47 protein-coding genes (2 of these 47 running past the window's edge) are annotated in these 57671 nt (G+C 73.4%); 27 read left to right on the top strand and 20 right to left on the bottom strand.

Going from position 1 to position 57671, the window contains the following annotated elements; all coding sequences use genetic code 11:
* The 4 genes from R4Z62_RS22950 to R4Z62_RS22935 all read right to left on the bottom strand — a co-directional run.
* Positions 1–343, bottom strand: the beginning of a protein-coding gene (locus tag R4Z62_RS22950; protein ID WP_491520761.1) for an ATP-binding protein. It extends 2120 nt beyond the left edge of the window; the window shows 343 of its 2463 coding nt (coding positions 1–343); it begins with the start codon at positions 341–343; its stop codon lies off the left edge, out of view.
* A 187-nt stretch (positions 344–530) separates the two neighbouring features.
* Entirely contained in the window at positions 531–3716 is a 3186-nt protein-coding gene (locus R4Z62_RS22945) for an AAA family ATPase (protein WP_491520760.1), read from the bottom strand.
* Positions 3717–4035: 319 nt separating this feature from the next.
* Complete coding sequence (locus tag R4Z62_RS22940) at positions 4036–6186, bottom strand: M4 family metallopeptidase (protein ID WP_491520759.1); 2151 nt, start codon at positions 6184–6186, stop codon at positions 4036–4038.
* Between the two features lie 293 nt (positions 6187–6479).
* Entirely contained in the window at positions 6480–8756 is a 2277-nt protein-coding gene (locus tag R4Z62_RS22935; protein WP_491520758.1) for a TerD family protein, read from the bottom strand.
* Positions 8757–9298: 542 nt separating this feature from the next.
* Between R4Z62_RS22935 and R4Z62_RS22930 the strand changes: the two genes are divergently transcribed.
* Both R4Z62_RS22930 and R4Z62_RS22925 read left to right on the top strand, forming a co-directional pair.
* Positions 9299–10852 carry a phenylacetate--CoA ligase family protein gene (locus tag R4Z62_RS22930; protein WP_385495170.1) on the top strand — a complete coding sequence of 518 codons (1554 nt, stop codon included), beginning with the start codon at positions 9299–9301 and terminating at the stop codon, positions 10850–10852.
* The gene (locus R4Z62_RS22925) at positions 10849–11913 is read left to right on the top strand and encodes a hypothetical protein (protein ID WP_491520757.1); all 1065 of its coding nucleotides are present in this window, start codon (positions 10849–10851) and stop codon (positions 11911–11913) included. Before R4Z62_RS22930 ends, R4Z62_RS22925 begins: the two co-directional genes overlap by 4 nt.
* A 552-nt stretch (positions 11914–12465) precedes the next feature.
* Here R4Z62_RS22925 and R4Z62_RS22920 read toward each other — a convergent pair.
* Complete coding sequence (locus tag R4Z62_RS22920) at positions 12466–13197, bottom strand: DUF7873 family protein (RefSeq protein ID WP_491520756.1); 732 nt, start codon at positions 13195–13197, stop codon at positions 12466–12468.
* Positions 13198–13526: 329 nt separating this feature from the next.
* Between R4Z62_RS22920 and R4Z62_RS22915 the strand changes: the two genes are divergently transcribed.
* Positions 13527–15317 carry a beta-ketoacyl-[acyl-carrier-protein] synthase family protein gene (locus R4Z62_RS22915; RefSeq protein ID WP_491520755.1) on the top strand — a complete coding sequence of 597 codons (1791 nt, stop codon included), beginning with the start codon at positions 13527–13529 and terminating at the stop codon, positions 15315–15317.
* Positions 15318–15372: 55 nt separating this feature from the next.
* Here R4Z62_RS22915 and ku read toward each other — a convergent pair whose 3' ends face one another.
* A complete protein-coding gene (ku, locus tag R4Z62_RS22910; RefSeq protein ID WP_491520754.1) occupies positions 15373–16488 on the bottom strand; it encodes a non-homologous end joining protein Ku in 1116 nt (371 codons plus the stop codon).
* A gap of 62 nt (positions 16489–16550) precedes the next feature.
* On the opposite strand from ku, the gene ligD reads away from it, so the two are divergent.
* On the top strand, positions 16551–17432 hold the full coding sequence (ligD, locus tag R4Z62_RS22905) for a non-homologous end-joining DNA ligase (protein WP_382846233.1): 882 nt from the start codon (positions 16551–16553) through the stop codon (positions 17430–17432).
* A 60-nt stretch (positions 17433–17492) separates the two neighbouring features.
* Here the strand turns inward: ligD and R4Z62_RS22900 are convergent, their stop codons facing one another.
* Entirely contained in the window at positions 17493–18287 is a 795-nt protein-coding gene (locus tag R4Z62_RS22900; RefSeq protein WP_491521914.1) for a nuclease-related domain-containing protein, read from the bottom strand.
* Positions 18288–18506: 219 nt separating this feature from the next.
* Between R4Z62_RS22900 and R4Z62_RS22895 the strand changes: the two genes are divergently transcribed.
* From R4Z62_RS22895 to R4Z62_RS22850, 10 genes are all read left to right on the top strand, one after another.
* The gene (locus R4Z62_RS22895) at positions 18507–18995 is read left to right on the top strand and encodes a protein-tyrosine phosphatase family protein (RefSeq protein WP_064535265.1); all 489 of its coding nucleotides are present in this window, start codon (positions 18507–18509) and stop codon (positions 18993–18995) included.
* A 178-nt stretch (positions 18996–19173) separates the two neighbouring features.
* On the top strand, positions 19174–19974 hold the full coding sequence (locus R4Z62_RS22890; RefSeq protein WP_064535264.1) for a hypothetical protein: 801 nt from the start codon (positions 19174–19176) through the stop codon (positions 19972–19974).
* Complete coding sequence (locus tag R4Z62_RS22885; RefSeq protein ID WP_491520753.1) at positions 19971–21299, top strand: ATP-binding protein; 1329 nt, start codon at positions 19971–19973, stop codon at positions 21297–21299. The genes R4Z62_RS22890 and R4Z62_RS22885 overlap by 4 nt, the downstream gene beginning before the upstream one ends.
* Positions 21300–21429: 130 nt before the next feature.
* Complete coding sequence (locus tag R4Z62_RS22880; protein WP_491520752.1) at positions 21430–21954, top strand: SH3 domain-containing protein; 525 nt, start codon at positions 21430–21432, stop codon at positions 21952–21954.
* Between the two features lie 43 nt (positions 21955–21997).
* Positions 21998–23404: an FtsW/RodA/SpoVE family cell cycle protein gene (locus R4Z62_RS22875; RefSeq protein WP_491520751.1), complete on the top strand. Its 1407-nt coding sequence runs from the start codon at positions 21998–22000 to the stop codon at positions 23402–23404.
* 181 nt (positions 23405–23585) lie between these two features.
* Entirely contained in the window at positions 23586–25061 is a 1476-nt protein-coding gene (locus R4Z62_RS22870; protein ID WP_491520750.1) for a penicillin-binding transpeptidase domain-containing protein, read from the top strand.
* Between the two features lie 131 nt (positions 25062–25192).
* Positions 25193–26131: an AurF N-oxygenase family protein gene (locus R4Z62_RS22865; protein ID WP_491520749.1), complete on the top strand. Its 939-nt coding sequence runs from the start codon at positions 25193–25195 to the stop codon at positions 26129–26131.
* An 86-nt stretch (positions 26132–26217) separates the two neighbouring features.
* Positions 26218–26874 (top strand): TetR/AcrR family transcriptional regulator, encoded by a 657-nt coding sequence (locus tag R4Z62_RS22860; RefSeq protein ID WP_064535258.1) that lies wholly within the window; start codon positions 26218–26220, stop codon positions 26872–26874.
* 10 nt (positions 26875–26884) lie between these two features.
* Positions 26885–27193 (top strand): DUF8847 domain-containing protein, encoded by a 309-nt coding sequence (locus R4Z62_RS22855; RefSeq protein ID WP_064535257.1) that lies wholly within the window; start codon positions 26885–26887, stop codon positions 27191–27193.
* A gap of 102 nt (positions 27194–27295) precedes the next feature.
* Entirely contained in the window at positions 27296–28420 is a 1125-nt protein-coding gene (locus R4Z62_RS22850) for a C40 family peptidase (RefSeq protein ID WP_491520748.1), read from the top strand.
* A 20-nt stretch (positions 28421–28440) separates the two neighbouring features.
* On the opposite strand, the gene R4Z62_RS22845 is transcribed toward R4Z62_RS22850, so the two are convergent.
* From R4Z62_RS22845 to R4Z62_RS22825, 5 genes are read right to left on the bottom strand one after another with little or no spacing between them, the layout of a single operon-like run.
* Positions 28441–29706 (bottom strand): styrene monooxygenase/indole monooxygenase family protein, encoded by a 1266-nt coding sequence (locus R4Z62_RS22845; RefSeq protein ID WP_064535255.1) that lies wholly within the window; start codon positions 29704–29706, stop codon positions 28441–28443.
* A 40-nt stretch (positions 29707–29746) separates the two neighbouring features.
* Positions 29747–30400 (bottom strand): GTP-binding protein, encoded by a 654-nt coding sequence (locus R4Z62_RS22840; RefSeq protein WP_491520747.1) that lies wholly within the window; start codon positions 30398–30400, stop codon positions 29747–29749.
* On the bottom strand, positions 30381–30827 hold the full coding sequence (locus R4Z62_RS22835; RefSeq protein ID WP_491520746.1) for a DUF742 domain-containing protein: 447 nt from the start codon (positions 30825–30827) through the stop codon (positions 30381–30383). The genes R4Z62_RS22840 and R4Z62_RS22835 overlap by 20 nt, the downstream gene beginning before the upstream one ends.
* Entirely contained in the window at positions 30824–31327 is a 504-nt protein-coding gene (locus R4Z62_RS22830) for a roadblock/LC7 domain-containing protein (protein WP_064535252.1), read from the bottom strand. The genes R4Z62_RS22835 and R4Z62_RS22830 overlap by 4 nt, the downstream gene beginning before the upstream one ends.
* Positions 31324–34410: a sensor histidine kinase gene (locus R4Z62_RS22825; protein WP_491520745.1), complete on the bottom strand. Its 3087-nt coding sequence runs from the start codon at positions 34408–34410 to the stop codon at positions 31324–31326. Before R4Z62_RS22825 ends, R4Z62_RS22830 begins: the two co-directional genes overlap by 4 nt.
* A gap of 424 nt (positions 34411–34834) precedes the next feature.
* On the opposite strand from R4Z62_RS22825, the gene R4Z62_RS22820 reads away from it, so the two are divergent.
* On the top strand, positions 34835–35623 hold the full coding sequence (locus tag R4Z62_RS22820) for a hypothetical protein (RefSeq protein WP_491520744.1): 789 nt from the start codon (positions 34835–34837) through the stop codon (positions 35621–35623).
* Between the two features lie 58 nt (positions 35624–35681).
* Here R4Z62_RS22820 and R4Z62_RS22815 read toward each other — a convergent pair whose 3' ends face one another.
* Positions 35682–36185, bottom strand: coding sequence for a MarR family winged helix-turn-helix transcriptional regulator (locus tag R4Z62_RS22815; RefSeq protein ID WP_064535250.1), 504 nt, complete (start codon positions 36183–36185; stop codon positions 35682–35684).
* A gap of 281 nt (positions 36186–36466) precedes the next feature.
* Between R4Z62_RS22815 and R4Z62_RS22810 the strand changes: the two genes are divergently transcribed.
* On the top strand, positions 36467–37318 hold the full coding sequence (locus R4Z62_RS22810; RefSeq protein WP_355476825.1) for a lysozyme: 852 nt from the start codon (positions 36467–36469) through the stop codon (positions 37316–37318).
* An 87-nt stretch (positions 37319–37405) separates the two neighbouring features.
* Here the strand turns inward: R4Z62_RS22810 and lon are convergent, their stop codons facing one another.
* Complete coding sequence (gene lon, locus R4Z62_RS22805) at positions 37406–39835, bottom strand: endopeptidase La (RefSeq protein WP_382846207.1); 2430 nt, start codon at positions 39833–39835, stop codon at positions 37406–37408.
* 248 nt (positions 39836–40083) lie between these two features.
* Between lon and R4Z62_RS22800 the strand changes: the two genes are divergently transcribed.
* A complete protein-coding gene (locus tag R4Z62_RS22800) occupies positions 40084–40509 on the top strand; it encodes a DUF4259 domain-containing protein (protein WP_491520743.1) in 426 nt (141 codons plus the stop codon).
* 34 nt (positions 40510–40543) lie between these two features.
* On the opposite strand, the gene R4Z62_RS22795 is transcribed toward R4Z62_RS22800, so the two are convergent.
* On the bottom strand, positions 40544–41185 hold the full coding sequence (locus R4Z62_RS22795) for a hypothetical protein (RefSeq protein ID WP_491520742.1): 642 nt from the start codon (positions 41183–41185) through the stop codon (positions 40544–40546).
* Between the two features lie 28 nt (positions 41186–41213).
* Positions 41214–42020, bottom strand: coding sequence for a rhomboid-like protein (locus R4Z62_RS22790; protein WP_491520741.1), 807 nt, complete (start codon positions 42018–42020; stop codon positions 41214–41216).
* Positions 42021–42240: 220 nt separating this feature from the next.
* Here R4Z62_RS22790 and R4Z62_RS22785 point away from each other — a divergent pair, with 220 nt between their 5' ends.
* The 7 genes from R4Z62_RS22785 to R4Z62_RS22755 all read left to right on the top strand — a co-directional run bounded on the left by R4Z62_RS22785 (position 42241) and on the right by R4Z62_RS22755 (position 51643).
* The gene (locus tag R4Z62_RS22785; protein WP_491520740.1) at positions 42241–42918 is read left to right on the top strand and encodes a spermidine synthase family protein; all 678 of its coding nucleotides are present in this window, start codon (positions 42241–42243) and stop codon (positions 42916–42918) included.
* Positions 42919–43042: 124 nt separating this feature from the next.
* The gene (locus tag R4Z62_RS22780; protein WP_018571403.1) at positions 43043–43780 is read left to right on the top strand and encodes a response regulator transcription factor; all 738 of its coding nucleotides are present in this window, start codon (positions 43043–43045) and stop codon (positions 43778–43780) included.
* The gene (locus tag R4Z62_RS22775; protein WP_064535246.1) at positions 43777–44895 is read left to right on the top strand and encodes a sensor histidine kinase; all 1119 of its coding nucleotides are present in this window, start codon (positions 43777–43779) and stop codon (positions 44893–44895) included. The genes R4Z62_RS22780 and R4Z62_RS22775 overlap by 4 nt, the downstream gene beginning before the upstream one ends.
* Positions 44896–45176: 281 nt before the next feature.
* Positions 45177–49025 (top strand): multifunctional oxoglutarate decarboxylase/oxoglutarate dehydrogenase thiamine pyrophosphate-binding subunit/dihydrolipoyllysine-residue succinyltransferase subunit, encoded by a 3849-nt coding sequence (locus R4Z62_RS22770; protein WP_491520739.1) that lies wholly within the window; start codon positions 45177–45179, stop codon positions 49023–49025.
* Positions 49026–49164: 139 nt separating this feature from the next.
* On the top strand, positions 49165–49347 hold the full coding sequence (locus R4Z62_RS22765; RefSeq protein WP_019058231.1) for a DUF6104 family protein: 183 nt from the start codon (positions 49165–49167) through the stop codon (positions 49345–49347).
* Between the two features lie 333 nt (positions 49348–49680).
* Entirely contained in the window at positions 49681–50598 is a 918-nt protein-coding gene (locus R4Z62_RS22760; RefSeq protein WP_355476838.1) for a DUF4097 family beta strand repeat-containing protein, read from the top strand.
* Between the two features lies 1 nt (position 50599).
* Positions 50600–51643 carry a PadR family transcriptional regulator gene (locus R4Z62_RS22755; RefSeq protein WP_064535243.1) on the top strand — a complete coding sequence of 348 codons (1044 nt, stop codon included), beginning with the start codon at positions 50600–50602 and terminating at the stop codon, positions 51641–51643.
* Positions 51644–51701: 58 nt separating this feature from the next.
* On the opposite strand, the gene R4Z62_RS22750 is transcribed toward R4Z62_RS22755, so the two are convergent.
* From R4Z62_RS22750 to R4Z62_RS22735, 4 genes are all read right to left on the bottom strand, one after another.
* Positions 51702–52286 (bottom strand): Clp protease N-terminal domain-containing protein, encoded by a 585-nt coding sequence (locus tag R4Z62_RS22750; protein WP_491520738.1) that lies wholly within the window; start codon positions 52284–52286, stop codon positions 51702–51704.
* Entirely contained in the window at positions 52286–52495 is a 210-nt protein-coding gene (locus R4Z62_RS22745; RefSeq protein WP_064535241.1) for a helix-turn-helix domain-containing protein, read from the bottom strand. The genes R4Z62_RS22750 and R4Z62_RS22745 overlap by 1 nt, the downstream gene beginning before the upstream one ends.
* A gap of 135 nt (positions 52496–52630) precedes the next feature.
* Positions 52631–53596, bottom strand: a complete 966-nt coding sequence (locus tag R4Z62_RS22740; protein ID WP_064535240.1) for a zinc-binding dehydrogenase — start codon at positions 53594–53596, stop codon at positions 52631–52633.
* A gap of 192 nt (positions 53597–53788) precedes the next feature.
* Entirely contained in the window at positions 53789–55012 is a 1224-nt protein-coding gene (locus tag R4Z62_RS22735; protein WP_491520737.1) for an NAD(P)-dependent malic enzyme, read from the bottom strand.
* Between the two features lie 546 nt (positions 55013–55558).
* On the opposite strand from R4Z62_RS22735, the gene R4Z62_RS22730 reads away from it, so the two are divergent.
* The 3 genes in view from R4Z62_RS22730 to R4Z62_RS22720 are tightly spaced (at most 50 nt apart) and all read left to right on the top strand, a layout consistent with a single transcriptional unit that may run on beyond the window.
* Positions 55559–56527 (top strand): ABC transporter substrate-binding protein, encoded by a 969-nt coding sequence (locus R4Z62_RS22730; RefSeq protein WP_064535238.1) that lies wholly within the window; start codon positions 55559–55561, stop codon positions 56525–56527.
* A gap of 32 nt (positions 56528–56559) precedes the next feature.
* Complete coding sequence (locus tag R4Z62_RS22725) at positions 56560–57495, top strand: amino acid ABC transporter permease (RefSeq protein WP_064535237.1); 936 nt, start codon at positions 56560–56562, stop codon at positions 57493–57495.
* 50 nt (positions 57496–57545) lie between these two features.
* Positions 57546–57671, top strand: partial view of an amino acid ABC transporter ATP-binding protein gene (locus R4Z62_RS22720; RefSeq protein WP_064537633.1) — the start only. Its footprint extends 627 nt past the window's final position; only the first 126 of its 753 coding nucleotides appear in the window; it begins with the start codon at positions 57546–57548; the stop codon falls past the right edge of the window.

Genomic DNA, 57671 nt, shown 5'->3' with positions numbered 1-57671 from the left:
GGAAGGTGATGCCGCCGTGGATGTGGGATCCCTGGAAGACCGGGCCGTGGTACACCCCGCCGGAGACCAGGTGGAGGTAGGTGCGCGCGGCTTCCGGTGCCAGGTCGGACAACAGGCGTCCCAGTTCCTCCGCGGCCTGGGGATCCGCCCGGAAGACCTCTTCCAGACGCTGCCGCACCTGGGCCTGGACAGCCGCCTGAGCCCCCGCGTCACCCGTCGCCCGCGCGCGCTCCAGCTCCGCCCGGGCGGCCCGCAGCTCGTCCTCGGCGTTCCGGCCCGCGCCGCGCCGTCCGAAGAACCTGGCCACGCCGCTCTTCGCGCGCTCCCATGACTCCGAAACCATCAGGCCGACCAGCGTCGTCGCCCCTGACGCGGCAAGAGCCGCCAACTCGGCTTCCACACAGTCCCCTTAGCCGTACCCGCCTCATGACACAGTCGGACCCCAACCGTAGAGAGATCACCGTCGCTTGCACAGCCCGGCTCGCCGACGCCGGGCGCGGGCCGGACTCTTGCCGGTGGTGGTTCGTCTTCTATCCCCCGGCCCCGCCCAAGATGATCCGAGTGATCTCCACCCGCGACCGCGCGCCCAGTTTCCGGTAGGCGCGGGTCAGGGCTGCTTCCACTGTCTTGACGCTGAGGGCCAGGCCCGTGGCTATCTGGCGGTTGGTGGCGCCCTGGGCGGCTCGGGTGACGACGTTGCGTTCGGTGGAGGTGAGGTGTTCGGACCAGGAGGGGGTCTCGGGGAGGGGGGTGGGGGCCGGGCGGTCGCGTTCGGTGCGGGTGAGGGTGACCCAGGAGCGGGCGCCGGCGCGGGTGAAGACGCGCAGGGCGTCGGCGAAGGCGGTGCGGGCGGCGGGTTCGTCGGCGCGGCGGCGGTGGAGGCGGGCGAGGGCGAGGCGGGTGCGGGCCTCTTCGAGGGGGTAGCCGGCGGCGTGGAGGCGGGCGGCGGCCCCCTCGTGGCCGGTGACCGCGCGGTCGAGGTCGCCGCGGGCGGCGTCGACGGTGGCGGCGGCGCGGTCGAGGGTGGCGAGGACGCCGGGGCGGCCGAGGCGTTCGGCCTGGCGGCGGGCGCGGGCAATGACCGCGCGGGCCTCGTCGGTGGCGCCGGTGAGGGCCAGGGCCTCGGCGAGGTCGGCGTGCCAGCGCCGGGTGGCGGGGTCGCGCTGGCCCTGGGCGGTCTCCAGCGAGCCGGTGCGGGCGAGGAGTTCGGCCGCCTGGTGGGGCTGGCCGCCGAAGAGCCTGATCCGGCCCTCGGCGTGCAGGGCGCGGGGCAGGAAGAGCCGGTCGTCGTCGTCCTCGCTGTGCCGGCGGGCGGTCTCGGCCGCGGCGAGGGCCTGGCCGAGGGTGCCGCCCGCGGTCTCGGCGAGCGCGAGCGTGTACCAGGCGGGGCCCTGGCTGAGCCCGGCCTCCTCGGTGATGCGCAGGCTCTGCCGGGCGAGGGCGAGGGCCGGTCGGCAGCGGCCGCGCAGCAGTTCGACCTGGGCGAGGCCGTTGAGGCACTGGCTGAGGCTGTCGGCCGAGCCGCGCTGGCGCAGCGTGTAGACGAGGGTGCGCAGTTCGGTGCGGGCCTCGTCCAGTTCGTCGCGTACCAGGTGGAAGCGGTGTTTGAGATAGACGGGGCCGTTGTGGTGGGTCATGGCGTGCACGTCGTGCGGTGCGGCCAGGGCGGCGACGAGGGTGGCCTCGGCCTGGGGCAGGCCGAGGAAGAGTTCCAGGGCGGCCTGCTGGGTGAGGGCCATGAGTTCGGTGCGGCGGTCGCCGGTGCGGGCGGCGAGTTCGGCGGCGCGTACGGCGTGCTCCCGGGCGCGGGCCGCGCAGCCGCCGACCATCCAGGCGCGCCAGCTCATCCGGTAGTGGAGCTGGGCGAGCAGACCGGGGTCGCGTCCCGCGTCGCATACGGCCTCCGGGAAGACGTCGGCGATCTCGGCCATCGCCTGGCCGCAGGAGTCGATGACCACGTTCCAGGCGCGTACCCGGTCGGCGGGGCGGTCCGCCTCGCCCAGGACCTCGTAGGCGAGCTGGCGGGCGAAGTCGAAGTCGCCGGCCTCGATGCCGTCCTCGGCGGCGGTCAGGCGGCGGTCGATGTCGACGCCTGTCTGGCCGGCGGGCGTGTACTCGGCGGCCATCCGGCCGAGTCGCGCCGCGGTCCTGGGTGCGCCGCGGCGGCGGGCGGTGCGGGCGGCGGCGTCCAGGCCCGCGGCCACGGCCGGGTCGGGCCCCGCCGCGAGCCAGGCGATGTGGTGGGCGCGTTCGACGGGGTCGTCGGAGGCGTCGGCAAGCGCCCGGTGCGTCTTCTTCAGCTGGTCGTAGGGGGTCACCGTGCGGAGCACCACGGGGGTCAGCGGGTCCAGGAACCTGAGGGCGCCGTGGTCGGAGGTCCGCGGGAGGTCCAGCAGGCCGTGGCGTACGCAGGTGTCCACGTCGGACTCGGCGTGCGGGCGCCCGGCGCGGCGCAGCAGTTCCACGGTGGGGCGGACGGCGGCGCCTGCGGTGACCAGGGTGCGCCGGGCGCCGGCGGGCAGGGCGTCGATCCGGTCCAGGAGCGGGCGGCGCAGGGAGTCCGGGACGGGCAGCGGGTCGGTGGGCCCTGGCAGGTCGGCGCCGTGGATGCGCACGTGTTCGTCGAGGGCGGCGCTCAGCTCCAGGGCGGTACGGGGGTTGCCGCCGCTGGCCCGGTGCAGGCGGGCGAGGAGCGGTCGCGGCCAGGAGGGCTGGTCGTGCGCGTCGAGCAGTTCGGCGGTCTCGTGGGCGGTGAGCGGCGGTACGGGGATCCTGCGGGCCGGCGGCGGGCACAGCTCCTGTGCCTCGCGCGCGCTCCCGGTGCCGTCCGCGCGGTCGCCGGGGTGTCCGGGGCCGTCCCCTGACATGCCCGTGCGCAGGGCGACGAGGACACGGGGGCGCGGGTCGGGGCCGGGGCCGCAGCGCCGGGCGAGGAACCGGAGGATGTCGGCGGTCGGCGCGTCCAGCCACTGCGCGTCGTCGACGACCAGCAGGAGCGGCCCGTCGGCGCTCAGCCGGGTGAGGGCCTTGCGGACGGCGATGCGCAGGACGAGCGCGTCGCGGTCGGTGGCCGGAGCGGTCGCGGTGGCCGGGCCGGCCTCGGTGGCCCGACGGGTCATCGGGGACGGGAGGGCCACGCCGGACGGAAGGACCATGGCGGACGGACGGACCATGGCGGGCGGGAGGACCATGGCGGGTGGAAGGATCCCCGCCGCCGCAGCGGACCTCCCGACCAGCCCCGCCCCTGCTCCTGCTCCTGCCCCCGCGACCAGCCCCGTCCCCGCCGCGAGGCCCGTCCCCGCCACGAGGCCGCTCCCGCCGCCGGGGTAGCCCCCCGGGCCCCCAGGGTCCCCCGGGTCCGGCGCGCCCGGCGCACTGCGCAGCAGCGCCGCTTCGAGCACGGTCCGCTCGTGGGGGGCGAGTCCGCCGAGGGCGTCGTCGTCCAGCGGGGACAGCAGGTCGATGAGGCCGAGGTAGGGGCTGTGCCGCTCGGCCGGGGACGGTGAGCAGCGCAGGACCCGGTGGCCTCGGGCGCACGCCTCGGTGACCAGTTCGGTGACGACGGTGGTGCGGCCGATGCCCGCGGGTCCGGTGAGGAGCACGCCGCCGCGGTCGGTCAGCTGGGCCCGGACGGTGTCGCAGAGGGCGCCGCGGGCGACGGCGGGCGGCCGCCGTCGTGCCGGGCCGTCCGTCGGCAGGGTGGTCGGCTCGGTCATCCGCAAGCCCTTCCGGACACAGCCTCGTCCATGACTCAGGTACGTCAGGAGCGGGTACGGGCGCGGGTCTGGTGACGCGTGCGCGTACGGGCGCCTGCACCGGAGCGCGTACGGGTGCGGGTACACGCGCCGTTGCTGATCATGGACCTGCCATTCACACCGCGCCGAATGTAGGACCGCTCCCGGTGAAAGGTCAAGACCAATGAGGGAGGCGGAGTGGGCCGGGCAGGGGTGCGGCCGGACATGCGGCCGGGCCGCTGGTGGGGAGACCAACGGCCCGGCCGGGCAAGGGTGTTGCTCGTTCACTGTCCGGTACGGGTCAGCAGGCGCCCTGGTCCGTCCAGACGGCCCAGGAGCCGGGCGCGCCCGGTTCGGCGCCGGTCGAGTACCACTGCGAGGACCACTTGTGGCCGTTGTACGAGACCTGGTCGCCCGGTGCGTAGGCGGTGGTCGCGCTCCAGGCCGGCAGGTTGCCGCAGCCCTGCGGCGGGGTGCCGCCGCCGGTGATGGTCCAGGTGAAGGAGGCCGAGCCGGTGGCGTTGTCGGTGTTCTTCGCCGTGACGGTCACCGAGAAGGTGCCGGCGGTGGTCGGCGTGCCGGTGATGCTGCCGGTGGAGGAGTCGATCGACAGCCCCGCGGGCAGGCCCGTGGCGCTGTAGCTGAGCGTCTTGCCGCCGGGGTCGCTCGCCTGGATCTGGAGGGAGACCGCGGTGCCCACCGTGCCGTTCTGGTTGCCGGGGCTGGTCACCGTCGGCGAGCCGGGCTGGCCGCCGCAGTTGCCGGGACCGGGGACCGGGTCGGCGCCGGTGACGCTGACCGCCGCCCAGGCGGCCTCGACGGTGTTGTACTCGGTGCAGTGCGCGCCGTACAGGTCGGCGGCGGCCTTCAGCGAGTCGATCCGGGCCTGGTGGTAGTTCTCGCTGCTGTTGGCGTAGGAGGCCAGCGCCTTGTACCAGATCTTGGCGGCCTTGTCGTTGCCGATGCCGGCCACCGTGGAGCTGTTGCAGGTCGGGCTGTTGCCGTAGCCGTGGTCGCCGCTGCCGACGGCCAGCAGGAAGAACCAGTGGTTGAGCGGGCCCATCGAGTAGTGCGGGTCCAGGCTGCCGTTGCTGCTGTTCCAGCAGTTGGGCGACTGGCCGTCCAGGGACGGGTTGTACATGTAGCGCAGCGGGCGGTTGTCGCCGCTGATGTTGATGAGCTCGCCCATGGTGTAGTCGGGCGTGTCCACCGGGTTGTCGGCGTAGAACTCGACCATGGTGCCGAAGATGTCGCTGGTGCCCTCGTTCATGCCGCCGGTCTCACCGGTCTCGTCCCAGCCGGTGAGCGCGCCGCTGACGCCGTGGCTCATCTCGTGGCCGGCGACGTCGAGTTCGACCAGCGGGCGGGAGTTGCCCTGGCCGTCGCCGTACGTCATCTGGGAGCCGTCCCAGAAGGCGTTCACGTAGGCGTTGCCGTAGTGCGTGCGCGACGGTACGCCCCGGCCGTCGCCGAAGATGCCGTTGCGGCCCTGGACGTTCTTGTAGTAGTCGAACGTCTTCGCGGCGCCGTAGTGCGCGTCCACGCCGGCCGAGGCGGGGTCGCTGTTGGTGCCGTTGCCGAAGGTGCCGCTGGAGCTGGTGAAGACCGAACCCGTGCCGCTGGTCGCGTGGTTGAGGTTGGTCGTGTAGCCGTTGCCGTGCACCGGGTCCTGCATGGAGTAACCGCTGCCGGACTGGCTGACGTCCAGGGAGACCTGGCCGCTGTAGATCGACCGGCCGGTGGCGGTGGCCGCGGCGGCGCCGGCCTGCGCGGGGGCGGACCCCGTCGCGCGGGCCGTACCCGCCGGTCCGGCGGTCTGCCGGGCGGCGAAGGTGTCGACCTCGTCGCTGGTCCGTACGACCTTGCCGGTGCGGGCGTCCACCAGGACGTGCAGCCGGCTCGGCGTCTGGTCCTGGCGTACGCCGCTGACGACGGTCTCCCAGACGAGGGCGGCGTCGCCGCCCTGCATGCGCACCGCGAGGTGCGAGGCGGAAACCGAGTCGACGCGGCCCTCGAACGCCGCCCTCGACACCTTCGCGGCGCGGGAGGCGGGCAGTTCGGGCTCGGTGGACACCGTCGGGGACGTCTGCGCGCCGGTGGCCAGCGACGCGTAGGTGCCGTCCTTCTTCAGGTGCACGACGACGTCGCCGCCGTAGGTCGGCAGCCCCTTGTACGTACGGTCGAAGCGGACGGTGGCGGAACCGTCCCGGTCCACCACCAGGTTGCGGACCGAGAAGGCGTCCCCGGCGGCGCGGTGGGCGGCGCCCGCGTGGTCCGCGAGGACCTTGCGGGCGTTGTCCTCGACGCGGCTGCGGACGGCGGGTGCCGGGTCGGCCGTGAACGGGGCCGCGGCGAAGGCGCCCGGCCCGGCGGCCGGGGCGGAGGGATGCGGATGCGGCTGCGACCCCGGGGCCGCCAGGGCGGCGGGCAGGGCGATGGCGGACGCGGACACGCAGGCCAGAGTGACCGTGAGAAGTCGCGCGGCTCTTCGTATGTCCATAGGACGGGGGGTTCCTTTCGCCTCGTGCAGGGGGTGCCCGCCGCCGGGGCGTGCGGCGGTGAGTACGGCGGCGGCGGGCACCTGCGGGTGCTGTCGGTCCCGCCCCTCGGCGGAGCGGAGCCGACGCACGAGTGTCGGGATCCGGCGAGGGGGGCGGCCAGGCACTGCGACGAGGGAGAGGGGTTTCCCTATCCGGGCGCCCCCCGGCGAAGGGGCCGGGAGGAGCCGGGAGGAGCCGGGCGCGGTCAGCCGGCCGCCGTCGTGGCCGCTGTCGTAGCCGTCGTCGCGGCCGTCGCCTTCCGGGCGGCAACGGCGCCCTGGCGCGGAACCGCCCGCTCCACGTGCACGACCACGGTGGTGTAGAAGCGGTGCACCGCGTCGTCGACGCTGCGGATGAAGCCGGACTCGGCGTTGCCGCGCGTGCTGCCCATGCTCTTGAGCAGGGAGAGCCGGAAGCCGGTGATGCGGCTGCCGCTGTCCTTCGGCAGCAGGTCGGCGGGTTCGGGCCGCAGCCGCTCCAGCGTGCCCCGGGGACCGCCGCCCGACTGCCCCTCGACGAGGGTCTCGACATGGAGGTCGGCCGGTGCGTCGGCCAGGCACCGCACGAGCCGCTTCGCCCAGGACAGCGGGTAGCCCTGCTCGGGGGCCGGCAGCTCGATGGACGTACGCAGCTTTCCGGTGCGCAGGTCGGCGGTGACGGCGAGGACACCGGGCGTCCCCTCGATGCGCAGCTCCGCCCGGAGCCGCCCGTCCCGGCAGAGCCGGTCGGCGAGGGCGCCGCGCCGCTCCCCCGGGTCCGTGCCGCGCCCGGTCCGCTGGACGGGCAGCACCTTGTGCCCGAGTTCGCCGCCCAGTCCGAGGCACACCTGCCGGATCAGCCGCTCCCAGCTCTCCACCACCTCCAGGGCGCGCGGGTCGCCGTGGCACAGGGTCTCGTCGTCGATGCCGTTGCGTACGGGGACCCAGGCGGGGCCCATGTTCTGGAAGCCGTGGCAGCCGGAGTTCTCGTGCTGGAGGTAGTGCAGCAGTTCCTGGAGGAGCCAGGCGTGGGCGGCGTTGCCGACGCCCTCGTGCCGGATGAGCAGTTGGGCGTGGTGGGTGACCTCCGCCCAGGACAGGTGCCTGAGCGCCACCTTGTGCTTGCGGCGCCGGTCGATCTTCACGTCGACGAGCGGACTGCCCTCCAGGGCCACGTCGTTGGAGAGGGTGATCACGGCCTCGTAGCCGCGCCGGGCGGCGATGTCCATGTACGCCTGGACCTGCTCGGCCCTGAGGGCGTTGCCGTTGGTCTTGGTCTCCACCAGCGCCGTCCACAGCTTGCCGGCCCGCTCGACCCGGACGACGCCGTCGGGGCGGCGCGGTGAGTCGCCGTGCGGCAGCGTGACCTCGGTGAAGGTCTCCATCCGGCCCGCCGGGGCGCCGAACCCCGCGGTGAGCCGTCTGCCGAACTCCGGCACCTGGGCCATCACCGACAGCAGCACCGAGGTGGCGCGCGTCTCGCGGTCGCGGTCGCTCTTGAGCGCGGACACCGGGAAGAGCCGGGCGCCCCGCCAGGAGTCGTTCTCGGCGAGGGACTTCCTGACCACCTTGGGCAGGGTGACCTTCTTCTTCGCCGTGCGCGGCCGGGCGGAGGCCGGGGCGCGGGTGCCGGACGCGTCCGGCACGGCGTCATCCGGCCGGCGCGGGGCCGGGACGGCTGCCAGCGGCTCCGCGGAGGCCGAGGCCGGAGCCGGAGACGGAGCCGGAGCGGGGACCGGGCCCGTGGCCGGGGCCGGGGCCTCGGTGCTCGCGGCCGCGCTCTCCCCGCCCCGGCCGTTCTCCCCGCCCCGGCCGCTCCCGGCGTCCTCGATCCCTACGGCGTCCTCGGCCCCTACGGCGGCCTCGGCAGCCCCGCCCCCCGGCATGTTCTCGACGGCCTCCTGCGCCTCCTGAGACTCCTGGGCCGCCTGGGCCGCCTGGGCCTCCTGCGCCTCCACCGCGTCGGCGTCGTCGTCGATGTCGACCCCGAAGTCCGTGGCCAGACCGGCGAGTCCGCTGTCGTACCCCTGGCCGACCGCGCGGAACTTCCAGTCCTCTCCCCGGCGGTACAGCTCGCCGAAGATGAGCGCGCTCACCGAGTCGACGCCGTCGACCGCGAAGCGGAGCAGCTCCTCGCCGGAGCCGTCCGCCAGGGTCAGACGTACGCCTTCGAGTTCGCCGAAGCGGGCCCGGCCGTACCGGCTCGCCGCCACGACCACGCGGTCGACCTCAGCCGGGACGGCGGACAGGTCGAAGCTGATCCGGTCCTCGCTGCCGTCGGCGGTCGGGGTCTTGCCCAGCAGCTGCACGCTTCCGTCGGCGGCCACCGGGTTGTTGTAGAAGTAGAAGTCGGCGTCGCTGCGGACCTTGCCGTTCGCGTCGAGCAGCAGGACCGAGACGTCCGCGTCGCCCTCGCCGGTCGGGCTCCCCCAGCCCAGACCGACGATCACGGAGCTGATGTCCTCGCTCAGGGCCGCCAGCGACACGTTCGCGCCCTTGATCATCTCTTGCACGGAATTACCCCCCACTGGAACGAGTCTGGCGTGCCGGCCCCCTGCCTTCACGCCCACCGTGCGACGCGACGAGAACACGTCGCACGATCGTCACCGTGACCGGGGTCGACGGCGATGGCGGCCATTCTCACCCATGGCCGCATACGGACTCAGAGGTTCCATAAATAATCGAGTGTTCAGGCGATTTATCCGCGCATCACGTCTGGTGCGGGACTCATGAACGTTTCTAGACTGCGGCTGCTTCCGGCCGGATCCGGTCGGCAGTGCGTTCGGCTGCTCGTTCGTCAACAGGCACGCGCCGCCCGACCGGTGGCGCCCCGCGAGGAGGTTCCGACCATGGTGAAGCACTACGTGAAGTACGCCCTGAGCACCCTGTCCGCCGCGATGTTCGCGCACATGGCCTGATTCCGGCCCGGTACGGACGGGGACGAGGTGGCGGCGGGCGCGGTGCGCGCCCGGTGTCCGGTTCTCCGTCCGTCCACCGCGACCGGCAGGTCGGCCCGTCGCCCGTCGGCCCGTCAGGAGGGCTCTCCTTGTTCGGCACCGCCCTCAGTCAGCTCCGGTACGGCATGGCCGTACTGCGCAACAGCCGGATCCGGCCCGGGGACCTGGAGCGGATCGCCCGTGATCTGGTCGCCACCCTGGAGGAGTTCGGCGCGCCGGGCGCCGACTCGGCGCTGCTGCCGGGGCAGGCGGGGCAGATCGACCCCGAGGTGCGGCGCACGGTCACCCGGCGGAGCCTGCGGGCCACCGCGCGGGCGGCGGCGGAGCACACCGCCTACTACCGGCACCTGTTCGGGGAACTCGGCATCGATCCCGGCACACTCGACCCGTACGGTGACGACGGCTCCGGGTCCGGCAGTTGGTCGCGGGTGCCCGTCACTCCCAAGAAGGCGCTGCGCGGCATGCCGGGCGCCTTCGTCTCGGCCGCGGCGCGGCCCGCGCTGATGGCGCTGACCACCGGGACCAGCGGCACACCCACCGCGGTCTGGTACTCACGGGCCGAACTCGACATCACCATCGCGCTCAGCACCATCTCGGCCGCCCTCGGCATGGGCCTGGGCCCGCGGGACACGCTCGCCTACGCCGGCTGTTCGCGCGCCACGCTGCCGCTGCTCAACGCCGAGGAGTCCACGACCCGGGTCGGCGCCTCCTTCGTCCAGTTCGGCACGCTGGAGGCGGCGCAGGCGCTGGACCGGCTCGCCGCGCCGCTCGGGCTGCCGGGCAAGCACGGGCAGATCAGCCATCTCAGCACCTCGGCCTCGTATCTCTCCGCGCTGGTGCACCGGGCCGAGCGGGACGGCTGGCGGCCCGCCGACTTCGGGCTGCGCAGCATCGGGGTGGGCGGCGAGGTGCTGTCCCGGCCGCTGCGCGAGCGCGCCGAGGCCGTGTTCGGGGCGTCCGTCGCGACCTCGTACCTGATGACCGAGACGCTGCCCTCCGGGGGCACGCCGTGCGACCAGGGGCATCTGCACCACACCGCCGAGTTCGGGCATCTGGAGGTGCTCAACCCGCTGACCTGGGAGCCGACCCCGCCCGGCGGCACCGGCGTGATCGTGCACACCCCCTACGTCCCCTACCGGGAGTGCACCCTGCTGCTGCGCTACGCCACCGGCGACCTGGTCCGCCTGCCCGCCGCCGCGCCCGGCTGCGCGCTCGCCCATCTGCCCGCCACCTCGGAGATCCTGGGCCGCTGGACCGGCCCGCTCAGCGCCGCCGTCACCACCCGCGACCTGCTCGACCTCATCGAGGCGGAGCCCGAGGTGCCGCTGCCCGCCCGCTATGCGCTGACCGAACAGGCGGACGGCGGCGCGCTGTTGCACCTGCTCGTGCCGTCCCTGCCCGCGGCCGCGCTGCGCGCCCGGCTGGAGGAGCGCGCGGCGGCGGCGGGACTGCCGCTGGCGGGCCTGGTGCTGTACGACGACCGGTCGGCGATGCCGCCCACCGCTCCGCTGCGCGCTGATCTGCGCGAGCACAGCTTCGAGACGGCGGCCCGGCCGTCCGGCGGCGCGGACCGGGCGGCGCGCACCCCGGCCGTGGCCGCGCGCGGCGGCGCACCGGCCGCCGAGGAGGGGAGCGGCGCGTGAGCGGAACCGCCCTGGTGGCGCTGAGCTGCTGTGTGGCCCTGCTGATGGCGGTGGCCGGCGGCTATCTGGCCAAGGTCGCGATGCCCAGGCCGCCGGTCGGGGTGTACGCCCCGGCGGACGTCGCCGTGCTGTGCGTCGGGGTGGTCGTGGCCCCGCTGCTGTACGGCGCGCTGCCGGGCGCGTGGGTGTCGGCGCTGTTCGGGCTGGTGTTCTGCGTGGCCGTGCAGTTCACGCTGGCGCCGCTGTGCTCGGGGCGCTGGGCGTGGTGCCTGGCCCTGGCGGCGACCGCGCTGACCGCGGGGGCCGCCGTCGCGGACCTGTCGGCCGGGGTGCGCGCCGGGACCGATGTGGTGCTGGCCGTGGCGGTGGTGGGGGTGGCGAACCTGTGGGCGCAGAGCGGGATGCGCTCAGCCCATGTCGCGGCGCTGGCAGCCGCGTTGACCTGCTACGACCTGGTCGCCACCACGCTGACGGATGTCACCGGCGACTTCTTCGCGCAGGTGCGCGGGCGGCCGTTCGCCCCGCTGCTCGCGCTCACCGGCGGCGCGCATCCGGTCGCGGTCGGTCTCGGGGACCTGCTGCTGCTCGTGCTGTTCCCACTGGTCGCGGCGAAGGCGTACGGGCGCCCGGCGGCGCTGCTGGCGGGGGCCGTCGGGGTCGTCGTCACCAGTGCGATCAGCGTGCTGTTCGCGGTGGGCGCGCTGACGGAGGGCTTTCCGCTGCTGACCGCGCTGGGGCCGCTGATCGTGGTGCAGCACCTGGTGTGGTCGCGGCGGGCGGGCGGTGAGCGGACCACCGCCGAGTGGCGGGCCGGTGCCGCGGGCCCGGCCCGGCGGGCGAACGCCGCCGGTGCGGAACCGGACGCCGCGCTGGCCGCGGCGGTCGCCGCGACGCTGCCGACGGGACCGGCGGGCGGGCTGAACGAGGATCTTCCGGCGGGCAGTTGGGTCGTACTGTGCGAAGGGCGGGTGGTCGGGGCCGGGGCGTCCCCCGGGCTGGCCCGGCGTGACGCCCGCGAGCGCGGCGAGGACACGGGCCCGCTGGTGGCCCGCCTCGTGTGAGCGCGCGGCGGGCAGACGGACGGTCGGCAGAACGGACGGCGGGCCGGAACGGACGGCGGGCCGGAACGCCACAGCCCACGGAAACGCGACAGCCCACGGAAACGCGACAGGCCCCGGAAGCACGGCGGGACCCGGAAGCACGGCGGGACCCGGAAGCGCGGCGGGGCCCGGGAGACGTATCCAGCTCCCGGGCCCCTGGGGATGCCACCCCATGCGCACGCCGATGGCGTTTGAAGAGTACGGATCGGGTTCAAGCCTCCGTGTTCTTCCTTTGAACTACCGCACCGCGGAGAAGTGCAGGCGAGATTCGAACTCGCATCCGGCGACGGTCGTCCGTACTCGGTCCCACCGGCGATCGGTGGCGAATGCTGAAGCTGGAGCGAGAGTCTGAGGCTGAGCACGGTCACGGTCTTCGCCGCGGCCGTGCGAGTCAGGCTGAACGTCAGTTTCAGCTTGCGCTCATGGCGCGCACCGGTCCTCGATCCGGTCCGCGCCCTTCACGCACCCCCGCGCTCGCACGCGGGGGCGATCATGGGGCTGCCCGTCGCCCGGTCAGGCGAACAGGTAGCCGAACACCGCCTCCCCGGTCCGCTGGTCGGTGATCTCCGTGCCGTTGGCCTCCTCGCGGGCGAACTTCACCGCCTGCTGGAGCTTCTCCACCCGCTCCAGCAGCTCGTTCACCCGGCGGGCGGGCAGGGCGCCGGAGAACTTCACCGTGGTCCAGTAACCGATCGGCACGTCCTCGTAGTACACCTCGACCTGGGCCGGGTGCTTCTCGGTGGCCTCCGCCTTGACGTGGTTGCGCGGCACCTTCTTCGTGCGGATCGTGCGGACCGGGTCGGTCTTCCACCAGTCCGTCGACGGGTCCAGCGACCAGGACTCGGCCGCGTCCAGCACCGGTAGCTTCTTGACGAAGGCGTGCAGCTCGGTGAGCTGCTTCTCCAGGAAGAGGAGGTAGCTGACCGGGACCTCGGCGAGGATCGTCCGGCCGTCCACCGTGACGTCCGCGCACGCCGTGCGGTTCGCCCAGTCCTTCGTCGCGGTCACGTCGAACAGCCGGGTCAGGGACGCCGACATGTCCCGCAGGATCTCCTCGGCCTTCACCTGCACCCGCGAGGACTCGGGCGGCAACTGCTCGCCCTCCTCGTCCTTCGGCTGGTACGTCCGCGAGATCCCGGCGAGCAGCACCGGCTTCTGCACCTTCTGGTGCGCCGCCGCACTGTCCTGGAGCGCTTTGCTCTTGACGCCCTTCTCCACGGCGATGATCTGATTCAGCTTGGTCACGGTTCCCCCTTCGAGCCCGATCAACGTAGCCCGTGGGGAGCCGAGTCCTCATCCGGTTTTCTCCGCCACGGCCGTCTCCGGCCTCCCCGACGCATCTGACGTGCCGTAGGTCACACGGCATCACCTCGCCCCGGCGTGCGGCAGTGACCTGGCGCACAGGCGGGGGTGCGGTGGGCGGGCAACTCCTGGGGTGTTCATGGGGGTTGTGGGTATTCGCACATCCGTCCTGTTTGGGACCCACGTCTATTTCCGTAGTTTTTCGGCTGTTTGTCCCTTTCACTCGAATGGTCCACCGAATGACACCTCGGGTCACAGGAAGCAGTGCACTTATGTCCCATTCGTCCGAGATGCCAGAAGTCCCCCTCACCCCCCACGCAGTGACCGCCGCCGAGGTCGTCCCCGGTGATCTGGTCGCCCTCTCGCGGGACGAGGCCGAACGGCGGCAGTGGTGTGCCGTGCTGCACACGCTGCCCGAATCACCGGAGACGATCCGGGTGACGCTGCGCCCGCCGCTGGGCGGTCCGGACCGGGAAGAGGTCCTGGCGCGGGGGCAGGAGGTGGTCGTCGCCGGGCGGCGGGTGGATGCCGCGGCCGTGCCCGCCGTGTCCTCGCCGCGGCTGGACGCCGTCGAGTTCCGGGACGGCGACACCGTCACCCGGCTGCGCGCCGTCGACCCGGAGGGCGTCGAGGTGACGTACCAGCGGCGGTGGGGCCGCTGGCACCGCGACCTGGACTCCCGGACCACGGAGACCGTGACCGACGACGCCGTGCGCGGCTGGGCCGCCGACGCCGACCACGCCGGATACGTCGTACGCCATCACGCGCGGCCGGCCCGCCGTCCCTCGGAGGCCGGGCCGCGGCGGGTCGTCGTGACCGGTCTCGGTGCCATGACCCCCCTGGGCACCGGGACGGGCGAGCTGTGGCAGGGGCTGCTCGACGGGCGGCACGGGATACGGGAACTGCCGGACGAGGAGTTCGCCGAGCTGCCGGTGCGCACCGCGGGTGTCGTGCCCGTGGACCCGGCCGGACTGCTGCCCCGGGCCGCGGCCCGGCGGATGAACCGGGCCGCCCAGTTCGCCGTGCTCGCCGCGCGCGAGGCATGGGGCGACGCCGGGTTCACCGAGGGCGGCACCCGCGAGAGCGGACTCGACCCGGAGCGGGTCGGCGTCAGCCTCGGCGCGATCCTCGGCGACGCCTCCGTCCTCGTCGGCGGCGACCGCAAGCTGCGCGACAAGGGCCCGCGCGCCGTCTCCCCGCTCACCACCCCCATGACCGTGCCCTCGCAGGCCGCCTCACAGGTCTCCCTCGACCTGCACATCACCGGCGAGGCCCGCACCGTGACCAGCGCCTGCGCCTCCGGCACCGAGGCGATCGGGCAGGCCATCGACCGGATACGGTACGGCCGCGTCGACGTGGCCCTGGCCGGCGGCGCCGAAGCGGTCGTCACCCCGGCGATCATGGCCTCCTTCGCCGCCATGCGCGCCCTGTCCGACCTGGGCCTGGAGGACGGGACCTCGCCCTCGCGGCCGTTCGCCGCGGACCGGGCCGGGTTCGTCAACGGCGAGGGCGCCGGGATCCTGGTCCTGGAGGCGGAGGAGCACGCCCGCGCCCGGGGCGCCCGGATCTACTGCGAGGCCGCCGGCTGGGGACTCTCCGCCGACGCCCACCACATGGCCGCGCCCGACCCCTCGGGCAGCGGCGTCGCCCTCGCGCTGCGCCGGGCCGTCCGGGACGCCGGCGCGCACCTCGTCGACGTCGTCCATGTCAACGCCCACGCCACCGCCACCGCCGAGGGCGACCTCGCCGAGGCCGGGGCGCTGCGGGCGGTGCTCGGAGCGGGCGGCGGCGAGGTGCCGGTCACCGCGCTCAAGGGACACCTCGGGCACCTCCAGGGTGCCGCGGGCGGGGTCGAGGCCGTCGCCGCGGTGCTCACCCTGCACAACGGGGTCGTGCCGCCCACCGTGGGCTGCGCCCGGCTGGACGAGGAGATCGACCTCGACGTGGTGACCGGGGCCCCGCGCGCCCTGCCGGAGCGCGGCGACCTCGTGCTCAGCAACTCGTTCGGGTTCGGCGGCCACAACGCCGTACTGGCGCTGCGGCGCCTTCCCCGGAGCGCGTGAGCGCGTGAGCGGGGCAGGAGGCAGCGGGAGACGGCGGTGCGCTAGGCCGTGCGCGCTAGGCCGTGCGCTTGCGGGCCGCCGTCTTCTTCGCCGGGCTCTTCTTGGCGGCCGTCCCGGCGGAGGAGGACGTCTTCTTCGCCTGGCCCGTCTTGGTGTCCGACCGTCCCGCCTTCGCTCCGGACGCGGTCTTGGCGGCCGTCTTCTTCCCGCCGGAAGCCGTCTCCTTCGCCGGGGACGCGGACTTCCCGGTACGCGACCCGGACGCCTTCCCGGCCGCCGCCTTCTTCGGGGCGCCGCGGGTGCTCTTGCGCCGGGGGAGGTGCGTGACCTCGGCCTCCGCCTCCTGGCCGCCCCCGTCCGCGGCCTCCTCCTCCGCGTCCTCCCCCGCTTCCTCGCCCCGGGACCGCTTGGCCGCCCGCACGCTGTTCTCCAGGGCGGCCATCAGGTCGAGCACCTTGCCGCCGGGGGCCGGTCCGGGGGTCTCGGGCGGCGCCTCGCCGGCCGCCTTCGCCGCGACGACCTCCTCCAGCGCCTCGCGGTACTCGTCGTGCAGGTCCTCCAGGTCGACCTCGCCGAGGGTGTCCATCAGGGCGTCCGCGAGGTCCAGTTCCTTGTCCCGGACGGTGACGTCGGTCTCCGGGGCCACGCCCTGCGGGGCGCGGATCTCGTCCGGCCAGAGCAGGCCGTGCATGACGATGACGTCGTCCACCACCCGCAGCATGCCCAGCCGCTCGCGCCCGCGCAGTGCGAACTTCGCGACGGCCACCCGCTTGCTGCGCTTGAGCGCCTCGCGCAGCAGCGTGTACGGCTTGGCGGCCGGGGCCCCGCCCGCCGCCAGGTAGTAGGAGTGCTCCAGCCGGAGCGGGTCGATCCGGTCCGCCGGGACGAACGCCACGATGTCGATCGTCCGCGCGGTCGGCAGCGGCAGATGGGCCAGGTCCTCGTCGGTGATCGGGATGATGCTGCCGTCCGCGTCCTCGTACCCCTTGCCGATCTCCCCCTGGCCGACCTCGCGGTCCTCCAGTTCGCACACCTTGCGGTAGCGGATCCGGCCGCCGTCCTCCGTGTGGATCTGGCGGAAGGAGATGGTGTGGTTCTCGGTGGCGTTCACCAGCTTGATCGGGATGCTGACCAGGCCGAACGAGATGGCGCCGTTCCAGATGGATCGCACGTGCAGCACCTTCCGGGCCGGATGTGTTCGGTTTCATCTGAAGTACATGCTTTTCTTATCGTATGGCGCCGATCACGGACGTGGAGGGCCGCCGGCTCGCGCTCAGCAATCTGGACAAGGTGCTGTATCCCGCGACCGGGTTCACCAAGGGCGAGGTGCTGCACTACTACGCGACCGTCGCCGAGGTGCTGCTCCCCCATCTGCGGGACCGGCCGGTGTCCTTCCTGCGGTATCCGGACGGCCCCGACGGCCAGGTCTTCTTCACCAAGAACGTGCCGCCCGGTACGCCCGAGTGGGTGACGACGGCCGAGGTGCCGCGCACGGCGGGGCCGGCCCGGATGGTGCTCGTGCAGGATCTGCCGAGCCTGATGTGGGCCGCCAACCTGGTGACGGAGTTCCACACCCCGCAGTGGCGGGCCGGGGCCCCGGAGGAGGCGGACCGGATCGTGTTCGACCTCGATCCGGGGCCGCCCGCGACCGTGGCCGACTGCTGCGAGGTGGCGCTCTGGCTGCGCGAGCGGCTGGCCGCGGACGGGATCGAGGCGTACGCGAAGACCTCCGGGTCCAAGGGGCTGCACCTGCTGGCCGCCGTGCGCGGCGCCTCCGGCGAGCGGACCTCCGCGTACGCCAAGGAGCTGGCCGTGGAGGCGGAGCGGGCGATGCCGCATCTGGTGCTGCACCGCATGACGCGCAAGCTGCGGCCGGGCAAGGTCTTCGTCGACTGGAGCCAGAACGCGGCGCGCAAGACGACCGCCGCGCCCTACACCCTGCGCGCGCGGGCGCATCCCACCGTCTCCACCCCGGTGACCTGGGAGGAGGTCGCCGGGTGCCGGGCGCCCCGGCAGCTCCGCTTCGAGGCCGGGGACATCGCGGACCGGGTCCGCGACCACGGGGACCTGCTGGCCCCGCTGCTGGACCCGGCGCGGGCGCACGCGGTGCCGTAGCCCCGGCAAGCGCCGTTCGGGCCCGGATCAGACCCGGATCAGACCCGGATCAGACCCGGGTCAGACCCGGGTCCACGTGGCGCGGTCCCGGGCCATCGCGTGCAGGGCCTCCACGTCCGCCGGTTTCAGGACGCCGCCCAGGCGGGCCAGGCTCTCCAGGTCCGCGTCCCGCAGCACGCGCACCCCGCGCGGCGGGGCGGTGACCCTGAGGTCGGCGGGGGCGGCCAGGGCCAGCAGCGGGTGCACCTCGGCGGTGAGGGCGAAGGAGGCCCGGTCCGCGGCGGCGCGGACGCGCCGGATCAGGGGCTGCGGCTCGTGGCGGCCCAGCGCGACCGCCGGGTCGGCCACCCGGACGCGCTGCTTGCGGGCGTACACGCTGTGCACGGCGAACAGCCCGCCGGGGCCGATCGCCAGATGGTGGATGCGGTCGCCTCCGGGCAGCGGCACGGAGTGCAGGACACGCCAGCCGGCGCCCTCCAGCCGGTCCAGCGCCTCGCCCGCCGCGCGCTCCGCCGCGAGCGCCCGGCGGCGCGGGTCGGCGCGCAGGCGGTGGGCGGGGGCCGGGTCCCGTTCGAGGGCGACGAGCAGGGCCTCGCCGGGGCGGTTGGGTGCCAGGTCGTCGTCGGGGTGCAGGCTCAGCCGGGCCAGGTCGGCGCGGGTGGGGACGGGCGGCGGACCCACCGCGACCGGCCCGGCGAGGAAGGGGCCGAGCGCCTCCAGCACGTCCTCCCGGGCGTCCTCGGCCAGCAGGTGCACCCGGGCCGCGTCCCGGTCGTACCAGGCTGCGGTACGGCCGTCGCCCGCGCAGACGTGGAGCCGGTCCGGCTCGTGACGGCCGCCCGGTACGACCCGCAGGCGCCCCGGGCCGCTCCCGCCGGGTTGTCCGGGCTGTCCGATCCGTTCGGGCTGTCCGGGCTGTCCGGGCTCTCGACGTGGTGCGCTCATCCACCATCACCCCTACGACCATGGGAACAGGCGGGGTGCTCCCGGGGCAAGAACGCGGCTACCTTTGAGGAGCCGTGGGCGGGGAGTTGGGGAGGTGCGCCGTTGCCGACCGGTGGAACACAACCCTTGGTGCCGGCTCCGGAGAGCCCGTGGAACGAGATCGTGCCCGGCCTGTGGATGGGCGGACACGAGGTGCGGGACGACTCAGGGCGGTCGGCTCCGGTCGTCGTGCGCGACGAGTTCGACCTGGTGCAGACGCTGCTCAGGCTGCCCGGCCACGGTCCGGGGACCGGGGTCCCCCACCAGGTGTGGCCGATCCCGGACGGACCGCTGGACGCCACGCAGCTGGCCGGGGTGATGCGGCTCGCCGAGGCCGCCTGCGCCGCGCTGGACGAGGGCCGGCGGGTCCTGGTGCGCTGCTGGTCCGGGTACAACCGCTCGGGCCTGGTCGTCGGGCACGCGCTGATGCTCCGGGGCAGCGGGGCAGACGAGGCGATCGGGCTGATCCGCGCCCGCCGCTCGCCGTGGGCGCTGCACAACGAGCTGTTCGCCGACTATCTGCGGGCGGGGCTGGCGACGGTCCGGCTGCTGGAGGAACTGGGGGAACCGGCCGAGTAGCCGCCCGCCCCGCAAAGCGGAGCAGGCCGAGCAGGCCCAGGGACCGTCCGCTCCGCAAAAAGGACGTCCGTACGAATAATACGAATATGGTGGACGAGGCCCGGAGGCGCGGGTCCCGTCTCCGGGCGGGCCACCGTCCCGGCGCCGCCCCGACCCCCGCCCCCCCCTTCGGAGAACAGTGTTCCGCAAGCGTCCCGCCCGCGTCACCGCCGTCGTCGCCCTGCTGCTGGCCACGGCGGCGGGCTGCGGCGACGCGGGCGGACTGCGGGCCGCTGGCAGCACCGAGACCGCCGTCAGCCCGGCCCGGCTGTGGCCCTCGCTGCGCCCGGCCGCCAGCCCCGCCTGGCCGTACGACGAGGTGCAGATCGAGACGGTCAAGGGGATCACCGCCCCCGGCGACGACATCCGCGAGGTCGACCCGGTGGCCGTCGTGCGCGCCGAGATCGCCGCGCATCCGAGCGACTACAAGGGCGCCAAGGCCCCGTACCGGGACACCGGCGCCCGGCTGGCCGCGTGCGGGGCGGGGCCCGGCCACGGCGACTGCCCCGTGCTGCGGCCGTACTACCGCGACCTGACCGGTGACGGACGCGACGACCTGACGCTGGGCTTCCGCCTCTATCCCACCAACCAGACGGCCGTGCGCGTCTACACCTTCGAGGGGCACCGGCTCGTCCAGGTGTTCGCCAACGACGACGCGGTGATCGGCGTGGAACTGGCCGGGCGGGCCGTGATCATCCGCTCGCCCGCGGGGATCGCCGGGTACGAGTACCGCACCAGCTGGTCCTGGGACGCGGACCAGCGGGCGATGGTGTTCACCCGGGACGAGTTCCTGCGCACCGGGCCGCACAAGCCGACGCGGGCGCGCACCCCGGCGCCCACCGCCCCGCCGTCGCCCGTGCCCCGGCCCGCCCCCACCGAGACCCCGGCTCCGGCCCCCGGCCTCACCCCGTCCGCGCTGCCGGGCGAGAGCGGCCGATGAGGGTGACGCTGCCCCGGTGGGCCGGGTCGCTGGGCGCGAAGGCCGCGGCCTTCATCACGGTGATGTGCTGCGCGCTCGCCGCGCTGCTCGGCATCCTCGTGCATGTCTCGGTGACCGACCAGACCGTCGGCCAGGCCCGTGAGCTGGCGCTGACCCGGCTGAAGGACGCCACGAGCGCGTTCGAGTCCGGGGACACCCCGCTGCCCGGCGCGGGCGTCGACCCCGAGGGGCTGCCGCCGTCGCTGCGCCGGCTGGCCGCGAGCGGACAGCGCGGCACGGTGGTCGGACGGCACCACGGGCGGCCCACGATGTGGGCGGCCGGCCCCGCCGACCACGGGCGGGTGCTGGCCGTCGAGGTCGACTACTCGCAGCAGGCGCACACCATCGCCGGTCTGGACAACGCCATCCTGTGGTCGTCCGGTCTGGCGATCGGGGCGACGCTGCTGGTGGGCGCGTTCGCGGTGACCCGGGTGACCCGGCGCCTGCACGCGACGGCGCTGGTGGCCCGCCGGATCAGCACCGGCGACCTGGACGCGCGGGTGAACGACCCGCTGACCCGCGACCGCTCGCGCCCGCAGGACGAGGTGGCCGCGGTCGCCGCCGCGCTGGACTCGATGGCCGCCTCGCTCCAGGGCAAGCTGCTGGCCGAGCAGCGCTTCACCGCGGACGTGGCGCACGAGCTGCGCACTCCGCTGACCGGGCTGCACGCGGCGGCCGAGCTGCTGCCGCCGGGCCGCCCCACGGAGCTGGTGCGCGACCGGGTGGCGGCGCTGCGCACGCTCACCGAGGACCTGCTGGAGATCTCCCGCCTCGACACCGGGCGGGAGCGGGCCGCCCTGGACGCCGAGCACCTGAGCACGGTGGCGCGGCGGGCGGTGCGCGCGGCGGACGCGGCGGCCGGGGACGGCACGCGGGTCAGGGTCGTACGGGACGTGTACGTGGAGACGGACCGGCGGCGGCTGGAACGGGTGCTGGGCAATCTGGTGGCCAACGCGCACCGGCACGGCCGGCCGCCGGTGGTGCTGACCGTGGACGGTCCGGTGGTGACCGTGCGCGACTACGGCGACGGCTTCCCCGCGTATCTGCTGGAGCACGGGCCGCAGCGGTTCCGCACCGAGGGCGGCGCGACGGGGCACGGGCTCGGGCTGACGATCGCGCGCGGCCAGGCGGAGGTGCTGGGCGCCCGGCTGGAGTTCGCCGACGCGGCGGACGGCGGGGCGGTGGCGACCCTGACGCTGCCGCAGAGCCCGCCGGAGGTCCCCGGGGCCCCGGCGGCGGCCGGAGGGCCGGAAGCAGGCACGGAAGCGCCGGGCGACCCCGCCTGACGGCATTTCAGGTGACGTCCTCCCCGCCTCCGCAGCGTGGCGGGACGACCCCGGCCGATGCGCTCCTAAGGTGACGGTAAGTCAGACAAGTCCGCTTTCCTGGACTTCGCCGCCCCACTGGAGGTCGTCCGTGTCCTCGCGTTCCCCGCACTCGCCCCACTCCCCCCGCTCCCCGCGCACCGCGCTCGCCCGGCTCGCCGTGACGGCCGCCGCCGGTGTGCTGCTGGCCGCCGCCGTCGCGCCCGCCGTCGCGGACGAGGACGGCCGCGCCACCCCGGCGGGCACCCCCGGCCCCGCGGCCGCCACCGCCCCCGCACCGGCCGCCTCGCCCACGTCCACCACCTCGCCCGCACCCGCGGCCTCCCCCACGTCCAGCGCCACGCCCCCCGCGCAGAGCGGCACGCCGGACAGCGCCACCCGCTTCTACCGGGGCCGGGTCACCGCCCGGGGCGGGCTCGCCCTGCGCTCGCGGCCGGACCGGGGCAGCCAGGTCCTCCGGGTGGCCCGCCAGGGCGAGACGGTCTGGATCTACTGCAAGACGAACGGCGCGAACGTGGACGGCAACCACCTGTGGTACCTCCTCGCGGACGGCACCTGGGCCTGGGGTTCGGCCCGCTACATCGACAACGTCGGGCCCGCGCCACGCTGGTGCTGACCCGCACGACGTCCGATATGCATCTTTTCGGTAGATTCCCGGCATGACCGAGGCCGGAATGACCGGGACCACCGGAACCACGGGAACCGCCGGAGCCACGGGAGCCACCGCGGCGGCGGACCCGTCCGCGCCGGGCGCGCCGCGCCTGCCCCGGCGGCGCGGTGTCGAACTCGCCCTGATCGTCCTCGCCGTCCTGCTGTCCGTGTACGGCTACTGCGCCGTCGGCCTGGCCAGGCACGGCACGATCCCGCCCGGCGCCGCCGGTTACGGCGCCGGGCTCGGCGTGCTGGCGCTGCTCGCGCACGGCGCGGTGCGGCTGCGGGCGCCGTACGCCGACCCGCTGCTGCTGCCCATCGGTGTGCTGCTGAACGGGCTCGGCCTGGTGCTGATCTACCGGCTGGACCTGGAGACGCCGGGCGAGCGGGCGGCGCCGGTGCAACTGGTGTGGTCGACGCTGGGCGTGGCGCTGTTCACCCTGGTCGTGTTCGTGCTGCGCGACCACCGCTGGCTCCAGCGGTACGCGTACGTCTGCGTGGTGGCCGCGCTCGGGCTGCTCACGCTGCCCATCCTCTTCCCGGCGGTGAACGGCGCCCGCATCTGGATCCGCTTCGGCGGGTTCTCCTTCCAGCCGGGCGAGTTCGCCAAGGTGCTGCTCGCGGTGTTCTTCGCCGCGTACCTCGCCGCCAACCGCAGCGCACTGGCCTACACCGGCCGCCGGGTGTGGCGGGTGCAGCTGCCCACCGGGCGGGTGCTGGGGCCGGTGGTCGCGATCTGGCTGCTGAGCGTCGGGGTGCTGGTGCTGGAGCGGGACCTGGGGACCTCGCTGCTGTTCTTCGGGCTGTTCGTGGTGATGCTGTACATCGCCACCGGCCGCACCGGCTGGATCGCGCTCGGGCTGCTGCTCGCCACGGCCGGGGCGTTCGCCGTCGGCTGGCTGGAGCCGCATGTGCACAGCCGGGTCGCGGAGTGGCTGCACCCGTTCGCGACGATCGAGGCGGGGCGGGGCCCCGGCCAGGTCGCCCAGTCGCTGTTCTCGTTCGCGGCGGGCGGGGTGCTCGGCACCGGCCTCGGGCTCGGCCACTCGATCCTGGTCGGCTTCGCGGCCAAGTCGGACTTCATCCTGGCCACCGCCGGGGAGGAACTGGGTCTGGCCGGGCTGTCCGCGGTCTTCCTGCTGTACGCCCTGCTCGTCGAGCGCGGCTACCGGGCCGGCCTCGCCCTGCGCGACCCCTTCGGGCGGCTGCTGGCGGTGGGGCTCGCCTCGATCGTGGCGCTCCAGGTGTTCGTGATCGCGGGCGGGGTGACCGGCCTGATCCCGCTGACCGGCATGGCGATGCCCTTCCTGGCCCAGGGCGGCTCCTCGGTGGTCACCAACTGGGCGATCGTGGCCCTCCTGATCCGCGTCAGCCACGTGGCCCGGCGCCAGTACGACGGGACGGTGGCCCCATGACCGGCACCCGACCGACCCGGCCGGCCCCCGCCGCGAGCCGCCCCCGGACAGACCCTGCGTCCACCACCACGAGCCGCCCCCGGCCCAGCCGACGGCCCGCCTCCGCCCGCCGTGCGCGGGGCGGTCGGAGGGGCGGCGGCCTCACCGTGGTCCGCGACCGGTCCGGGCGGGGAGGCCCGCGGTGACCCGGCACATCCGGCACGCCGCCGTTTTCTGCCTGGTCCTGCTGGTGGCACTGCTGGTGAACACGGCCTGGCTCCAGGTGCTCCAGGGCCGGTCCTACGGCGGCAACCCGGCCAACCGCCGCCCGGCCATCGCCCGTTACCAGCAGCCGCGCGGCGACATCCTGGTCGGCGGGCGGGCGGTGACCGGCTCCCGGGACACCGGCGAGCAGCTCCGCTACGAACGCACGTACGCCGACGGCCCGTTGTACGCCCCGGTCACCGGCTTCGCCTCGCAGCTGTACGGCACCACGTATCTGGAGCGCTCCGAGGACCGGGTGCTGGCGGGGACCGATCCGATGCTGGCGGGGTTCCCGCTGTGGAACGACTTCACGCGCGGGCAGCCCGCGGGCGGCGACGTGGTGACGACGCTGAACGCGGCGGCGCAGCGGGCGGCCTTCGAGGGGCTGGGGGCGCGCAAGGGGGCAGTGGCGGCGGTGGAACCGGCCACGGGCCGGATCCTGGCGCTGGTGTCGACCCCGTCGTACGACCCGGCGGAGCTGTCCGGGAACGGGCCCGCGACCGAGGCGGCCTGGGCGCGGCTGAACGACGATCCGGAGCAGCCGATGCTCAACCGGGCGGTGCGGCAGACGTATCCGCCGGGTTCGACGTTCAAGGTGGTGACCGCGGCGGCGGCGCTGGACTCGGGGGTCGTGACGGACCTGGACGCGCCGACCGACTCGCCGGACCCCTACCGGCTGCCGGGCAGCACCACGCGGCTGGTCAACGAGGCCGACGACTGCGAGGACGCCTCGCTGCGCTTCGCCTTCGCCTGGTCGTGCAACACGGTGTTCGCCAAGCTCGGCGTGGACGTCGGCGCGCGGGGGATGCGGGAGGCGGCGCGGGGCTTCGGTTTCGACGACCCGGATCTGAAGGTGCCCTTCGCGGTGGCGCCGAGCACGTTCGACGCGCCCGCCGACCGGGCGCAGCTCGCGCTGTCGTCCATCGGGCAGTACAACACACGGGCCACGCCGTTGCAGATGGCGATGGTGGCGGCGGCGGTCGCGAACGGCGGCCAGGTGCGGGTGCCGTATCTCGTGGAGCGGACCACGCGCAGCGGCGGGGCGACGGTGTCGGCGGCCGGGTCGCGGCCGGTGCGGCAGGTGATGCGGGCGACGACGGCGGAGCGGCTGCGGGAGCTGATGTGCGACGTGGTGAGCTACGGCACCGGCCGCAACGCGGCGATCCCGGGCGCCGTGGTGGGCGGCAAGACGGGCACCGCGCAGCACGGGGTGGGCAACGCGGGCACGCCGTACGCCTGGTTCGTCTCCTGGGCGCAGGGCTCGGAGGACCTGGATCCGCGGGTGGCGGTGGCCGTGGTGGTGGAGGACGCCTCGGCGCGGCGCGGTGACATCAGCGGTGGCGGTACGGCGGCGCCGATCGCGAAGGCGGTGATGGAGGCGGTGCTGCGGACACCGGCGGCGCCGGAGTCGTAGGCACCGGGCCGATACGTCGTGCGCGAGGGATTGACGGGCTTGCTGACACGCAGTCTCATAAGAGGCGAAGGAACTGACTGCCGAGTAACCAGTCGGCCCAGCCGCATTCCCGTACGACGAGGTGGACAGCCATGACGACCGTGACGGAAGCCGAGGCGCTCGCCGGACTGCGCGACGCGCTCGGCCTGCTCAAGGACCGGGAGCAGGTGGCCGAGCGGCTGCTCGACTCTTCCGCCAAGCACTCCTTCGACCCGGACAAGGAGCTGGACTGGGAGGCGCCCTTCGAGGAGGGCAAGTGGTTCTGGCCGCCGGAGCTGGTCTCGCTGTACGACACCCCGCTGTGGAAGCGGATGAGCGAGGAGCAGCGGATCCTGCTCTCCCGGCACGAGGCCGCCGCGCTCGCCTCCCTCGGCATCTGGTTCGAGCTGATCCTGATGCAGCTGCTCGTGCGGCACGTCTACGACAAGGCGGTCACCAGCGCGCACGTGCGCTACGCCCTGACCGAGATCGAGGACGAGTGCCGGCACTCGAAGATGTTCGCCCGCATGATCACCCGCGGCGGCACCCCCTGGTACCCGGTGAGCCCGGTCCACCAGCACCTCGGCCGGCTCTTCAAGACCGTCTCCACCACCCCCGGCTCCTTCACCGCCACCCTGCTCGGCGAGGAGGTGCTCGACTGGATGCAGCGCCTGACCTTCCCGGACGAGCGGATACAGCCGCTGGTGCGCGGGGTCACCCGTATCCACGTCGTCGAGGAGGCCCGGCACGTGCGCTACGCCCGTGAGGAGCTGCGCCGCCAGATGGTGACCGCGCCGAAGTGGTCCAGGGAGTTCACCCGGGTCACCTCCGGCGAGTTCGCCCGGGTCTTCTCGCTCGCCTTCGTCAACCCCGAGGTCTATCCGAACGTGGGCCTGGACAAGCGCGAGGCCATGGCCCAGGTGAAGGCCAGCGGGCACCGGCGCGAGATCATGCGGACGGGCGCCGGGCGGCTCACCGACTTCCTCGACGACATCGGGGTGCTGCGGGGCGTCGGGCGGCAGCTGTGGCGGTCCTCGGGCCTGCTGGCGTGACCGGCCGCGGCGACGCGCGGGAGCGGGCGCGTGAGCGGCCCGATCGGGACGGCCGGGACGGGCCGCCACCGATTACGCTGCTGGTCATGAGCCCCGCCGCCCCGACCCCCGCGTATCGCCGCCTCAGCGTCGAGGAACGGCGCGCCCAACTGCTCGAAGCGGCCCTGTCCCTCTTCGCGCACCGGGCGCCCGAGGAGGTCTCGCTGGACGACGTGGCGGAGGCCGCCGGGGTGTCACGGCCGCTGGTGTACCGGTACTTCCCCGGCGGCAAGCAGCAGCTGTACGAGGCCGCGCTGCGCTCCGCCGCCGAGGAGCTGCGGCACTGCTTCGACGAGCCGCGCACCGGCCCGCTGCTGCCCCGCCTGGCCCGCGCCCTCGACCGCTACCTGGCCTTCGTCGACCAGCACGACACCGGGTTCAGCGCGCTGCTCCAGGGCGGCAGCGTGGTGGAGACCTCCCGCACCACCGCCATCGTGGACGGGGTGCGCCGGGCCGCCGCCGAGCACATCCTCAGCCACCTCCGGGTCGACGGCCCCGGGCCGCGGCTGCGGATGACCGTACGGATGTGGATCACCGCCGTGGAGGCCGCCTCGCTCATCTGGCTCGACGAGGACAAGCAGCCGCCCGTCGGGGAGCTGCGGGACTGGCTGGTCGAGCAGTTCGCGGCCGTGCTGACGGTGACCGCGGCCCGCGACCCCCAGACCGCCGAGCTGGTCCGGCGCCTGTCCGCGGCGGATGACTGACACTGGTGCCGTGAAGAGCGAAGACACCCCCTTCGAGGGCGGGCCCATGGACGGCCGGGTGCTGCCCGTGCTGGTGGGCCCCACCGGGAACCCCCCGAAGACGTACCGCATCCCGGTCCCGGACCCGGCCGGCGGCCCGCCCACCGTGCTCGTCTACCGGCGGCAGCCGCGCGGGCACAGCAAACGGCTCGGGCTGCCGCAGGGCTGGAAGTACACCTTCGACCCGGAGGGCCGGCGCGGCACCGGACCGAGGTGGCCGTGGTCCCGCCCGGCACCCCGGAACACGGACGAGGGCAAGCCGGGTGACACCGGCGGGTGACCTGGTTGCGCCGGACGGCGCACGACCGGCACACAAATCGGCTCATACGTCCAATCCTCACGGTGTGGAGCGGAGGGACCGCCCCGCACCGGAGGTGATGTCGTGTCAGGCAGGACACTGCGCCTGGTGTGCACGGCGGCGGTGGCGGCGCAGGCCGCCCTCGTCCCGGCGACCGCCACGGCCGATCCATGGCCCGCGGCGCCCGGACAGCCGTCCACGGCCGCGCTGCTGACGGACCTTCAGTCCCTGTACCGGCAGTCCGAACAGGCCACCGCGGTCTACGGCGCCACCGCCGAGCGGCTGGAGCGGCAGCGCGCCGAGACCGACCGGCTGGCCGCCGCCCTCGGCCGGGCCCGGCAGGACCTGGCCGCCGGAAAGGCGGCGGCGGGCCGGCTCGCCCGCCAGGAGTACCAGGGCACCAGCGACTTCTCCCCCTATCTGCGGCTGCTGCTCGCCCGCGACCCGCAGCACGCCCTGGAGCAGGGCCATGTCATCGGGCAACTGGCCCGGCAGCGCGCCGAGGCGGTGGCCCGGCTGACGGCCGGCGAGCGGACGGCGGACCGGCTGGCACGCGCCGCCCGCACCGCCTACGACGCCCGGCTCGCCCTGGCCCGGCGGCAGCAGCGGGACCGCGACGCCGTACGGGAGAAGCTGCACGCCATCGAGAAACTGCTCGCCTCGCTCAGCCCGGCGCAGCTCACCGCGCTCGCCGCCGTCGAGAAGAACGGCACCGACCAGGCGCGCACCGCGCTGCTCGCCTCCGGCGCGCTGGGCGCCGCCAGGCCGCCCACGCCCAAGGGCGAGGCGGCCGTGCGCTACGCGGTGCGCCAGCTCGGCAAGCCCTACCGGTGGGGCGCCACAGGACCGGCGGCCTACGACTGCTCGGGCCTGACCTCGCGGGCCTGGGGCCAGGCCGGTACGCCCATTCCGCGCACCAGCCAGGAGCAGTGGGCCCGGCTGCCGCACGTCCCGCTGGCCCAGCTGCGGCCGGGCGACCTGGTGGTCTACTTCCCCAAGGCCACCCATGTCGCCCTCTACCTCGGGGACGGCATGGTGGTGCAGGCACCCCGGCCCGGGACGAAGGTGAAGGTCTCCCCGCTCACCGCCAACCCGGTGCTCGGCGCGGTGCGCCCCGACCCGGGCGGCAGGCCGCTGCCCCGGTACGCCCCGCCCGCGCTCCCGCCGGGCGCGGCGGCCGGGGCGGACGCGGCACCGCCGAAGCTGTGACGCCGGGCGAAGCGGTGACGTCAGGCGGCGGGCGCGGCGCCCGCGACCTCGGCCACGTACGCCTCGGCCTTGTCCGGCTCGTAGAAGAAGTGCTCGAAGTCGGCCGGGTCGTTGAAGCCGTTGGCGATGCGGTCGGCGATGGGCGGGAGCTGACCGGCGGCACCGAAGAGGTTCAGGACGTGCTCCGGCGGCGGGGCGAGCATGGCGTTCGTCCACTTGGTGACGTGCCGGGCGGTGTCCCAGTAGCGGTCGAACGTCTGCCGCATCCACTCCTCGTCGAACGGCTTGTCGCCGTGTTCGAGGATCGAGGCGAGATAGGCGGCGGCGCACTTGGACGCCGAGTTCGAACCCTGGCCGGTGATCGGGTCGTTGGCGACGACGACGTCCGCGACGCCCAGCACCAGGCCGCCGCCGGGCAGCCGCCCGACCGGCTTGCGCACGGTGGGCGCGTAGCGGCCGGCCAGGGTGCCGCCCGCGTCGGTCAGCTCCACCTCCGTGGCGCGCGCGTACTCCCACGGCGTGAACGTCCGCATCAGGTCCAGCGTCAGGGCCAGATGCCGGGCCGGGTCCTTGACGCCCTTGAAGACGTCCAGGGGCCCGCCGGGTATGCCCTCCCAGAACAGGATGTCGGCGCGGCCCGAGAGGGTGAGGGTCGGCATGACGAACAGCTCGCCGACCCCGGGCACCACGTTGCAGCGGACCGCGTCGAGGTCCGGGTGCTCCGGGCGCGGGCCGAGCCCGTGCACGTACGCCACCGCCAGCGCGCGCTGCGGCTCGCTGTAGGGCGAGCGCTCCGCGTCCCGCTCGAACATCGACACCAGCTCGCCCTTGCCCGCCGAGACGAGGACGAGGTCGTAGGCGCGGGAGAAGTAGTCGAGGTCGCCGACGGCGGCGCCGTGGATGACGAGCTGGCCGCCGCGCTGCGCGAAGGTCTCCATCCAGCCGGCCATCTTGACCCGCTGGTCGACCGACTGCGCGTACCCGTCGAGCCGGCCCAGCCAGTCGATCGCCCGCTGGGTGGGACCGGGGTCGTGGGAGCCGGGCGCGGCGACCGAGAGGCCGAGGCCCTCGATCCTGGGGGCCTGGGACTCCCAGAAGTTCACCTGGACGTCCCGCTCGTGCTGGAGCGCGGTGTGGAACATGCACTGGGTCGACATGACCCGGCCGGAGCGGATCTCGTCCGCGGTCCGGTTGGACATGAGGGTGACCTCGTACCCGTGCGACTGGAGGCCGAGGGCGAGCTGGAGACCGGACTGGCCGGCCCCCACGACGAGTATCTTTCTCATGCGGGTGCTACCTCCTGCGACTTCTGGACGGCCCGATGGATCATTCGGGGGTTTCCTCGAGGGTGTGCGCCACGAGAGCCAGCAGGGTCTCGACGGCCGAGGCCCGGCGCCGCGCGTCCATGATCAGGACGGGTATGTGCGCCGGGACCGTGAGCGCCTCGCGGACGTCCTCCGGCTCGAACAGCTCGCTGCCGTCGAAGTGGTTGACGGCCACGACGTACGGCAGCCCGCAGCTCTCGAAGTAGTCGAGCGCCGGGAAGCAGTCCTTCAGCCGGCGGGTGTCGGCCATGACCACCGCGCCGATCGCGCCGCGCACCAGGTCGTCCCACATGAACCAGAACCGCTGCTGGCCCGGGGTGCCGAACAGATAGAGCACCAGGTCGTCGTCGAGCGTGATCCGGCCGAAGTCCATGGCGACGGTCGTCGTCACCTTGCCGGGCGTCGCGCTGAGATCGTCGGTCTCGGCGCTCGCCTCGGTCATCAGCGCCTCGGTCTGCAGCGGCGTGATCTCCGAGACGGCGGTGACCAGCGTGGTCTTGCCCACGCCGAAGCCGCCGGCCACCACGATCTTCGTGGCGATCGGGGCCCGGGTGCGGTCCCGCTGCCAGGGCAGCAGCGTCTCGTCGGACTCGTCGAACGCGGCGGGACCGGCCGCGAACGGGGCGACGGCGGAATCAGAGACGGCGGAGTCCATTCAGCACCCTTTCCAGCAGAGCGCGGTCCGGGCGGCCGGTGCCGTGACCGGTCCCGGTGCCGTACACACGGATCTTTCCCTGGTCCGCCAGGTCGCTCAGGAGCACGCGGACCACACCGAGCGGCATCTTCAGCAGCGCGGCGATCTCGGCCACCGTACGCATCCGGCGGCACAGTTCGACGATGGCCCGCATCTCCGGCATCACCCGCGACAGCGGGGCGCTCGACAGCTCCTTGCGCTCGTCGGCGGCGTCCAGCGCGGCGGTGCTGGCGACGAACGTCTCCACCAGCAGGACGTGCCCGAAGCGGGTGCGTCCGCCGGTGAGCGAGTAGGGGCGGACCCGGGCGGGCTTCCTGCGCTCGCCGCCGCGGACGGGCAGCTGCCGCCGGGGGACACCGCCGGCCGGACCGCTCGCCGCCGCGCTCATCGGGTGTTCTCCGCCGGCTCGGCCTCCATGGACTTGCGCAGCTCGCTGCGGAGTTCGGGCGTCAGGACGTGTCCGGCGCGGCCGACGAAGAGCGCCATGTGGTACGCCACCACGCTCATGTCGCACTCCGCGGAGCCGTGCACGCCGAGCAGCGAGCCGTCGCTGATCGACATCACGAACAGGCTGCCCTCGTCCATGGCGACCATCGTGTGCCGGACCGCTCCGGAGTCCATCAGCCGGGCCGCGCCGATGGTGAGGCTGCCGATGCCGGACACGATGGTGGCGAGATCGGCGGCCGAGCCGCGCGGCCCGGCGGGCGTGTCCGCGCGGGCCCGGCGGGCCTCCCCGGCGTGCTCGGGGTCGGAGGAGAGGAGCAGCAGGCCGTCGGAGGAGACCACGGCGACCGATTGGATGCCGGGCACCTCCTCGACCAGGTTGGTCAGCAGCCAGTGCAGGTTGCGGGCCTCGCTGCTCAGTCCGAAGGTGGTGGGCGCTGTCAACTGCTTGCCTCCTCGACTGTGCCCCCCGTGGACTCCCCGGCTTGCGCGCGGGTGGCCGGTGCCGGCCGGTGGTGCTGGGCCGTCTGTTCCGCGATCTCCGCCTCCACGTCGCGGTAGCCCGCCTGGGCTCCGCGGCGGAAGCCGCCCAGGCGGCGGCGGAGAGCCTCGGCGTCCACCGAACCGGCGGACCGGCGCGGGGCATGGGCGGGTGTGGTGATCCTCGGGGTCCGCTTGGGCAGCCCCTTGTCGGTCAGGGGCTCCCCGTCGTCCCCCGCCCGGCTGTGCTCCGCCGCCCCCTCGGGCGAGACGGCCGGCCCCGGCACGGGGGCCGCCGGGGCGGCGGGCGGTGCTCCGGCCGGAGCGGAGGGTACGGAGTGTGTGCCGGGCGCGGGGTGTGCGCCGGGGTGCGCGTGGGTGTCGGGCTCACGGCTCGCGTCGGCGTGCGCGCGGGTGCCGGGCTCGTGGTCCGCTCCGGGACGGGGCTCGGCGGCCGCTCCGGTCACGAGGCCGGTGCCCGACGTCGAGACCGTCTCCGACGCGGGGGCGGGCACCGCGGGCCCACCGGGTGCGGACCCCTGGCCGGGCGCGGCGGGGCCGTCCGCCGTGGAGGTGTCCGGCGCGGGCGTGTCCGGCGCGGGCGGCAGGAAGAGTTCCATCGTCGTCTCGGACGGGGACTCCTCCGGGAACGTCCGCGCGGGGGCCGCCTCGGAGCGCGCGGGCGCCTCCTCGCGGGCCCCGCCGGGGGGCGGGGAGGTCCGTTCCCGGGTCTCTCCGGCGGGCGCGGGGGTCTTGCCGTGCGCCTCCTCGGACTCCGCTGACGCCTTCTCGCGGGCCGCCTCGGACTGCCGTACGGCCTTCTGGGCGAGGGCGATGAGGGGGTCGGTGCCGTCGGGGGTGCGGGCGGGCAGGACGTGGGAACCGGCCTCGGCCTCGGCGCCGGGCAGGGAGACGGTGCCGGCGGCCGGGGCGGCGGTGCCGGGGGCGGGCGCCAGCAGCGGCTGGGGCACGACGACGACCGCCGCCGTACCGCCTTGCTTCTGCGCGCGCAGCTGCACCCGCACCCCGTGCCGGTGCCCGAGCCGGGCCACCACGTACAGGCCGAGGCCGAGACCTTCCTCGGCGCCCTGGGTGTAGGGGGCGTCCGGGTCGAAGTCGGCGAGGCGGGCGTTGAGCCGGGTCAGCCGCTCGCCGTCGACGCCGATGCCCTCGTCCTGGACGGAGAGCATGATCTCGCCGTTCTCCAGGAGCCACCCGGAGACCTCGACGGGCCGCTCGGGCGGGGAGAACGAGGTGGCGTTCTCCATGAGTTCGGCCAGCAGGTGGGAGAGGTCGTCGGCGGCGAAGCCGGCCACGTGCGCGTGCGGCGGCAGCGCGGCGATGCGCACCCGCTCGTAGCGCTCGATCTCGCTGACCGCGGCGCGCACCACGTCGACCAGCGGGACCGGCCCGGCGTGCTGCTGGACGTGCTCGGTACCGGCCAGCACGAGGAGGTTCTCGCTGTGCCGGCGCATGACCGTGGCGAAGTGGTCGAGCTTGAAGAGGGTGGCGAGGCGGTCGGGGTCCTGCTCGCGCTCCTCCAGGCCCTCGATGACGGTGAGCTGCCGCTCGACCAGGCCCAGGGTGCGCAGCGCCAGGTTGACGAAGGTGGAGCCGATGCCGGCGCGCGTGCGCTCCAGGCGGGCGGCCGCCTCGGCGAGTTCGGCGCGCAGTTCCTCGCGGGCGTCGGCCATCTTCTGCCGCTGCCCGACCAGGTGCTTGCGGTCGGTCTCCAGGGTGGCGACCCGTTCGGCGAGGGCGGCGGCCTGGGTGTGCAGGGCGTTGACGGAGCGGATGACCTCGGCGTACTCGTCGTTGCGGCCGGTGAAGCTGATCGGTTCCTCGGCCGCCGGGTCCTCGGCCCCGGCCAGGCGGGCGGAGCCCCGGCGCAGCACGGCGAGCGGGCGGGTGAGGGTGCGGGCCAGGGCGGTGGCGATGCCGATCGCGACCAGGAGCAGGGCGCCCAGCAGGGCGACGCGCAGCTCCAGCGCGGTGACGTCGTCGTCGCGCAGCCGCTCCAGGTCCTTGGTGCGGTGGTCGTACAGGGAGGACTCGGCGCCGCGCATCAGGTCGAGCCGGGCGGTGAGGGCCGCGTCGACCTTGGCGGCGCCGACGGTGAGGTCGGCGTCGGAGAGCGAGGACTCGTCGGTGAGCCTGGTCAGATAGCCAGCCGCGGAGTTCACCTCGGGTCCGGTGACGGTGGAGTCGTAGGCGGCGCGGGCGGCCTCGGGCGCGGTCTCGCGGAACGCGGCGAGTGCGGCGTCGGAGCGGATCCGGGCCTGCTGGGCGGCGGCGCTGAGGGCGTCGCGCTCCTTGGCGGCGGCCTTGGAGGAGTCCGTGGTCTCGGTGGGCGCGCCGGTGACCGGGTCGTAGACGGTCCGCGTGCTGTACGGCACGGCGAGGGCGGCGGCCAGCAGTCCGCGGGCGGCGGCGGCCTGCTGGACGGCGGTGTCCAGCTCGGCGAGGGCGTGCGCCCCCGAGCCGGCCCGCGCGGGCATCTGCTCGGCCAGTTGTCCGGCGAGCCGGTGCAGATCGGCGATGACGGCGGAGTACGCCTGGTGGGTCTGGAGCGCGGTGCTCTTCCCGGTGAGCGCCGAGCGGCGGACGGCGGCGATGCCGTCGAGGTCGGTGCGCAGCCAGCCCGGTGTGCCGGTGGCGGCGCGCAGGTCGTCCGCCCGGCGGTCGACGCGGGCGCCGCGCTGGGCGGAGGGCGCCTTGGAGCGGGGGCGGCCGGCGGCGGCGTAGGCGGTGACCTCGTCGCGTTCGTCGGCGAGGGCGTGGGCGAGGGCCAGGGCGTCCTGGGTCTGTCCGGCGAGGGTGACCAGGTCCTGGGAGTCGCCGACCCGGCCGGAGGCGTCGAGCACGGAGGGCGCGCCCGCACCGGCCACGGCGGCGGCGACCACGGCGACGGCGAGGACGAGGCGGTTGCGTACGTGCTTGGGGCGGCCCTTGCCCACAGGGGGCGCGGAGGGCGTGCCGGGTGTGTGCTCGGGTCCCTTCGCGGTGGCCGTCTGCTTGCCTGTGCGCCGAGGCCGCTTCTTCTGCACCGGTGCTCGCATTCCTGTACTCGTGTACTCGTGGGCCCGGGTGGCGGCTCGTCAGCTGGTGCGACGCATACGTCCACCCTCCCCCGGGCTCGCGCCGTCGTCGGCTTGGCGCGCGCAGGGGGCCTGCATCGGATTCCGACCCTCCCAGTGCCGGTGGGCAGTGGTCCCGCATCGTCCGACCGGCCACCCGAAGGAGTGAACATCGGAGGGGAGTTGGCGGGCAAGTTCCTCCGGCGCGTGCCCGGGGCTCGTACGGCGGGCCGGTTGGACGTCGGCGGCAGGCTTTGGCAGTATTCGCCGCCACGTCTTCCCGGGGCCCGCCAATTCATGCCAAATCAGGCGCCTGACGGGCGTCCGCGCATCAATTCCAAGGTCGATAGCACCCTTTGGCGGACCATGTGAAGGGCTGGTGCAGACTGGCCGGATGCGAACTGAGGTTGTTTCGGAGCCCGGCCGCCCGGATCGTGCGAACGAGGACTTCGCCGCCGTCGGACTGCCCGCCTGCGGGCAGGGCGGCGCCGTGGTGGTCCTCGACGGGGTGACGCCGCCCGCGACGGAGACAGGCTGTCTGCATTCCGTCCCCTGGTTCACCGCACGGCTCGGCGGGGCGCTGACCGAACTGACCGTTTCGCGACCCGATCTGACGCTGCGGGAGATGCTCGCGCGGACGATCAGCGGCACCGCGGAGGAGCACGCGCACACCTGTGACCTTTCTCACCCGCGCACGCCGCAGGCAACCGTGGTGCTCGCACGCTGGTCCGCCCTGTCGCTCGACTATCTGGTCCTGTCGGACTCGGCGCTGCTGCTGGAGTCGCCCGACGGCCTGGTCACCCCGGTCCTGGACGACCGGCTGGACCGGCTGCCGCGCGCCGCGCTCGCGACGGAGGCGCTGGTCGACAGCACCCTGCGCAACAAGGAGGGCGGCTTCTTCACGGCGGCGGCGGACCCCTCGGCCGCGGAGCGCGCGGTGACCGGCAGCGTGCCCGTCGAGGAGGTGCGCGCGCTGGCCGCGCTGACCGACGGGGCGACGCGCTGGGTGGAGAAGTTCCACGAGGGCGACTGGGCGCAGTGCTTCGGGCTGCTGCGCAAGGAGGGCGCGGGCGCGCTGGTGGACCGGGTGCGGGAACTGGAGCGCGCCGATCGGGAGGAGCGCCGGTACCTCGGGCGGAGCAAGACGCACGACGACGCGACGGCGGTGTTCGTCCGGCTGTGAGCGGGGCGGGGCGGTCGCCGTCCGCGGGCGCGGCGCGCCTCGGGCGCCCGCCCCGCCGTCACCGCTCGTGCTTCTCCATGACGCCGTTCAGCTCGTGCAGCAGCCGGGCCAGTTCGGCGACCTCGCCGCGGTCCCAGTGGTCGAGCTGGCGGACGTAGCGGGCCCGGCGGGCGTCGCGCACCTGCCCGACCCGGCGGCGCCCGTCGTCGGTGAGGGCCACCAGCCAGGCCCGGCCGTCGGCGGGGTCCGGTTCGCGGGCGACGAGGCCCAGTTCCTCCAGGGCGCGCAACTGGCGGGACATGGTGGCCTTGCCGACGCCGATGTAGGCGGCGAGGGCGGTGGCGCGCTGGCTGCCGCACTCGTCCAGCCGCACCAGCAGCCCGTACGCCGAGGACTCCAGGCCCGGGTGCACCTCGCGGGCCATCTCCGCCTGGCTGGCGCGGGCGCGTCGCAGCAGGACGGTCATCTCCCGTTCCAGGGAAAGAAACTCCCGGTCCACACCACCGCGCGACGCTGTGTCCGCCACCGTTCCGTGGCCCTCGCCCCTTGCGTCTTCGTGCACGTCAGCCCCTGCCCTGGAGTGTTGCCGGTCCTGAAAGTTACCGCCGGGCGCCGCCATCGCCGCAGCTTGGTCAGTATTTCGCAGGCGTAGACCAACGGCAGCCTCCGGCCCCTCTTCCCACCGACGGTCCACGCGCGTAGCTTCTGCGGCAGGCAATCAATGGCATGCCCACGCCATGGTCGTTCCCGGCGGGTCTCCCCAGGCCCGCGCCCCCCTCGTGCGACCGTGGGCCATGCCCGCGTTTCCCCCCACCGAGCACCACCGAACTTCGGAGGCACGTCATGCCCGTGCACAGATCCGGAACGGCCCGCAAGCGGCGGCTGACCGCCGCGGGAGTCCTGCTCGCGGCGTTCTCCTTCTTCCTCACCACGCCCTCCTCCGCCGACACCGACACAGGTGCCGACGCCGGTGCCGCCGCCACCCCGCCCGCCCGCGGCTCCGCCTACATGGGCATCGGCGTGGCGGCCCACGACGGCCGCAGCGGCACGCCCACCTCCGCTGACGCCACCCAGACCGAGGGCGTCGACGTCAGCGGCTACCAGGGCAACGTCGCCTGGTCCACCCTGTGGAACAGCGGCGTCCGCTGGGCCTACACCAAGGCGACCGAGGGGACGTACTACACGAACCCCTCCTTCACCCAGCAGTACAACGGCTCCTACAACGTGGGCATGATCCGCGGCTCGTACCACTTCGCGACCCCGGACACCACCAGCGGCGCCGCCCAGGCCAACTACTTCGTCGACCACGGCGGCGGCTGGTCCAAGGACGGCAAGACCCTGCCGGGCGCCCTCGACATCGAGTGGAACCCCTACGGCGCCGCCTGCTACGGCAAGTCCGCGAGCGCGATGGTCAGCTGGATCGCCGACTTCCTCAACACCTACAAGGCGCGCACCGGCCGGGACGCCGTGATCTACACGGCCACCTCCTGGTGGACCCAGTGCACCGGGAACTACGGCGGCTTCGCCGCCAAGAACCCGCTGTGGATCGCGCGGTACGCCTCGACCGTGGGGACACTGCCGGCGGGCTGGGGCTTCTACACGATGTGGCAGTACACCTCGTCCGGCCCGACGGTGGGCGACCACGACAAGTTCAACGGCGCGCTGGACCGGGTCAAGGCCCTGGCCAACGGCTGATCCGTACGCGTACGCGGGCGCGTACGGCGAAGGCCCGGTCCTCCCCGAGGAGGACCGGGCCTTCCCCCTTTCGTCCGGCGGCGCCCGTCACGCCGCCGCCGGAACCTCCTCCTCCGCGCCGCTCACCGCGGGCGCCAGGGCCAGTTCCAGCACCTGGCGGACATCGGTGACGGCGTGCACATCGAGCTTGTCCAGCACCTCCGCCGGGACGTCGTCCAGGTCGGGCTCGTTGCGCTTGGGGATGATCACGGTGGTCACGCCCGCCCGGTGCGCGGCGAGCAGCTTCTGCTTCACCCCGCCGATGGGCAGCACCCGTCCGGTCAGCGACACCTCGCCGGTCATCGCCACGTCGGTGCGCACCAGGCGGCCCGACAGCAGCGAGGCCAGCGCCGTCGTCATCGTGACACCGGCGCTCGGGCCGTCCTTGGGGACCGCGCCCGCCGGGAAGTGGATGTGCGCGCCCCGGTCCTTCAGATCGCCCACCGGCAGCTCCAGCTCGGCGCCGTGGCTGCGCAGGAAGCTCAGCGCGATCTGCGCGGACTCCTTCATGACGTCGCCGAGCTGACCGGTCAGCGTCAGGCCCGACGCGCCCGTCTCGGGGTCGGCGAGGGACGCCTCGACGTAGAGCACGTCGCCGCCGGCGCCGGTGACCGCGAGGCCGGTCGCCACGCCCGGCACGGCCGTACGGCGCTCGGCCGGGTCCTGGGCGGACTCCGGTACGTGGTGCGGCCGGCCGATCAGGGCCCGCAGGGAGTCGGCGGTGACGGTGAACGGCAGCTCCCGCTCGCCCAGTTCGTGCTGGGCGGCGATCTTGCGCAGCAGCCGCGCCACCGAGCGCTCCAGGGTGCGCACGCCCGCCTCGCGGGTGTACTCGCCCGCCAGCCTGCGCAGCGCGCCCTCCTCGATGGTGACCTCGTCGGCGCCGAGACCGGCCCGCTCCAGCTGGCGCGGGAGCAGGTGGTCGCGGGCGATGACGACCTTCTCGTCCTCGGTGTAGCCGTCCAGGCGCACGATCTCCATCCGGTCGGCCAGCGCCTCCGGGATCGCCTCCAGGACGTTCGCCGTGGCCAGGAAGACCACGTCCGACAGGTCCAGCTCGACCTCCAGGTAGTGGTCCCGGAAGGTGTGGTTCTGCGCCGGGTCCAGGACCTCCAGCAGGGCCGCCGCCGGGTCGCCGCGGTAGTCGGAGCCGACCTTGTCGATCTCGTCGAGCAGGACCACCGGGTTCATCGAACCGGCCTCCTTGACGGCCCGCACGATCCGGCCGGGCAGCGCGCCGACGTAGGTGCGCCGGTGGCCGCGGATCTCCGCCTCGTCGCGGACGCCGCCGAGGGCGACGCGGACGAACTTGCGGCCCATCGCGTGCGCCACGGACTCGCCCAGGCTGGTCTTGCCGACCCCGGGCGGGCCGACGAGCGCGAGCACGGCACCGCCGCGCCGCCCGCCGATCACGCCGAGGCCGCGGTCGTCGCGCCGCTTGCGCACCGCCAGGTACTCGGTGATGCGCTCCTTCACGTCCTTCAGGCCCGCGTGCTCGGCGTCCAGGACGTCCTTGGCGCCCTGGATGTCGTAGGCGTCCTCGGTCCGCTCGTTCCACGGCATCTCCAGGACCGTGTCGAGCCAGGTGCGGATCCAGGAGCCCTCGGGCGACTGGTCGGAGGCGCGCTCCAGCTTGTCGACCTCCTTGAGCGCCGCCTCGCGCACCTTCTCGGGCAGGTCGGCGGCCTCGACGCGGGCGCGGTAGTCGTCGGACTCCTCGCCCTCGCCGCCGCTCTCGCCGTTCAGCTCGCGCAGCTCCTTGCGGACGGCTTCGAGCTGACGGCGCAGCAGGAACTCGCGCTGCTGCTTGTCGACGCCCTCCTGGACGTCCTTGGCGATGGTCTCGGCGACGTCCTGCTCGGCGAGGTGGTCGCGCAGCTGCCGGGTGGCGAGCCGCAGCCGGGCCACCGGCTCGGCGGTCTCCAGCAGTTCGATCTTCTGTTCGGTGGTGAGGAACGGCGAGTAGCCGGAGTTGTCGGCGAGCGCGGAGACGTCGTCGATGGCCTGGACCCGGTCGACCACCTGCCAGGCGCCGCGCTTGCGCAGCCAGGCGGTGGCGAGGGCCTTGTACTCCTTCACCAGCTCCGCGACCTGGCCGGGCAGCGGCTCCGGGACGGTCTCGTCGATCCGGGTGCCCTCGACCCACAGCGCGGCGCCCGGCCCGGTGGTCCCGGCGCCGATGCTCACCCGGCCCCGGCCGCGGATCAGCGCTCCCGGGTCGCCGTCGGCCAGCCGTCCGACCTGCTCGACGGTGCCCAGCACACCGGTCTTGGCGTACGTCCCCTCGATGCGCGGCACCAGCAGCACCCTGGGCTTGCCGGGCTCGGACCGGGCGGCGGCCTGCGCGGCCTCCACCGCGGCCCGCACCTCGGCATCACTCAGGTCCAGCGGAACCACCATGCCGGGCAGCACGACCTCGTCATCGAGCGGCAGCACAGGCAGAGTGAGCGGTGTGAACGCCGTGGACTCAGCAGCCATGATCTCCCCTTCGGCAGTCAAGTTGAGCTATGCCGACTCAATGCTTGGGAGCGGGCGATTGTTCCCCGGTGCTTGTTCGCCGTCAGCGATCACGGGCAGCGGGATATTCCGCGCGGCGCGGCGCGGGCCGGTGCGCAGGCGCCGGACCAGGGAGATCCCGCACGGCGGGCCCGATGTCACGCACGGCGGGCCCGATGTCAGTGGCACCTGTCACGCTGCCCGGACATCACCACAGCCGGGAGAGACACATGGGCACCTGGGACATCGGACCCTTCGACAACGACACCGCGGCGGACTGGAGCGGCGCCCTGGACGACGCCTCCGCCGACGCGCGGCGGGACCTGGTCCTCGCCGCGCTGACCCGCGCGGCCGACACGACCGGCTTCCTCGACTCGGAGATCGGCGAGGAAGCCGTCGCGGCGGCGGCCCTGGTCGCCGCCCAGTGCCCCGGCGGCGCCCCCGCCGCCTCCGCCTACGGCCCCCGGCAGCCCCTCCCCGACCTCACCGGCCTGCGCGCCCCCGCCCTGCGCGCCCTGGACCGCGTCCTCACCGAGGAGTCCGAACTCCTCGAACTGTGGGCAGAGTCGGACAGCGCCCCCTGGAAGGCGGCCATGGACCAGCTCCGCGCCGCCCTCGCGGCCCACCCCGCGGCGGACCGGCCCACCCCGGCCTGACCGGCCCGGCGCCCCGGACGGAGCGGATCGCCGGTCAGTAGGCGCGGGGTCCGTTCTCGGTGGCGCGGACCGGGGTGCCGTACCCGAGCGGCTTCTTCCCCTTGTCGACCGGCTCGCAGGTGTAGGCGGACTTGGCGTTCAGCGGTGCGAGGACGGCCCTGGGGATGTCGTTGCACAGCAGGTACTCGGGGCTGAAGTTGCCGTAGAAGAGACGGGCCACCCCGTCCCGGGTGAGGATCCCCCGGTCGGGAACGGCCTTGTAGGACACGTAGTCACCGGAGACCGACCAGGGGGCCTTGTCGCCGAGGGTCACGTCCCAGCGGACCTCCAGGCCCTCGTAGGTGGTGGTGCACGTGACCTTCGCGCCCTTCTTCGAGACCGCGGTCCTCGGGCACTTCCCGGTCGTGCTGCCGGGGGCGGCGGCCATCTCGAGTGTCCTGGAGCGCAGTTCGTACGCGAGCTGCTCGGCGAACGGCGCACCCGCGGCGGGCGAGGGGGACGGCTCCGGGTCCGGGCTCTCGCCCGGCCGCGCCAGCCGCTGCGCCATCGCCGCCGGGCCGGGCGACGACGCCGATGCCTCGGCACCGGCGTCCCCCGGACCGGACTTCCCGTTCCCGCCGCATCCCGTGACCAGCAGACCGGCCACGGACAGGATGATGACAATCTTCGGTCGCATGATGATCACACTACGCAACCGCGGGCTGCTACCTGTCATCGCTCCAGAGCCCCGGGCCGCGCCGCAGCACCGGCCAGCAGCCCACCCCCACCGCCAGCGCGATGAGGTGGCCGCAGGAGGTCATCGGGTCGGTGAAGGACGCCAGGTCGTCCAGCAGCATCCCGGCGAACACCGTCAGCGCGGGCCAGCGCAGCCAGGGGCGCAGCAGGCCGCAGAGCGCGCCGACGCTGGCGGCGACACCGAAGCTGATCCCGTAGTCCAGGCGGTGCAGCGACCCGGCCGGGAGCCGCCCGGCCAGCACCGCGAGCCCGACCGGCACCTCGGTGGCCAGGGTGGCGACCACATGCCCGAGCAGGAACACCCCGGCGGTGCGCCGCGCGCCGGTCCTGAGCTCCAGCGCGGTGAGCACCAGCAGGAAGCACAGGGAGTACGCCGACACGACCCCGCCCGCGATCCACAGCGCGCTCCCGGCCAGCACCCGCACCGGGTCCCGCACGAGGTGCGCGACGTCCGTGCTGGAACTGCGGTACAGCGCGTCCACCACGGAGGCGGGGGCGTACTCGGTGACGAGCGAGGTGAGGACCAGCACGAGCGCGTACCAGAACGTGAAGGGCGTACGGCGGGGGCCGGGCAGGACCCGGCGGAGCCGGTCGCCCCACCGCACGCCCAGGGCAGCGGCGGCGGCACCCGGGCCCACGAGCGGCGGCGGGGCCGCCGGCGCGTCCGCGGGTGCCGCCGCCGGCCGGGGCCGTTGCCGCGGCACGCCCTCCAGAGGACGCGGTGCGCCGTCCGGGCGGGGCGGGGCCGCGGCCCCGGGGTCCGCAGTCCGTTCCACGGTGGCGCTCCTTCCGTCGTGCCCCCAACCCTTCGCGTCCCGGGAGCGGCTGTCCATGACCGGCGCCACCGGGCAGCCGATTCACAGCAACCTATTAACTTCCTCCTGTGCATGGTTCTGTTCCCGGCCGGTGCGCGAACGGCCCGTCCTCGTACGGTGTTCGATCCATGTCACCCGTAATCCAGGTGGCGGCAAGCCCCTGTTCGGGCAGGATGACCTCATGAACGCCTCGTACGAGACTCCCGTGGTGCTGGACCGCCGCGAGGGGCCCCACGGAGAGGTCGTGCTGCGCCGGCACGGCGAGTTGCTTCAGATCATCGCCAACGGCTGCTTCCTGATGGACACCTCCGACGGCCGTTCCGAACGGCTGCTCGTGGACGCCGCCCTCGCCGCGCTGGACGGCCGCCCGGCACCGCGCGTGCTGATCGGCGGGCTGGGCGTCGGCTTCTCACTCGCGCACGCCGCGGCCGAGCCGCGCTGGGGCCGGATCACGGTCGTCGAGCGGGAGTCCGCGATCGTCGGCTGGCACCGCGAGGGGCCGCTCGCCGCGCTCACCGCGCGGGCCCTGGCCGACGAACGCACCGAGATCGTGGAGACGGATCTCGTCACCTACGTCAATGAGACTTCCGCCACGTTCGACGCGCTCTGCCTGGACATCGACAACGGCCCCGGCTGGACCGTCACCGAGGGCAACGGCGAGCTGTACGCACCGTCCGGACTGGCAAGCTGCGCACGGGTGTTGAGACCCGGCGGCGTCCTCGCGGTGTGGTCGGCGAAGCCCTCTCCGGAATTTGAAGGAACCTTGTGGAATGTCGGGTTCCAGCAGGTGCGCACCGAAGAGATCCCGGTTGCCCGGGGCGTACCGGACGTCGTGCACCTCGCCGTCCGGGCTGGATAGCAAAGGCACCGTGACTCCCCGTACGCTGCTTCCCTGACGCCGATCATTCAAGCGTCGATCGCGACCACGCGCAGTCATGGAATCACCCCACATGATTCCGGAAAGCACACCTCAGGGGCGGGCGATGGAGCAGACACACACCGCGCAGGGCGGCACGACGGCCGGGCCGGGAGCCCAGCGCCGGGTCCTGGTGGTCGAGGACGACCAGACCATCATGGACGCCATCGCCACCCGTCTGCGCGCCGAGGGTTTCCTGGTGCAGACCGCGGGCGACGGGCCGAGCGCGGTCGACACCGCCGAGGCATGGCAGCCCGACCTGCTGATCCTCGACATCATGCTGCCCGGCTTCGACGGCCTGGAGGTCTGCCGCCGGGTGCAGGCCCAGCGGCCGGTGCCGGTGCTGATGCTCACCGCGCGCGACGACGAGACCGACATGCTGGTCGGGCTCGGGGTCGGCGCCGACGACTACATGACCAAGCCGTTCTCGATGCGGGAGCTGGCCGCCCGCGTGCACGTCCTGCTGCGCCGGGTGGAGCGGGCGGCGCTGGCCGCGGCGACCCCGCGCAGCGGCATCCTGCGCCTGGGCGAGCTGGAGATCGACCACGCGCAGCGCAGGGTCCGGGTGCGCAGCGAGGACGTCCACCTCACGCCGACCGAGTTCGACCTGCTGGTGTGCCTGGCCAACACCCCGCGCGCGGTGCTCTCCCGCGAGCAGCTGCTGGCGGAGGTGTGGGACTGGGCGGACGCCTCGGGCACCCGGACCGTCGACAGCCACATCAAGGCGCTGCGCCGGAAGATCGGCGCCGAGCGGATCCGCACCGTGCACGGCGTGGGCTACGCGCTGGAGACGCCCACCCCATGAGCGGCGGGCCGGCGGCGCACGCGGACCAGCGGGACCCCTGGGGCGGTGGCGGGCGGGTCCGCCATCCCTTCTCGGTCAAGACCAAGCTGGGCGCGCTGGTCGTCATCGCGGTGCTGATCACCACCGGCCTGTCGATGATCGCGGTGCACACCAAGACCGAGCTGCGCTTCATCATGGTCTTCTCCATGATCGCCACGCTGCTGATCACCCAGTTCGTGGCGCACTCGCTGACCGCCCCGCTGGACGAGATGAACGCGGTGGCCCGGTCCATCTCGCACGGCGACTACACGCGCCGGGTGCGCGAGAACCGCCGCGACGAGCTGGGCGACCTGGCGCAGACGATCAACCGCATGGCGGACGAGCTGGCCGCCCAGGACCGCCAGCGCAAGGAGCTGGTGGCGAATGTCTCGCACGAGCTGCGCACGCCGATCGCGGGCCTGCGCGCGGTGCTGGAGAACATCGTCGACGGGGTCACCGAGGCCGACGCCGAGACCATGCGCACGGCCTTGAAGCAGACCGAGCGGCTGGGCCGCCTGGTGGAGACCCTGCTGGACCTGTCCCGTCTGGACAACGGCGTGGTGCCGCTGAAGAAGCGGCGCTTCGAGGTGTGGCCGTATCTGTCGGGCGTGCTGAAGGAGGCCAACATGGTGGCCTCCGCGCGCGCGGGCATGGCCTCCGGCTCGGGCAGCCACACCCGTACCGACGTCCATCTGCGGCTCGACGTGTCCCCGCTGGACCTGACCGCGCACGCGGACCCGGAGCGGATCCACCAGGTGGTCGCCAACCTGATCGACAACGCGGTCAAGCACAGCCCGCCGCACGGCCGGGTGACGGTCAAGGCGCGGCGCGGGGCGCAGCCCCAGTCGCTGGACCTGGAGGTCATCGACGAGGGGCCGGGCATCCCCCGCTCCGAGTGGCACCGCGTCTTCGAGCGTTTCAACCGGGGCGCGGTGAGCCGGCCGCACGGCCCGGGGAGCGACGGCGGGACCGGGCTCGGCCTGGCGATCGCCCGCTGGGCGGTGGATCTGCACGGCGGCCGGATCGGGGTGGCCGAATCCGAGCGCGGTTGCCGGATCCGCATCACTCTTCCCGGGCTTCCCTCTCTGCCAAGTTGACGTAAAGTCGGAGCCGGAACCCCAAGATCCACGAGCATCCGCCCAGCCGGACACGTGTGATCAGGCAGGGGCCTGCCTCCGCGCCGGGTCAGGCCCGGATGGCCCCTTGCCCACGACAGGCGAACCACGCTTGTTTCCCGCCATTTCAAGCCCCGAAACACAGCTTTCGATGTGACTTACGCGACGATGAACCGGCTCGACCTGACCTTCACGGTCTTGGAGGCGTAGCCTTTATTCCCGCTGTCCATCACCTTGTGAAGCGGAAGAGGGCGGTTGCCGCCGTGTCGCCACAGTCCCCCAGTAACTCGAGCATCTCCACCGAGACCGACCAAGCCGGGAAGAACCCCGCGGCCGCTTTCGGTGCCAACGAGTGGCTCGTCGACGAGATCTATCAGCAGTACCTCCAGGACCCGAACTCGGTAGACCGTGCCTGGTGGGACTTCTTCGCCGATTACAAGCCGGGAGCCGCCGCCGCTGCCTCCACGGCTCCGGCGGGTACCGCGGCCGCGGGGGCCGCGGGCACCACCACGGCGCCCCAGGCGGCGCCCGCCGCCCCGGCGGCCCCGGCGCAGCCCGCGCAGGCCCCGGCCGCGCCCGCCGCCGCACAGCCCGCCGCTCCGGCGCGGCCCGCCCCGGCCCCCGCCCCGGCGAAGCCCGCCGCGCAGGCCCCGGCCCCCGCGCAGGCCCCGGCCCCCGCGAAGGCCGCCCCGGCCGCCGCGAAGCCGGCGCCCGCCAAGGCGGAGCCCGCCGCCGAGGCACCGGCCGGTCCCGAGTTCGTGACGCTGCGCGGTCCCTCCGCCGCGGTCGCCAAGAACATGAACGCCTCCCTGGAGCTGCCCACGGCCACGTCCGTGCGCGCCGTCCCGGTGAAGCTGCTGTTCGACAACCGCATCGTCATCAACAACCACCTCAAGCGGGCCCGCGGCGGGAAGATCTCCTTCACGCACCTCATCGGCTACGCGATGGTCCAGGCCATCAAGGCCATGCCCTCGATGAACAACTCGTTCGCCGAGAAGGACGGCAAGCCGACCCTGGTCAAGCCGGACCACATCAACCTCGGTCTCGCCATCGACCTGGTCAAGCCCAACGGCGACCGCCAGCTCGTCGTCGCGGCGATCAAGAAGGCCGAGACGCTGAACTTCTTCGAGTTCTGGCAGGCCTACGAGGACATCGTCCGCCGCGCCCGCGACGGCAAGCTGACGATGGACGACTTCACCGGCGTCACCGTCTCCCTCACCAACCCCGGCGGCCTCGGCACGGTCCACTCCGTGCCGCGTCTGATGCCCGGCCAGTCGGTGATCATGGGCGTCGGCTCCATGGACTACCCGGCGGAGTTCCAGGGCACCAGCCAGGACACCCTGAACAAGCTCGGCATCTCCAAGGTCATGACGCTCACGTCGACCTACGACCACCGGGTGATCCAGGGCGCCGCCTCCGGCGAGTTCCTGCGCGTCGTCGCCAACCTGCTGCTCGGCGAGAACGGCTTCTACGACGAGATCTTCGAGGCGCTGCGCATCCCCTACGAGCCGGTCCGCTGGCTCAAGGACATCGACGCCAGCCACGACGACGACGTCACCAAGGCCGCCCGCGTCTTCGAGCTGATCCACTCCTACCGGGTCCGCGGCCACGTCATGGCCGACACCGACCCGCTGGAGTACCAGCAGCGCAAGCACCCCGACCTGGACATCACCGAGCACGGGCTCACCCTGTGGGACCTGGAGCGCGAGTTCGCCGTCGGCGGCTTCGCCGGCAAGTCGATGATGAAGCTGCGCGACATCCTCGGCGTGCTGCGCGACTCGTACTGCCGCACGGTCGGCATCGAGTTCATGCACATCCAGGACCCCAAGCAGCGCAAGTGGATCCAGGACCGCGTGGAGCGCCCGCACTCCAAGCCGGAGCGCGAGGAGCAGCTGCGCATCCTGCGCCGGCTGAACGCCGCTGAGGCCTTCGAGACCTTCCTGCAGACGAAGTACGTCGGCCAGAAGCGCTTCTCCCTGGAGGGCGGCGAGTCCGTCATCCCGCTGCTCGACGCGGTCCTCGACTCGGCCGCCGAGTCGCGCCTGGACGAGGTCGTCATCGGCATGGCCCACCGCGGCCGGCTGAACGTGCTCGCCAACATCGTCGGCAAGTCGTACGCGCAGATCTTCCGCGAGTTCGAGGGCAACCTCGACCCGAAGTCGATGCACGGCTCCGGCGACGTGAAGTACCACCTGGGCGCCGGGGGCACCTTCACGGGCCTGGACGGCGAGCAGATCAAGGTCTCGCTGGCCGCGAACCCCTCCCACCTGGAGACGGTCGACCCGGTCATCGAGGGCATCTCCCGCGCCAAGCAGGACATCATCAACAAGGGCGGCACGGACTTCACCGTGCTGCCGGTGGCGATCCACGGCGACGCGGCCTTCGCGGGCCAGGGCGTGGTGGCCGAGACTCTGAACATGTCGCAGCTGCGCGGCTACCGCACCGGCGGCACGGTCCACATCGTCATCAACAACCAGGTCGGCTTCACCGCGGCGCCCGAGTCCTCGCGCTCCTCGATGTACGCCACCGACGTGGCCCGCATGATCGAGGCCCCGATCTTCCACGTCAACGGCGACGACCCCGAGGCCGTCGTGCGCGTGGCGCGGCTCGCCTTCGAGTTCCGCCAGGCGTTCAACAAGGACGTGGTGATCGACCTCATCTGCTACCGCCGCCGCGGTCACAACGAGTCGGACAACCCGGCCTTCACCCAGCCGCTGATGTACGACCTGATCGACAAGAAGCGCTCGGTGCGCAAGCTCTACACCGAGTCCCTGATCGGTCGCGGCGACATCACCCTGGAAGAGGCCGAGCAGGCGCTCCAGGACTACCAGGGGCAGCTGGAGAAGGTCTTCACCGAGGTCCGCGAGGCCACCTCGCAGCCGGCCGTCCCGCAGTCCCCGGACCCGCAGGCCGGCTTCCCGGTGCGGGTGAGCACCGCGATCTCCGCCGAGGTCGTCAAGCGGATCGCCGAGTCCCAGGTCAACATCCCCGACCACTTCACCGTCCACCCGCGCCTGCTGCCGCAGCTCCAGCGCAGGGCGGCGATGGTCGAGGACGGCACCATCGACTGGGGCATGGGCGAGACCCTGGCCATCGGCTCGCTGCTGCTGGAGGGCGTCCCGGTCCGGCTGTCCGGCCAGGACTCCCGCCGCGGCACCTTCGGCCAGCGCCACGCGGTGCTGATCGACCGCGAGACCGGCGAGGACTACACCCCGCTGCTGTACCTGGCCGACGAGCAGGCCCGCTACAACGTCTACGACTCGCTGCTCTCCGAGTACGCGGTCATGGGCTTCGAGTACGGCTACTCGCTGACCCGCCCGGACGCGCTGGTGATGTGGGAGGCCCAGTTCGGCGACTTCGCCAACGGCGCCCAGTCGGTCATCGACGAGTACATCTCGGCCGCCGAGCAGAAGTGGGGCCAGACCTCCGGCGTCACGCTGCTGCTGCCGCACGGCTACGAGGGCCAGGGCCCGGACCACTCCTCGGCCCGCATCGAGCGCTACCTCCAGCTGTGCGCGCAGAACAACATGACGGTCGCGATGCCGACCCTGCCGTCGAACTACTTCCACCTCCTGCGGTGGCAGGTGCACAACCCGCACCACAAGCCGCTGGTGGTCTTCACCCCGAAGTCGATGCTGCGTCTGAAGGCCGCCGCCTCGAAGACGGAGGAGTTCACGACGGGCGAGTTCCGCCCGGTCATCGGCGACGACTCGGTCGACCCGAGCGCCGTGAAGAAGGTCGTCTTCTGCGCGGGCAAGGTCTACTACGACCTCGACGCCGAGCGGAAGAAGCGCGGCGCGACGGACACCGCGATCATCCGCATCGAGCGCCTGTACCCGCTGCCGGGTGCCGAGCTCCAGGCGGAGATCAAGAAGTACCCGAACGCCGAGAAGTACCTGTGGACGCAGGAGGAGCCGGCGAACCAGGGTGCCTGGCCGTTCATCGCGCTCAACCTGATCGACCACCTGGACCTGGCGGTCGGCGCGGACGTGCCGCACAGCGAGCGGCTGCGCCGCATCTCGCGTCCGCACTCCTCCTCTCCGGCCGTGGGCTCCGCCAAGCGGCACCAGGCCGAGCAGGAGCAGCTGGTGCGCGAGGTGTTCGAGGCGTGAGCGCGTGAGCGTGTCCGCGGGGCTCCGCCGCCCCGCGGGCCGCGCCTGAGTGCCTGAGTGCCTGACCGGGCCGCATCCCCTCGCCGGGGGTGCGGCCCGGCCGTTTCGGCGGCCCCGCGGCGCCCCTATCCTTGACCTCATGTACTTCACCGACCGTGGCATCGAAGAGCTGGAGAAGAGGCGGGGCGAGGAGGAGGTCACCTTCGAGTGGCTCGCCGAGCAGCTGCGGACCTTCGTCGACCTCAACCCGGACTTCGAGGTCCCGGTCGAGCGGCTGGCTACCTGGCTGGCGCGGCTGGACGACGACGAGGACGACGAGTAGGCGCACAGCCTGCCTTGTAGGCACAGGCTTTCGAGCAGGGACCGGCTGCGGCCGGACAGACAGGACGGGCGCCCCTTCGGGGGCGCCTTCCGCGTTTCCGGGAGGCGCCCTGTCGCGTTTCGGAGAGGTGCCCCGTCGCGTTTCACGGTGTGTCTTGACTTTCCGTGTCCGCGATATATCGTGTCTAGGGAAGGACGCGATATGGCGTGTCGCGAGTCGCGTCAGTCATCCATCGCGCCAGTCATGTCCGTCGCGTCAGTCACGTCGTCGTTTCGGTCCCGTCTCCGGTCCTGCCGTCCCGCGTGGTCCGGTCCGTCCCAGGAGGTCTGCACCATGTCCGAGTGGTCCGTGGGCGAGCCCACCAAGCTCACCTTCGACGAGCCCCCGACCGAGCTGAACGTCCGCATCGTCCACGGAACGGTCAACGTCGTGGGCACGGACGACGGTTCCGCCCGCCTGGAGGTGTCCCGGATCGAGGGACCGCCCCTGATCGTCACCCAGCGCGGCAGCACCCTGACCGTGGCCTACGAGGACCTGCCCTGGAAGGGCTTCCTCAAGTGGCTCGACCGCAAGGGCTGGCAGCGCAGCGCCGAGATCTCCCTGGCCGTGCCGGCGAGCACCCGGGTCGAGGTCGGCGTGGTCGGCGCCGCCGCCATGGTCTCCGGCATCGACGGGCTCACCGAGGTGAAGGGCGTCACCGGCGACACCACGCTGGTCGGCGTCACCGGCCCGGTCCGCGCGGACACCGTCTCGGGGAACGTGGAGGCGCAGGCACTCTCCGGCGACCTCCGCTTCAAGTCGGTCTCCGGCGACCTCACCCTGGTCGAGGGCTCCGGCTCCTCGGTCCGGGCGGACTCGGTGAGCGGGTCGATGATCGTCGACCTCGACCGGGTGGCCTCTCCGACGGACATCAGCCTGACCAACGTCTCGGGTGAGATCGCGATCCGCCTCCCCCATCCTGCGGACGCGGAGGTGGAGGCCAACACCGCGAGCGGCGCGGTCTCCAACGCCTTCGAGGACCTGCGCGTCAGCGGCCAGTGGGGTGCCAAGCGGATCACCGGCACGCTGGGCACGGGCCGGGGCCGGCTGAAGGCGACCACCGTCTCCGGTTCCATCGCCCTGCTGCGCCGCCCGCCCGCCGAGGACGGCGCCTGGGACCCCGAGCCCGGCGACGGCGGCACACCCGACGGCCCGAACCCCGGCCCGAACCCCGGCCCGACCGACGGACCGACCGACAAGAAGGTGCTCTGACATGCCTCCCGTCTTCGCCCACGGCCGCCTTCGCCTGTATCTGCTCAAGCTTCTCGACGAGGCCCCCCGCCATGGATACGAGGTGATCCGCCTCCTGGAGGAGCGCTTCCAGGGGCTGTACGCGCCCTCGGCGGGCACCGTCTACCCCCGGCTGGCCAAGCTGGAGGCGGAGGGCCTGGTCACCCACACCACCGAGGGCGGCCGGAAGGTGTACGCGATCACCGACGCGGGCCGCGCCGAGCTGGCCGACCGCAGCGGCGAGCTGGCCGACCTGGAGCTGGAGATCCGCGAGTCGGTCGCCGAGCTGGCCGCCGAGATCCGGGCCGATGTGCGCGGTGCCGCGGGCGATCTGCGGCGCGAGATGCGCGCGGCCGCCTCCCAGGCCCGGCAGGGCTCGGCAGGCGGCGCGGGCGCCGCGGGCGGCGACAGCGCGGCGGACGACAAGGAGTCCTGGCGCGCCGCCAAGGAGGAGATGCGCCGGGTCAAGCAGGAGTGGAAGGAGCAGGCACGGCGTGCCAAGGACGAGAGCCGGCGGGCGCGCGAGGAGGCGCAGCGGGCCAGGCGCCAGGCCAAGGAGGCCCAGGAGCGGGCGCGGGAGCAGGCGCAGGAGGAGTTCCAGCGCATCGCCCGCCGGGTCCAGGACCAGGTGCAGGACCACTTCGCTCGCGGCGACTGGCCGACCGGGGTGCGCGAGGGCCTGACCGAGCTGACCAAGGAGTTCGGCGACTTCGGCAAGGAGTTCGGCAAGGGGCTGGCCAAGGACTTCGGTTTCGGCGCCCCGGCCGGGGGCGGCCCGGCGCACCGCCCCGAGTACTCCGAGACCCCGAAGGAGTTCCCCGCCGTCTACGAGCCGTCCTGGGCGCACGACCACTCCACGGGCGATCCGGCCCGTGACCTGGACCGGCTCCTGGACCGCTTCCGCGACGACATCCGGGACGCGGCCCGCGACCACGGCGTCAGCACCGACCAGGTCGACGCCGCCCGCCGCCATCTGTCGGCGGCGGCGGCGCACATCGGGGCGGTGCTGCGCGGCCCGAAGGTCTGAGGCACCGGGCGCGGCCGTGCCGTGGGGGCGACGCGCGGGCGGCGGGCGCGCGGCGCGGTCAGCCGGCCGCCCGCGCGTCGCCCGCCCCCTCGCCCTCGCCCTCGCCGTACAGCACCCGGGTCAGCGCCGTGCAGGTCACGCCGTGGTCGGCGAGGACCTCGCAGGGCACTCCGGGGCGGACGGCCAGGGCGAGCAGGAGGTGCTCATCGCCGATGCGCCGGTCGCGGCGGGCCACCGCCATGCGCAGCGCCTTCTCCAGGACTCTCCTGGCGTCGCGGCCGAAGGGGCGGCGCCCCGGCCACCCGCCCTTGTCCTCCCGGTCCCCCGACATGGCCCCGACGCCGTGCGCCTCCTCCACTCTGGAGACGATCGCCAGGACGTCGACGCCGAGGTCGGCGAGGGCGTCGGCGTCGGCACGGGAGAGACCGGCGCGCCGCCGGGCCTCGCCCAGTTCCCGGCGTACGTCCTCCTTGTGCGCGTCCAGGCCGAGCGCGGCCAGGGCGAAGGAGGCGCGGCTTCCCTCGCGGTCCAGCAGGGCGAGCAGCAGATGCTCGGCGTCCACGGACCGCGCGCCGCCGCTCTCGGCGTGTCCGACCGCCCCTCGCACGACGGCGCGGGCGTCCTCGGTGAACCGTTCGAACATCACTGCCTCCCGTACTTCTTGTGCACGGCCTGCCTGCTGACGCCGAGTTCGGCGGCGATCTCCTGCCACGACCAGCCCTGGTCGCGCGCGCCGCGCACCTGCACCGCCTCCAGCTGCTCCAGCAGCCGGCGCAGCGCGGCGACGGCCCGCAGGCCGACCCGCGGATCGCGGTCACCGGCGCGTTCGGCGAGATCCGTTGCTTCGGTCATGCTGTCAACGTACGTTGACAAGCCCGTCATGTCAACCACAGTTGACACAGCGGGTCGGGGCATACGGACGGCGGGCCCGGAAACCGGACCCGCCGCCATGCCGCCCCGGGGCGGCGAAGGAACTGCGGAAGGAGCTCAGGACGTGGTGAGCACGATCTTGCCGAACTGCCCGCCGGACTCCATCCGTTCGAAGCCCTCGCGGGCCCGCTCCAGCGGAAGCACCTCGTCGATGACCGGGCGCACGCCGGTGGTGGCGCAGAAGGAGAGCAGGTCCTCCAGCTCGTCCTTGGTGCCCATGGTCGAGCCGACCACCTTCAGCTCCAGGAAGAAGATGCGGGTCAGCTCGGCGTGCGAGGGCCGGTCGCCGCTGGTGGCACCGGAGATGACGAGGGTGCCGCCGGGCCGCAGCGACTTCACCGAGTGGGACCAGGTGGCCGCGCCGACGGTCTCGATCACCGCGTCCACCCGCTGCGGCAGCCGGGCGCCCGGCTCCAGCGCCTCCACGGCACCGAGTTCCAGCGCCCGCTCGCGCTTGCCCTCGTCGCGGCTGGTCGCGAAGACCTTGAGCCCGGCCGCCCGGCCGAGCACGATCGCGGCCGTGGCGACCCCGCCGCCGGCGCCCTGCACCAGCACGGAGTCCCCGGGCCGCACCCCGGCGTTGGTGAAGAGCATCCGGTACGCGGTGAGCCAGGCCGTGGGCAGGCAGGCGGCCTCCTCGAAGGAGAGCCCCCTGGGCTTGGGCAGCAGGTTCCAGGTGGGCACGGAGACCTGCTCGGCGAAGGTGCCCGGGTAGCGCTCGGTCAGGATCGACCGGGGCTCGGCCGGACCGACGCCGTGCCCGCTCTGTCCGATCACGGAGTGCAGGACGACCTCGTTGCCGTCCGCGTCGACCCCGGCGGCGTCGCAGCCGAGGATCATGGGCAGCCTGTCCTCGGACAGGCCCACGCCCTTGAGCGACCAGAGGTCGTGATGATTCAGGGAGGCGGCCCTGACGTCGACGGTGCTCCAGCCGGGGCGGGCCTCGGGGGCCGGGCGCTCCCCCGTCTCCAGACCGTTCAGCGGCCGGTCGCGGTCGATTCGGGCGGCGTAGACAGCGAACATGACCCCGACGATAGGGGCGGCCCGGGGCCGGCGGAACCACGCGGTGCTGTGACACACGCCCTCTTGCCAACGGGCGCCGCCGGTCGGCGGACACCCGCGCGCACACGGGAACGCGAAGCGGCCCCGCCCGAAAGGGGCAGGGCCGCTCACATCACGCCGGACCCGGCGCCCGAGCCGGAGCACCGGCCCGGCTCAGCGCCGGGCCACGCCCTCCGCGCGCGCCGCCGCCGCGACGGCCGCCGTCACGGCCGGGGCGACCCGCTCGTCGAACGGCGAGGGGATCACGTAGTCAGCGGCGAGGTCGTCGCCGACGACCCCGGCCAGCGCCTCGGCCGCCGCGATCTTCATGCCCTCGGTGATCCGCGACGCCCGCACCTGGAGCGCACCGGCGAAGATGCCGGGGAACGCCAGGACGTTGTTGATCTGGTTGGGGAAGTCGGACCGCCCGGTGGCCACGACCGCCGCGTACTTGCTCGCGACGTCCGGGTGGACCTCCGGGTTCGGGTTGGCCATGGCGAAGACGAAGGCGCCCTTCGCCATCGAGGCCACCGCGGTCTCGGGCACCGTGCCGCCGGAGACGCCGATGAAGACGTCGGCGCCGGACAGCGCGTCCTCCAGGGAGCCGCTGAGGCCCGCCTTGTTGGTGAACTCGGCCAGCTCCCGCTTGACCGGGGTGAGGCCCGCCCGGTCCGCGGAGACGATGCCCTTGCGGTCGGCCACCGCGACATCGCCGATGCCGGCCTCGACCAGCATCTTGGCGATGGCGACACCGGCCGCGCCCGCGCCCGAGATGACGGCGCGCAGCTCACCGATGCCCCGGCCGCTGAGCCGGGCCGCGTTGCGCAGCGCGGCCAGCGTGACGACCGCGGTGCCGTGCTGGTCGTCGTGGAAGACCGGGATGTCCAGGCGCTCCTGGAGCTTGCGCTCGATCTCGAAGCACCGGGGCGCCGAGATGTCCTCCAGGTTCACCCCGCCGAAGGAGGGCGCGAGGCGCGCCACGGTCTCGACGATCTCGTCGGCGTCGGTGCAGTCCAGGGCGATCGGCACCGCGTCCACGCCGCCGAACTGCTTGAACAGGATCGCCTTCCCCTCCATCACCGGAAGGGAGGCTTCGGGGCCGATGTCCCCGAGACCGAGCACGGCCGTGCCGTCGGTCACGACGGCGACCACGGACGATTTCCACGTGTAGTCGTGGACCAGTTCCGGCTGCTCGGCGATGGCGGTGCACACCCGCGCCACGCCGGGCGTGTAAGCCAGGGACAGGTCGTCCTTGTCACGGACGGGAACGGTAGCCTGCACGGCCATCTTCCCGCCCCGGTGCAGCGCGAAAGCCGGGTCGAAGGAATCCAGCGGCTCTGCCCCGCCGTCCTGATCCGTACTGCTGTCGCTGCGAGGATTGACGATCTCCGCTGCCACTTGGTTTTACCCCTTAATTGTTCATGGTTTGAGGGTGGCCACTCCTGGTGAGGGGTGGGCGGGACCGCGCACAGCCCGTGAGTGATGCGTGCGTGCCGTACGCGACGGGCGCGCCGCACACGCGCCCTGAGCCCCGGATGAGGGGTGTAGAGAACCTTCTTACCGGACGGATGGCGTCGGCGACGAGTCCATAACGCCAAGGTCACATGACGACGGCGTGACACGTGGCCCAATATGGGGACAAGTCCTTGCCGAACCCTTGACAAGACCTCGAATTCGCCCATAAGCCGTCCGCCGCCGCGGTGCGGGCCGGGCCGGGCAGGAGATTCTCCGGCCGGAAGAAGTCATTCCCGTCGAAGGTCCGGTCCAGCGGATCGGCCGGTCGGGCTCCGCGGATCACCCGTTATCCGATTTTGACATCGGGATTGCCCTGAACGGCGCAGTCCGAATGGCAAGATGCGTCAATCACACGAGGTCGCAACACCCGAAGGTGTGTGTTCTCGTCGACCCATCGGCATCTCCACCCATCCGCCGGAGGAACCCACCATGACCGCACGCTCCACCCGTCGTACGACCGCCGCGCACTCCCGTCTGGCCGCGGCGGGCGCGATCGCGGTCGCAGGCGCCCTGCTGCTCACCGGCTGCGGTGACCAGACCAAGGACAAGGACAAGGACACGTCCTCGGGGAACTCCTCCTCCGCGAACTCCGCGCCGCTCGCCGGCAAGCTCCCGGCGGCGATCCGCGACAAGGGTGTCGTCAAGGTCGGTTCGGACATCGCCTACGCGCCGGTCGAGTTCAAGGACAAGTCCGGCGCGGTCGCCGGGCTCGACCCCGATGTCGCCGCGGCGCTCGGCAAGCAGCTCGGCGTGACCTTCCAGTTCGAGAACGGCACCTTCGACGCCCTGCTCACCGGCATCCGCTCCAGCCGCTACGACATCGCGATGTCGGCGATGACGGACAACAAGAGCCGCCAGGACGGTGTCGACCCGACCACGGGCAAGAAGGTCGGTGAGGGGGTCGACTTCGTCGACTACCTGACCGCCGGCGTCTCCATCTACACGCGTAAGGGCGACACGGAGAACATCACCTCCTGGTCCGACCTGTGCGGCAAGAAGATCGCGCTGGAGCGCGGCACCGTCTCGCAGGACCTCGCCAAGGCCGAGGCGAAGAAGTGTCCGAGCGGCAAGAAGCTCACCATCGAGGCGTTCGACGACGACCAGCAGGCCCAGACCCGCCTGCGCTCGGGCGGCGTGGACGCGGCCTCCTCCGACTTCCCGGTCGCCGCGTACGCGGTGAAGACCTCCGGCGGCGGCAAGGACTTCCAGGTCGTCGGCGAGCAGGTCGAGGCGGCCCCGTACGGCATCGCCGTCGGCAAGAGCAACACCCAGCTGCGCGACGCCCTCCAGGCCGCGATGAACGCGATCATCAAGAGCGGCGAGTACCAGAAGATCCTGGAGAAGTGGGGCGCCCAGGACGGCGCCGTCAAGGAGTCCGTCGTCAACGGCGGCAAGTGACCGCGCCGAGCGGCCGCTGAGAGGCGACATCCGTGACTGCTGACATCGACAAGACGGCCGGGCCCGGCGACGCGCCCGCCACCGGCCCCCAGGCCGTCAAGGCCATCCCCGTCCGGCACTACGGGCGCTACGTCACCGCGCTCGTCGCGATCGCCGCCCTGGCCGCGATCATCTACGCGTTCGGCCAGGGCAAGATCAACTGGCACGCCGTGCCGGACTACTTCTTCGACGACCGGATCACCACCGGCGTCGGCAAGACCCTCCTGCTGACGGTCCTGTCGATGCTGATCGGCATCGTCGGCGGCATCGTCCTCGCGGTGATGCGCCTGTCGAAGAACCCGGTGACCTCGGCGATCGCCTGGTTCTACATCTGGTTCTTCCGCGGCACCCCGGTCCTGGTCCAGCTGTTCCTCTGGTTCAACCTCGGCCTGGTCTTCGAGTACGTCAACCTGATGCCGTTCTACAAGGACTACTGGTCGAACTTCATGACGCCGCTGCTGACGGCGCTGCTCGGCCTGGGTCTGAACGAGGCGGCGTACATGGCGGAGATCTGCCGCGCCGGCCTGCTCGCCGTCGACGAGGGCCAGACCGAGGCCGCCCACGCGCTGGGCATGAGCCACGGCAGGACCCTGCGGCGCATCATCATCCCGCAGGCGATGCGGGTGATCGTGCCGCCGACCGGCAACGAGGTCATCAACATGCTGAAGACGACCTCCCTGGTGGCGGCCGTCCAGTATCCGGAGCTGTTCCGCTACGCCCAGGACATCGGACAGGTCTCCGGCGCCCCGGTGGAGATGTACTTCCTCGCCGCCGCCTGGTACCTGATCATGACCTCGGTGCTGAGCGTGGGCCAGTACTACATCGAGCGGTACTACGCCCGCGGCTCCAGCCGCAGCCTGCCGGCCACGCCCTGGCAGAAGGTCCGAGCACATCTGACGTCCTTCTCCAGCAGGAAGGTCACGGCATGACCGACAAGCTCACCAAGCGGGACCAGGCCGCGCCCGGCACCGGCGTGGCGATGGTGAAGGCCGAGGGCGTGCACAAGTCCTTCGGCCAGGTCGAGGTGCTCAAGGGCATCGACCTGGAGGTCAGGTCGGGCGAGGTGTTCTGCCTCATCGGCCCCTCCGGCTCCGGCAAGTCGACG

Source organism: Streptomyces sp. PL-25, from assembly GCF_058344915.1.
This window is presented reverse-complemented; position numbering and strand designations above follow the sequence as displayed.

Excerpts from the sequence above, each read along its gene's own strand:
- R4Z62_RS22780 (WP_018571403.1), top strand. The coding sequence starts at position 43,043 with ATGGAGCAGACACACACCGCGCAGGGCGGCACGACGGCCGGGCCGGGA.
- R4Z62_RS22785 (WP_491520740.1), top strand. The coding sequence starts at position 42,241 with ATGAACGCCTCGTACGAGACTCCCGTGGTGCTGGACCGCCGCGAGGGG.
- R4Z62_RS22750 (WP_491520738.1), bottom strand. The coding sequence starts at position 52,286 with ATGTTCGAACGGTTCACCGAGGACGCCCGCGCCGTCGTGCGAGGGGCG.
- ligD (WP_382846233.1), top strand. The coding sequence starts at position 16,551 with ATGGCGCCGATCACGGACGTGGAGGGCCGCCGGCTCGCGCTCAGCAAT.
- R4Z62_RS22800 (WP_491520743.1), top strand. The coding sequence starts at position 40,084 with ATGGGCACCTGGGACATCGGACCCTTCGACAACGACACCGCGGCGGAC.
- R4Z62_RS22745 (WP_064535241.1), bottom strand. The coding sequence starts at position 52,495 with ATGACCGAAGCAACGGATCTCGCCGAACGCGCCGGTGACCGCGATCCG.
- R4Z62_RS22795 (WP_491520742.1), bottom strand. The coding sequence starts at position 41,185 with ATGCGACCGAAGATTGTCATCATCCTGTCCGTGGCCGGTCTGCTGGTC.
- R4Z62_RS22755 (WP_064535243.1), top strand. The coding sequence starts at position 50,600 with ATGCCTCCCGTCTTCGCCCACGGCCGCCTTCGCCTGTATCTGCTCAAG.
- R4Z62_RS22760 (WP_355476838.1), top strand. The coding sequence starts at position 49,681 with ATGTCCGAGTGGTCCGTGGGCGAGCCCACCAAGCTCACCTTCGACGAG.
- R4Z62_RS22865 (WP_491520749.1), top strand. The coding sequence starts at position 25,193 with ATGACGACCGTGACGGAAGCCGAGGCGCTCGCCGGACTGCGCGACGCG.
- R4Z62_RS22915 (WP_491520755.1), top strand. The coding sequence starts at position 13,527 with ATGTCCCATTCGTCCGAGATGCCAGAAGTCCCCCTCACCCCCCACGCA.
- R4Z62_RS22810 (WP_355476825.1), top strand. The coding sequence starts at position 36,467 with ATGCCCGTGCACAGATCCGGAACGGCCCGCAAGCGGCGGCTGACCGCC.
- R4Z62_RS22875 (WP_491520751.1), top strand. The coding sequence starts at position 21,998 with ATGACCGAGGCCGGAATGACCGGGACCACCGGAACCACGGGAACCGCC.
- R4Z62_RS22765 (WP_019058231.1), top strand. The coding sequence starts at position 49,165 with ATGTACTTCACCGACCGTGGCATCGAAGAGCTGGAGAAGAGGCGGGGC.
- R4Z62_RS22730 (WP_064535238.1), top strand. The coding sequence starts at position 55,559 with ATGACCGCACGCTCCACCCGTCGTACGACCGCCGCGCACTCCCGTCTG.
- R4Z62_RS22835 (WP_491520746.1), bottom strand. The coding sequence starts at position 30,827 with ATGAGCGCGGCGGCGAGCGGTCCGGCCGGCGGTGTCCCCCGGCGGCAG.
- R4Z62_RS22820 (WP_491520744.1), top strand. The coding sequence starts at position 34,835 with ATGCGAACTGAGGTTGTTTCGGAGCCCGGCCGCCCGGATCGTGCGAAC.
- R4Z62_RS22740 (WP_064535240.1), bottom strand. The coding sequence starts at position 53,596 with ATGTTCGCTGTCTACGCCGCCCGAATCGACCGCGACCGGCCGCTGAAC.
- R4Z62_RS22885 (WP_491520753.1), top strand. The coding sequence starts at position 19,971 with ATGAGGGTGACGCTGCCCCGGTGGGCCGGGTCGCTGGGCGCGAAGGCC.
- lon (WP_382846207.1), bottom strand. The coding sequence starts at position 39,835 with ATGGCTGCTGAGTCCACGGCGTTCACACCGCTCACTCTGCCTGTGCTG.
- R4Z62_RS22840 (WP_491520747.1), bottom strand. The coding sequence starts at position 30,400 with ATGGACTCCGCCGTCTCTGATTCCGCCGTCGCCCCGTTCGCGGCCGGT.
- R4Z62_RS22935 (WP_491520758.1), bottom strand. The coding sequence starts at position 8,756 with ATGATCAAGGGCGCGAACGTGTCGCTGGCGGCCCTGAGCGAGGACATC.
- R4Z62_RS22775 (WP_064535246.1), top strand. The coding sequence starts at position 43,777 with ATGAGCGGCGGGCCGGCGGCGCACGCGGACCAGCGGGACCCCTGGGGC.
- R4Z62_RS22945 (WP_491520760.1), bottom strand. The coding sequence starts at position 3,716 with ATGACCGAGCCGACCACCCTGCCGACGGACGGCCCGGCACGACGGCGG.
- R4Z62_RS22860 (WP_064535258.1), top strand. The coding sequence starts at position 26,218 with ATGAGCCCCGCCGCCCCGACCCCCGCGTATCGCCGCCTCAGCGTCGAG.
- R4Z62_RS22845 (WP_064535255.1), bottom strand. The coding sequence starts at position 29,706 with ATGAGAAAGATACTCGTCGTGGGGGCCGGCCAGTCCGGTCTCCAGCTC.